Source organism: Bariatricus sp. HCP28S3_D3, from assembly GCF_052065755.1.
Taxonomy (GTDB): domain Bacteria; phylum Bacillota; class Clostridia; order Lachnospirales; family Lachnospiraceae; genus Allocoprococcus.
In genome coordinates, this window is record NZ_JBQHTK010000007.1 from 1 (window position 1) to 57,671 (window position 57,671).

59 protein-coding genes and 1 tRNA gene (1 of these 60 running past the window's edge) are annotated in these 57,671 nt (G+C 43.6%); 47 read left to right on the forward strand and 13 right to left on the reverse strand.

Going from position 1 to position 57,671, the window contains the following annotated elements:
- Positions 1-65 precede the first annotated feature (65 nt).
- From ACTNB3_RS07040 to ACTNB3_RS07055, 4 genes are all read right to left on the reverse strand, one after another.
- Positions 66-662, reverse strand: coding sequence for an HAD family hydrolase (locus tag ACTNB3_RS07040; protein WP_427820859.1), 597 nt, complete (start codon positions 660-662; stop codon positions 66-68).
- A gap of 1 nt (position 663) precedes the next feature.
- Positions 664-855, reverse strand: coding sequence for a hypothetical protein (locus ACTNB3_RS07045; protein ID WP_441024891.1), 192 nt, complete (start codon positions 853-855; stop codon positions 664-666).
- A 99-nt stretch (positions 856-954) separates the two neighbouring features.
- Positions 955-1,173, reverse strand: a complete 219-nt coding sequence (locus ACTNB3_RS07050) for a hypothetical protein (protein ID WP_427820861.1) — start codon at positions 1,171-1,173, stop codon at positions 955-957.
- A gap of 12 nt (positions 1,174-1,185) precedes the next feature.
- A complete protein-coding gene (locus ACTNB3_RS07055; protein WP_441024893.1) occupies positions 1,186-1,521 on the reverse strand; it encodes an LPS biosynthesis protein in 336 nt (111 codons plus the stop codon).
- Positions 1,522-1,758: 237 nt separating this feature from the next.
- Here ACTNB3_RS07055 and ACTNB3_RS07060 point away from each other — a divergent pair, with 237 nt between their 5' ends.
- From ACTNB3_RS07060 to ACTNB3_RS07075, 4 genes are all read left to right on the forward strand, one after another.
- The gene (locus tag ACTNB3_RS07060; protein ID WP_441019103.1) at positions 1,759-2,535 is read left to right on the forward strand and encodes a ZIP family metal transporter; all 777 of its coding nucleotides are present in this window, start codon (positions 1,759-1,761) and stop codon (positions 2,533-2,535) included.
- A gap of 188 nt (positions 2,536-2,723) precedes the next feature.
- A complete protein-coding gene (locus ACTNB3_RS07065; RefSeq protein ID WP_427820863.1) occupies positions 2,724-3,449 on the forward strand; it encodes an ABC transporter ATP-binding protein in 726 nt (241 codons plus the stop codon).
- Between the two features lie 2 nt (positions 3,450-3,451).
- Positions 3,452-4,369 carry a SufB/SufD family protein gene (locus tag ACTNB3_RS07070; protein WP_441024894.1) on the forward strand — a complete coding sequence of 306 codons (918 nt, stop codon included), beginning with the start codon at positions 3,452-3,454 and terminating at the stop codon, positions 4,367-4,369.
- Between the two features lie 128 nt (positions 4,370-4,497).
- Positions 4,498-4,731 (forward strand): hypothetical protein, encoded by a 234-nt coding sequence (locus ACTNB3_RS07075; protein WP_427808821.1) that lies wholly within the window; start codon positions 4,498-4,500, stop codon positions 4,729-4,731.
- Between the two features lie 13 nt (positions 4,732-4,744).
- Here ACTNB3_RS07075 and ACTNB3_RS07080 read toward each other — a convergent pair whose 3' ends face one another.
- The 3 genes from ACTNB3_RS07080 to ACTNB3_RS07090 all read right to left on the reverse strand — a co-directional run bounded on the left by ACTNB3_RS07080 (position 4,745) and on the right by ACTNB3_RS07090 (position 5,956).
- Positions 4,745-5,119: a metal-dependent transcriptional regulator gene (locus ACTNB3_RS07080; protein WP_427820864.1), complete on the reverse strand. Its 375-nt coding sequence runs from the start codon at positions 5,117-5,119 to the stop codon at positions 4,745-4,747.
- A gap of 152 nt (positions 5,120-5,271) precedes the next feature.
- Positions 5,272-5,345 (reverse strand) — tRNA-Arg (locus ACTNB3_RS07085).
- A 116-nt stretch (positions 5,346-5,461) separates the two neighbouring features.
- Positions 5,462-5,956, reverse strand: a complete 495-nt coding sequence (locus ACTNB3_RS07090) for a DNA-deoxyinosine glycosylase (RefSeq protein ID WP_427808823.1) — start codon at positions 5,954-5,956, stop codon at positions 5,462-5,464.
- A 204-nt stretch (positions 5,957-6,160) separates the two neighbouring features.
- Between ACTNB3_RS07090 and ACTNB3_RS07095 the strand changes: the two genes are divergently transcribed.
- From ACTNB3_RS07095 to ACTNB3_RS07125, 7 genes are all read left to right on the forward strand, one after another.
- A complete protein-coding gene (locus tag ACTNB3_RS07095; protein WP_427808824.1) occupies positions 6,161-7,405 on the forward strand; it encodes a 6-phosphofructokinase in 1,245 nt (414 codons plus the stop codon).
- Between the two features lie 369 nt (positions 7,406-7,774).
- Positions 7,775-9,343 (forward strand): tetratricopeptide repeat protein, encoded by a 1,569-nt coding sequence (locus ACTNB3_RS07100; protein ID WP_441024895.1) that lies wholly within the window; start codon positions 7,775-7,777, stop codon positions 9,341-9,343.
- Positions 9,328-11,208, forward strand: a complete 1,881-nt coding sequence (locus ACTNB3_RS07105) for a hypothetical protein (RefSeq protein ID WP_441024896.1) — start codon at positions 9,328-9,330, stop codon at positions 11,206-11,208. The genes ACTNB3_RS07100 and ACTNB3_RS07105 overlap by 16 nt, the downstream gene beginning before the upstream one ends.
- A 544-nt stretch (positions 11,209-11,752) precedes the next feature.
- Positions 11,753-12,100, forward strand: coding sequence for a P-II family nitrogen regulator (locus ACTNB3_RS07110; protein ID WP_441018359.1), 348 nt, complete (start codon positions 11,753-11,755; stop codon positions 12,098-12,100).
- A 148-nt stretch (positions 12,101-12,248) separates the two neighbouring features.
- The gene (locus tag ACTNB3_RS07115; protein WP_427806941.1) at positions 12,249-13,166 is read left to right on the forward strand and encodes a trans-4-hydroxy-L-proline dehydratase activase; all 918 of its coding nucleotides are present in this window, start codon (positions 12,249-12,251) and stop codon (positions 13,164-13,166) included.
- Positions 13,167-13,170: 4 nt separating this feature from the next.
- The gene (gene hypD, locus ACTNB3_RS07120) at positions 13,171-15,546 is read left to right on the forward strand and encodes a trans-4-hydroxy-L-proline dehydratase (RefSeq protein ID WP_427806943.1); all 2,376 of its coding nucleotides are present in this window, start codon (positions 13,171-13,173) and stop codon (positions 15,544-15,546) included.
- Positions 15,547-15,654: 108 nt separating this feature from the next.
- Positions 15,655-16,902: an aminopeptidase P N-terminal domain-containing protein gene (locus tag ACTNB3_RS07125; RefSeq protein WP_427806944.1), complete on the forward strand. Its 1,248-nt coding sequence runs from the start codon at positions 15,655-15,657 to the stop codon at positions 16,900-16,902.
- Positions 16,903-16,973: 71 nt separating this feature from the next.
- On the opposite strand, the gene ACTNB3_RS07130 is transcribed toward ACTNB3_RS07125, so the two are convergent.
- Together ACTNB3_RS07130 and ACTNB3_RS07135 are read right to left on the reverse strand one after the other, a co-directional pair.
- On the reverse strand, positions 16,974-17,867 hold the full coding sequence (locus tag ACTNB3_RS07130) for a YitT family protein (RefSeq protein WP_427806945.1): 894 nt from the start codon (positions 17,865-17,867) through the stop codon (positions 16,974-16,976).
- Between the two features lie 104 nt (positions 17,868-17,971).
- Positions 17,972-18,625: a GntR family transcriptional regulator gene (locus tag ACTNB3_RS07135; RefSeq protein WP_427806946.1), complete on the reverse strand. Its 654-nt coding sequence runs from the start codon at positions 18,623-18,625 to the stop codon at positions 17,972-17,974.
- A 275-nt stretch (positions 18,626-18,900) separates the two neighbouring features.
- On the opposite strand from ACTNB3_RS07135, the gene proC reads away from it, so the two are divergent.
- The 21 genes from proC (at position 18,901) to ACTNB3_RS07240 (ending at position 40,890) form a co-directional block, all read left to right on the forward strand.
- Positions 18,901-19,695 carry a pyrroline-5-carboxylate reductase gene (gene proC, locus ACTNB3_RS07140; protein ID WP_427806947.1) on the forward strand — a complete coding sequence of 265 codons (795 nt, stop codon included), beginning with the start codon at positions 18,901-18,903 and terminating at the stop codon, positions 19,693-19,695.
- 126 nt (positions 19,696-19,821) lie between these two features.
- The gene (locus ACTNB3_RS07145) at positions 19,822-20,406 is read left to right on the forward strand and encodes a TetR/AcrR family transcriptional regulator (RefSeq protein WP_427806948.1); all 585 of its coding nucleotides are present in this window, start codon (positions 19,822-19,824) and stop codon (positions 20,404-20,406) included.
- A gap of 18 nt (positions 20,407-20,424) precedes the next feature.
- Complete coding sequence (locus tag ACTNB3_RS07150) at positions 20,425-21,282, forward strand: DMT family transporter (protein ID WP_441024897.1); 858 nt, start codon at positions 20,425-20,427, stop codon at positions 21,280-21,282.
- 96 nt (positions 21,283-21,378) lie between these two features.
- Positions 21,379-21,897 (forward strand): peptidylprolyl isomerase, encoded by a 519-nt coding sequence (locus ACTNB3_RS07155; RefSeq protein WP_427806950.1) that lies wholly within the window; start codon positions 21,379-21,381, stop codon positions 21,895-21,897.
- Between the two features lie 63 nt (positions 21,898-21,960).
- Positions 21,961-22,806, forward strand: coding sequence for an energy-coupling factor transporter ATPase (locus ACTNB3_RS07160; RefSeq protein WP_427819609.1), 846 nt, complete (start codon positions 21,961-21,963; stop codon positions 22,804-22,806).
- A complete protein-coding gene (locus ACTNB3_RS07165) occupies positions 22,797-23,660 on the forward strand; it encodes an energy-coupling factor transporter ATPase (protein ID WP_427806952.1) in 864 nt (287 codons plus the stop codon). Before ACTNB3_RS07160 ends, ACTNB3_RS07165 begins: the two co-directional genes overlap by 10 nt.
- Positions 23,657-24,481, forward strand: a complete 825-nt coding sequence (locus tag ACTNB3_RS07170) for an energy-coupling factor transporter transmembrane component T family protein (RefSeq protein ID WP_441018367.1) — start codon at positions 23,657-23,659, stop codon at positions 24,479-24,481. Before ACTNB3_RS07165 ends, ACTNB3_RS07170 begins: the two co-directional genes overlap by 4 nt.
- A 26-nt stretch (positions 24,482-24,507) precedes the next feature.
- Positions 24,508-25,287, forward strand: coding sequence for a tRNA pseudouridine(38-40) synthase TruA (gene truA / locus ACTNB3_RS07175; RefSeq protein ID WP_441024899.1), 780 nt, complete (start codon positions 24,508-24,510; stop codon positions 25,285-25,287).
- A complete protein-coding gene (locus ACTNB3_RS07180) occupies positions 25,247-25,807 on the forward strand; it encodes a GNAT family N-acetyltransferase (RefSeq protein WP_427806956.1) in 561 nt (186 codons plus the stop codon). The genes truA and ACTNB3_RS07180 overlap by 41 nt, the downstream gene beginning before the upstream one ends.
- Entirely contained in the window at positions 25,804-27,399 is a 1,596-nt protein-coding gene (locus ACTNB3_RS07185; RefSeq protein ID WP_427806957.1) for a response regulator, read from the forward strand. The genes ACTNB3_RS07180 and ACTNB3_RS07185 overlap by 4 nt, the downstream gene beginning before the upstream one ends.
- A 9-nt stretch (positions 27,400-27,408) precedes the next feature.
- The gene (locus ACTNB3_RS07190; protein WP_441018369.1) at positions 27,409-29,190 is read left to right on the forward strand and encodes a sensor histidine kinase; all 1,782 of its coding nucleotides are present in this window, start codon (positions 27,409-27,411) and stop codon (positions 29,188-29,190) included.
- Complete coding sequence (locus ACTNB3_RS07195) at positions 29,111-30,466, forward strand: ABC transporter substrate-binding protein (protein WP_441018371.1); 1,356 nt, start codon at positions 29,111-29,113, stop codon at positions 30,464-30,466. Before ACTNB3_RS07190 ends, ACTNB3_RS07195 begins: the two co-directional genes overlap by 80 nt.
- A gap of 144 nt (positions 30,467-30,610) precedes the next feature.
- Positions 30,611-31,924 (forward strand): extracellular solute-binding protein, encoded by a 1,314-nt coding sequence (locus ACTNB3_RS07200; RefSeq protein WP_441024900.1) that lies wholly within the window; start codon positions 30,611-30,613, stop codon positions 31,922-31,924.
- Between the two features lie 124 nt (positions 31,925-32,048).
- Positions 32,049-32,900, forward strand: coding sequence for a carbohydrate ABC transporter permease (locus ACTNB3_RS07205; RefSeq protein WP_427806961.1), 852 nt, complete (start codon positions 32,049-32,051; stop codon positions 32,898-32,900).
- Entirely contained in the window at positions 32,900-33,742 is an 843-nt protein-coding gene (locus ACTNB3_RS07210) for a carbohydrate ABC transporter permease (protein ID WP_427806962.1), read from the forward strand. Before ACTNB3_RS07205 ends, ACTNB3_RS07210 begins: the two co-directional genes overlap by 1 nt.
- Positions 33,743-33,916: 174 nt before the next feature.
- Complete coding sequence (locus ACTNB3_RS07215; RefSeq protein WP_441024901.1) at positions 33,917-34,363, forward strand: tyrosine-type recombinase/integrase; 447 nt, start codon at positions 33,917-33,919, stop codon at positions 34,361-34,363.
- Between the two features lie 333 nt (positions 34,364-34,696).
- The gene (gcvPA, locus tag ACTNB3_RS07220) at positions 34,697-36,133 is read left to right on the forward strand and encodes an aminomethyl-transferring glycine dehydrogenase subunit GcvPA (protein WP_441024902.1); all 1,437 of its coding nucleotides are present in this window, start codon (positions 34,697-34,699) and stop codon (positions 36,131-36,133) included.
- Positions 36,120-37,676, forward strand: coding sequence for an aminomethyl-transferring glycine dehydrogenase subunit GcvPB (gene gcvPB / locus ACTNB3_RS07225; protein ID WP_441024903.1), 1,557 nt, complete (start codon positions 36,120-36,122; stop codon positions 37,674-37,676). The genes gcvPA and gcvPB overlap by 14 nt, the downstream gene beginning before the upstream one ends.
- Positions 37,677-37,692: 16 nt before the next feature.
- Positions 37,693-38,676, forward strand: a complete 984-nt coding sequence (locus tag ACTNB3_RS07230) for a dipeptidase (protein ID WP_441024905.1) — start codon at positions 37,693-37,695, stop codon at positions 38,674-38,676.
- 28 nt (positions 38,677-38,704) lie between these two features.
- Positions 38,705-39,913 (forward strand): DUF819 family protein, encoded by a 1,209-nt coding sequence (locus tag ACTNB3_RS07235; protein WP_441024906.1) that lies wholly within the window; start codon positions 38,705-38,707, stop codon positions 39,911-39,913.
- A 98-nt stretch (positions 39,914-40,011) separates the two neighbouring features.
- Positions 40,012-40,890 (forward strand): MerR family transcriptional regulator, encoded by an 879-nt coding sequence (locus ACTNB3_RS07240; protein WP_441024907.1) that lies wholly within the window; start codon positions 40,012-40,014, stop codon positions 40,888-40,890.
- 76 nt (positions 40,891-40,966) lie between these two features.
- Here ACTNB3_RS07240 and ACTNB3_RS07245 read toward each other — a convergent pair whose 3' ends face one another.
- From ACTNB3_RS07245 to ACTNB3_RS07255, 3 genes are read right to left on the reverse strand one after another with little or no spacing between them, the layout of a single operon-like run.
- Positions 40,967-42,094 (reverse strand): ATP-NAD kinase family protein, encoded by a 1,128-nt coding sequence (locus ACTNB3_RS07245; RefSeq protein WP_441024908.1) that lies wholly within the window; start codon positions 42,092-42,094, stop codon positions 40,967-40,969.
- Positions 42,095-42,113: 19 nt separating this feature from the next.
- Positions 42,114-42,659 (reverse strand): hypothetical protein, encoded by a 546-nt coding sequence (locus ACTNB3_RS07250; protein WP_441024959.1) that lies wholly within the window; start codon positions 42,657-42,659, stop codon positions 42,114-42,116.
- Positions 42,553-43,338 (reverse strand): hypothetical protein, encoded by a 786-nt coding sequence (locus ACTNB3_RS07255; protein WP_441024910.1) that lies wholly within the window; start codon positions 43,336-43,338, stop codon positions 42,553-42,555. The genes ACTNB3_RS07250 and ACTNB3_RS07255 overlap by 107 nt, the downstream gene beginning before the upstream one ends.
- 489 nt (positions 43,339-43,827) lie before the next feature.
- Between ACTNB3_RS07255 and tyrS the strand changes: the two genes are divergently transcribed.
- From tyrS to ACTNB3_RS07275, 4 genes are read left to right on the forward strand one after another with little or no spacing between them, the layout of a single operon-like run.
- Entirely contained in the window at positions 43,828-45,054 is a 1,227-nt protein-coding gene (gene tyrS, locus ACTNB3_RS07260; RefSeq protein WP_427806963.1) for a tyrosine--tRNA ligase, read from the forward strand.
- 26 nt (positions 45,055-45,080) lie between these two features.
- A complete protein-coding gene (locus ACTNB3_RS07265; protein WP_441024912.1) occupies positions 45,081-45,590 on the forward strand; it encodes a flavin reductase in 510 nt (169 codons plus the stop codon).
- Between the two features lie 4 nt (positions 45,591-45,594).
- Positions 45,595-46,200 (forward strand): Maf family protein, encoded by a 606-nt coding sequence (locus ACTNB3_RS07270; RefSeq protein WP_427806965.1) that lies wholly within the window; start codon positions 45,595-45,597, stop codon positions 46,198-46,200.
- A 45-nt stretch (positions 46,201-46,245) separates the two neighbouring features.
- Positions 46,246-47,940, forward strand: coding sequence for a glycoside hydrolase family 13 protein (locus tag ACTNB3_RS07275; protein ID WP_441018375.1), 1,695 nt, complete (start codon positions 46,246-46,248; stop codon positions 47,938-47,940).
- A gap of 148 nt (positions 47,941-48,088) precedes the next feature.
- On the opposite strand, the gene ACTNB3_RS07280 is transcribed toward ACTNB3_RS07275, so the two are convergent.
- Positions 48,089-49,393 (reverse strand): alpha-amylase family glycosyl hydrolase, encoded by a 1,305-nt coding sequence (locus ACTNB3_RS07280; protein ID WP_427806967.1) that lies wholly within the window; start codon positions 49,391-49,393, stop codon positions 48,089-48,091.
- A gap of 306 nt (positions 49,394-49,699) precedes the next feature.
- On the opposite strand from ACTNB3_RS07280, the gene rplM reads away from it, so the two are divergent.
- From rplM to ACTNB3_RS07335, 11 genes are all read left to right on the forward strand, one after another.
- Positions 49,700-50,128, forward strand: a complete 429-nt coding sequence (gene rplM / locus ACTNB3_RS07285; RefSeq protein ID WP_427806968.1) for a 50S ribosomal protein L13 — start codon at positions 49,700-49,702, stop codon at positions 50,126-50,128.
- A gap of 27 nt (positions 50,129-50,155) precedes the next feature.
- Positions 50,156-50,548: a 30S ribosomal protein S9 gene (gene rpsI, locus ACTNB3_RS07290; protein ID WP_427806969.1), complete on the forward strand. Its 393-nt coding sequence runs from the start codon at positions 50,156-50,158 to the stop codon at positions 50,546-50,548.
- Between the two features lie 433 nt (positions 50,549-50,981).
- Positions 50,982-51,812 (forward strand): phage antirepressor KilAC domain-containing protein, encoded by an 831-nt coding sequence (locus ACTNB3_RS07295; RefSeq protein WP_441024914.1) that lies wholly within the window; start codon positions 50,982-50,984, stop codon positions 51,810-51,812.
- Positions 51,809-51,976, forward strand: a complete 168-nt coding sequence (locus tag ACTNB3_RS07300; protein WP_002576412.1) for a hypothetical protein — start codon at positions 51,809-51,811, stop codon at positions 51,974-51,976. Before ACTNB3_RS07295 ends, ACTNB3_RS07300 begins: the two co-directional genes overlap by 4 nt.
- Positions 51,957-52,631, forward strand: a complete 675-nt coding sequence (locus tag ACTNB3_RS07305; protein ID WP_097772875.1) for a helix-turn-helix domain-containing protein — start codon at positions 51,957-51,959, stop codon at positions 52,629-52,631. Before ACTNB3_RS07300 ends, ACTNB3_RS07305 begins: the two co-directional genes overlap by 20 nt.
- Entirely contained in the window at positions 52,628-53,473 is an 846-nt protein-coding gene (locus ACTNB3_RS07310) for an ATP-binding protein (protein WP_441024916.1), read from the forward strand. The genes ACTNB3_RS07305 and ACTNB3_RS07310 overlap by 4 nt, the downstream gene beginning before the upstream one ends.
- 75 nt (positions 53,474-53,548) lie before the next feature.
- Positions 53,549-54,469: a ParB/RepB/Spo0J family partition protein gene (locus tag ACTNB3_RS07315; RefSeq protein ID WP_158358127.1), complete on the forward strand. Its 921-nt coding sequence runs from the start codon at positions 53,549-53,551 to the stop codon at positions 54,467-54,469.
- 13 nt (positions 54,470-54,482) lie between these two features.
- Entirely contained in the window at positions 54,483-54,989 is a 507-nt protein-coding gene (locus tag ACTNB3_RS07320) for a hypothetical protein (RefSeq protein WP_158358129.1), read from the forward strand.
- Positions 54,990-54,999: 10 nt separating this feature from the next.
- Entirely contained in the window at positions 55,000-55,635 is a 636-nt protein-coding gene (locus ACTNB3_RS07325; RefSeq protein WP_002576407.1) for a DUF3846 domain-containing protein, read from the forward strand.
- An 18-nt stretch (positions 55,636-55,653) separates the two neighbouring features.
- A complete protein-coding gene (locus ACTNB3_RS07330; RefSeq protein WP_097772871.1) occupies positions 55,654-56,136 on the forward strand; it encodes a PcfB family protein in 483 nt (160 codons plus the stop codon).
- Positions 56,133-57,671 carry the 5' portion of a VirD4-like conjugal transfer protein, CD1115 family gene (locus tag ACTNB3_RS07335; RefSeq protein WP_097772870.1) on the forward strand. The gene runs 219 nt beyond the window's last position, so the window shows 1,539 of its 1,758 coding nt (coding positions 1-1,539); it begins with the start codon at positions 56,133-56,135; its stop codon lies beyond the right edge, outside the window. Before ACTNB3_RS07330 ends, ACTNB3_RS07335 begins: the two co-directional genes overlap by 4 nt.

The following is a 57,671-nucleotide window of genomic DNA, read 5'->3' on the forward strand; positions in this document are numbered from 1 at the left end:
TTCCTTGACTCACAAATGTGAGTCAAGGAACCTGTCCCCGCCGACTCTCCTTCCCCGCTGTCTCTTTAGCCTAATCCAAGCTTTCTGCAAACCTCTGCGATATCCCCCTTGAAAATATATCCGTCCATCCCAAGTGCCTGGCCGGCAGCAATATTTTCCGGTTTATCATCAATGAAGAAACTATCCTCCGGTTTCAAATGATAAGTATCGAACAGATGATGATAGATTTCCGGTTTTGGTTTTGCCATAACAATCGGTGCAGAGAATACGATTCCGTCAAATTCTTGGACGATTTCATAAAAATCTGCATGATCAGCGAAATGAGTCGGAGCATTGGAAAGAATATAGACAGATGCTCCGTTTTCTTTCAGTTTTCGGATCAGAGACCAGATTTCTTCAATTGGCTGCAGATATTTGTGCCAGTTCCGGAAAAAATCCGTTACATTGTCATGCAGACGCTCAGGTACAAGTGTTTTTGCGTGCTGTATGGATGTGTCATAATCAGCAGTACCCTCATCAAGTTGCGCCCAGTTATAGAAGACTGCGTTACGCAAAAGTTCGAGGTCTTCCGGCGAATCACAGAATTTTCCAAGAATATAGTCTTCATCAAAAGTAGCGATTACATTTCCAAAATCAAAGACAACATTTTTATATTTCAACATATCAGGTCCTCCATCCAGTGTTATTATAATGCAGACGGTGCTGTCCGGCTGCGCTTTCATAATCTTTTTCGTGTTCCATTTTCATCATTTCCAGCATAAGATGCTGCCGGGTTTCATCACCGAGAGCAATCAATACATTTTGACAACTTTTAAATTCTTCAATCAATTTTATAATTTCGTTGTTGCTTTCCATCAAAGGAATGCCGCCTTTCTGTTTATTTACTTAAACCTTTGTAGCACAAATTGATGGAGAAATCTTATTCGTAAAGAAAATCGAGACGATTCAAATATCTTAGAGGTTCCGTTTGGAATATTTTTTCAGATAGGTACTTTTGAGTTCATTTTCTTCTTCCAGCTTTGTATTTCTTTGCTTGAGATACTGGATATATTCCCGGCAGAGCTTCACGCCACCCCGAACGGCAACATCCTCGTGGTGTTCCATTTCATCAAGCCATTGTAAAAGTGATCGTTCACGAATATCATTGTAGGTGGTATCTTCATTTATAAACATGGTATGTTCTCCTTATTCTTGGGAAGCTTTTCTTAATATTTCATGTGGCGCTTCGATTTCATTTGCAATCGTATGTTCGGTGAGTTCGGATAAAATTTTGATCTTAGCATTGATAATAGGCCGCATACAGTTAGGAACATGTTCCTGATGAGCCCGATGGATCGCAACGCACTCTTTACAATTTCCGTGATATCTGCATGCTTTTTTACAAGGGCAGTGATCTTTATTCTTGTATTCTTCCCGGAATGCACTGGCAAATTCTTCTTGAATCCGAAGACCTTCTGCACGGTTCCCTTTGTGAAATTCTTGCATTGCTTTTATTTCTGTTTCATTTCCTTCGATTTTCATATTGTACTCCAAGAAATATATATCTGGTGAATAGTGACTGGTATACGAATGTATTTTATCACGGGCAGGAAGGCTTGTAAATCTTTTATAATCAGATATGTAAAGAGCAATAAGATAACGCAAGCCATTATTCCCCATTCATCATTTCTGTGGTATAATCATAGAATGTTGTCAGGGTGAGAAGTTCTCACTCCCGGCATCTTTGAGTGACGTAAAAAAAGATGGAGGAAAAAAGTTATGAACTTATTGATAGGAATTATGATTCCGTTTGTTGGTACGGCGCTGGGATCTGCCTGTGTATTTTTCTTGAAACATGAAATGAAGCCGCTTTTGCAGAAGATTCTGCTGGGATTTGCGTCAGGTGTCATGGTGGCTGCTTCGGTGTGGTCGCTTCTGATTCCGGCCATGAATATGTCAGAAGGAATGGGAAGACTTGCGTTCATTCCGGCTGCGGTCGGATTGCTTCTGGGAATGGCATTTTTGCTTTTGATGGATCGGGTGATACCGCATTTGCATCTGGGAAGTGATGAGCCGGAAGGGGCGCACAGTAGTCTTTCGAAATCAATGATGTTGATTTTTGCCGTGACACTTCATAATTTTCCGGAAGGTATGGCGGTTGGTGTTGTGTTTGCCGGGATGCTGGAGGGAAGTGCCGGGATCACGCTGGCGGGAGCATTTGCACTTGCAATCGGGATTGCAATCCAGAATTTCCCGGAGGGTGCCATTATTTCCATGCCGCTGAAAGGTACGGGAATCAGCCGCGGTAAGGCGTTCCTCTATGGAGCTGCGTCCGGAATCGTGGAACCTTTGGGTGCTCTGCTGACAATCTGGCTGGCTTCATATATTGAACCGGTTCTTCCGTATCTTTTGGCCTTTGCGGCGGGAGCAATGCTGTATGTAGTAGTAGAAGAGTTGATTCCGGAGGCATCGGAGGGAGAACATTCGAATATCGCAACGGTAGGTTTTGCAATCGGATTTGTATTGATGATGATTTTGGATGTTGCACTTGGGTAAAATGGTTTTCGAATGGATTTTTTTACGCACATAGTGGCAGAAATGCTAATAAAGCTTGTAAAATCCGGAAATTATTGGTACGATGATGACTAGCACAGCATGGAATCGGTTGTTATGACCGAAAGGCGAGCGGTCAGCGACAGCAGGGGAATGTGTGAACATGCGATATTAAAAACGGAGGAAACACCATGTTAGAATTAAAGCACATATCTTTTGAAGTGCCGGAGGACGGTGTGGATAAAGAGATTATAAAGGATATCAGTTTTGTGATTCCCGATGGGAAATTTACAGTCATTACCGGACCGAACGGGGGAGGCAAATCTACACTTGCGAAGCTGATCGCAGGAATTCAGAAGCCGACATCAGGTCAGATTCTTTGGGATGGGCAGGATATCACAGAGATGAGTATTACGGATCGTGCGAGAATGGGAATCAGTTATGCATTTCAGCAGCCGGTACGATTTAAGGGGATAACGGTTCTGGATTTGATCCGACTCGCAAAAGGGGAAGAAATCTCAATCAGCGGCGCCTGTGAATATTTATCGCAGGTGGGACTCTGCGCAAAGGATTATATTAATCGTGAAGTGAATGCCAGCCTTTCCGGAGGGGAACTGAAAAGAATCGAGATCGCAACGGTCTTAGCAAGAGGTACCAAGCTGTCCGTGTTTGATGAACCGGAAGCCGGTATTGATCTATGGAGTTTTCAGAATCTGATTCAGGTATTTGAGAAGATGCATCGGGAGATTCACGGTTCGATTCTGATCATTTCCCATCAGGAGAGGATCCTGAATATTGCAGATGAGATTCTGGTCATCGGTGATGGCGAGGTAACAGATCATGGAGTCAAAGAAGAGATCCTGCCGAAGCTTCTGGGAAGCTCCAGTGCAGTAAATGTATGTGATGGGAGGAGATAGGCATGGACAGCATACAGAAAGAACTTTTGGAAGCTGTAGCCGGGCTTCATGAAATCCCGGCAGGAGCATACAATATCCGTGCAAACGGTGAGAGTGCAGCCAGAAATACGACAGCCAACATTGACATTGTTTCGAAAACGGATGTTTCCGGCATCGATATTAAGATCAAGGCCGGAACGAAGAAAGAGAGCGTGCACATTCCGGTGCTTCTCAGCCAGAGCGGACTTGAGGAAATGGTTTATAATGATTTTTATATCGGAGATGACTGCGATGTCGTGATTGTTGCAGGCTGCGGAATCCATAACGGCGGAGATGCAGCCAGCCGTCATGATGGAATCCATCGTTTCTTTGTCGGAAAGAATGCACATGTGAAATATGTTGAGAAACACTATGGAAGCGGAGACGGCAAAGGAGAACGTATCATGAATCCGCAGACGGAAGTGGATCTCGATGAAAACAGTGAGATGGAAATGGAAATGGTCCAGATCAAAGGTGTAGATTCTACGGTTCGCACGACGAAGGCAAGTCTTAAAAAAGGCGCAAAACTGGTTGTCACAGAGAGACTGATGACGCATGGAAATCAGAGGGCGGAGAGTAAATTCGATGTAGATCTGAACGGAGTGGATTCCAGCGCGAATATCATTTCCCGTGCGGTTGCAAGAGATAATTCGGTTCAGATATTCAAATCCGTGATCAACGGCAACGCAAAATGCAGCGGTCATACAGAATGTGACGCTATTATCATGGACAATGCAAATATCAGTGCGATTCCAGAGATTACTGCAAATAATCCGGATGCAGCCTTGATCCATGAGGCAGCGATCGGTAAAATAGCAGGGGAACAGATCATCAAGCTGATGACTCTGGGGCTCACAGAAAAAGAGGCAGAAGAAGAAATCGTAAATGGATTTTTGAAATAAAAACTTTACAAAATCTTAAAAACTATTTTCTTGTATCTGTCGAAAAAAGGTGATATAATTCTTGAAAAGCAATGGAGCTGAATGGTTCTGTTGCTTTTTATACTTTTTTATGAATGGAGGCGCATAGGATGATTGAACAAAGTGTTTTTCTTCAGACTGAACAAGACGCAGTTGATTTTACGGCGAAAGTCTCCAAATATTTTGGTGATATAAGAATGGATCTTGGATCTTTTGCAATTGACGCGAAATCCGTATTGTGCGTTTTGGGAATGGGACTTGGGAAAAAAGCTAAACTTCGTATTTATTCACCGCGTGCAGGTGAACTTGTAAAAGAAATTGCACCATATATCTGCGCAGATTGAATCTGCGCAGTATTTATTTCTTCTGGTGATTTTTGACATGCTTTCTGATAGCATCAAAACTGGGAGCGCTGATTACGTGTTCCATACGGCAGGCATCCTCGGCTGCAATCTTCTCATCCACCCCAAGGCTAACGAGCCAGCTTGTCAGTAGCGTGTGGCGCTCATAGATCGTTTCGGCCACTTCCCGTCCTGTATCTGATAAAGTGATATGTCCATTTGCATCAACGATAATATATCCATTCAGCCGAAGATTCTTCATGGCGACACTGACACTTGGCTTGGAAAAACCGAGTTCATTTGCAATGTCGATGGAGCGGACATAGCCCTGACGATTTCCAATGATCAGGATGGTTTCCAGGTAATTTTCAGCAGATTCTTGTATTTTCATAGTTATTTCTCCTATCAATAAATCATGGACGACTGTATTATATAAAAGAATATCACATTTACAAGGAAATTACAATTGAACTTTCCGACGTGGCCGAGTCATAACTGCAGGATAACAAAAAATCCCTTACATTACTGTAAGGGATTGAATAACGTGCGCTAGAGGATTCGAACCCCCGACCTTTTGGTCCGTAGCCAAACGCTCTATCCAGCTGAGCTAAGCGCACATCCTTGTAAAACATCACTGCTTCACAACAAAACATATTATATATCAGGAAATACAGATTGTCAAGCGAAAAAATAAAAAAATTAATCAAAAAATTTATTGCTATTTGTGCCGCTGTTACTGGATCCGGATTTGTTCCCATTCTGTGAGCAGGCGCTCAAATGACCATGCCGCATTTGCCGGGCTGGTGGAAGGCAGCCGGATGGCATCCATCTGTGTCTGAGGACGGCAGTATTTCCGGTAGAGTTTATCTGCAGTACCACCGTTTGTAAAGATTTTTTCGATAGGCGAAGTGTCGGTTATGCGACACAGATCAGCCGGAACGACATTTCTAATGCTGCTGTCAGAAGAACCGGTAATCTCACAGGAGGCGATCACATCCCAGATCGCAATTCGGTTGGAAAGCAGAAGAACTTTTTTCTCTTCTGTTGTCTGTGGAAGCGGGCATTCAAAAAGAGCAGAGAGTAATCGCCAGAAACGATTCTGGGGATGTCCGTAGAAAAAGTTGCTTTCACGGGATTTGACGGAAGGAAAACTCCCAAGAATTAGGATCCGGGAATTTGAATCATATATCGGATCAATTTCATGCCGGACGTAATGTTGTTCTGACATAGTTACATTCATTCTCCTTTCGGTATTGTCTGGTGATTGCCTGACGGCGTTTTATACGATCATAGCATAGCATAAATTTCGACAGAAATGCAAATAAATTCGATAAACTGTCAAAATTATAACGTTTTCACTGGACAAAATCGTCACAATGCACTAAAATAGGGATATTGACAGTAAATGTATACTAAACGGAGGTAGCTATTTATGAAAGGAAATGTAATCGTAGGACAGTCAGGGGGGCCTACTGCAGCAATCAACTCAAGTCTGGCGGGTGTTTACCGTACAGCAAAAGACCGTGGAGCGAATAAGGTTTATGGTATGCTTCATGGTATCCAGGGATTATTAGAGGAGAAATATATTGATCTTTCTGAACATATTACAAACGAACTTGATGCTGAACTTTTAAAGAGAACACCGGCTGCATATCTTGGGTCATGCCGTTACAAATTGCCGGAAATTCATGAGAATATGGCTTTATATGACAAGATTTTTGAAATCTTGTACAAGCTGGATATTGAAGCATTTATTTATATCGGTGGAAATGATTCCATGGATACGATCAAGAAACTGTCTGATTATGCGATTATCAAAGGACATCCGCAGAAATTCATCGGCTGCCCGAAGACCATTGACAATGATCTCGCTCTGACAGACCATACACCGGGATTCGGAAGTGCCGCAAAATACATCGGAACATCTGTAAAAGAGATCATTCGCGACAGTTTCTGCCTGGAATACAGCAAGGGACTTGTTACGATCGTTGAGATCATGGGACGTAACGCAGGATGGTTGACAGGAGCCGCTGCACTTGCACAGGGGGAAGACTGTCAGGGACCGGATATGATCTATCTTCCGGAATTAACATTCGATCTGGACGATTTTATGGCTCGTATCCACAAACTTCTGGAGACAAAGACATCTGTTGTAGTAGCTGTATCAGAAGGAATCAAACTTGCAGATGGACGCTATGTATGCGAATTAGGACAGAGTGCTGATTTCGTTGATGCATTTGGTCACAAACAGCTGACAGGAACCGCATCCTATCTGGCAAATTATGTAGCAGCAGAGGTCGGATGCAAGACTCGTGCAATTGAGCTCAGCACGCTGCAGCGTTCAGCATCTCACTGCAGTTCCCGTGTAGATATTCTGGAAGCTTATCAGGTAGGTGGTGCCGCAGTTAAGGCTGCTGACGAAGGCGACAGCGGAAAGATGGTTGTACTGGTACGTCATTCTGACGATCCGTATCAGTGTGGAACAGAGGTGAAAGATGTGCATAAGATTGCCAACGACGAACGTCTGGTACCGAGAGAATGGGTAAACGAAGAGGGAACCTACGTAACAGAAGATTTCGTTACTTATGTAAGACCTCTGATCCAGGGAGATGTTTCTCCGGTTATGGTTGATGGTATTCCGAGACACCTTTACAAACCGGGGCATTTAATGGGTTAGTGCACTGACACGTTGATTTTTTGAAATAATTATATGAAAGACGTATCCATTTGGGTACGTCTTTTTTCTCTGGGTCAGTAAGAAGAATTTTTGCTTGATTTGGGTGCGGGCAGCAGATTTCACAAAGCAGAAAAACGGCGTAGCTAAGGGAAGATAAATAGGTGAAAGGGATCTTTCTCGACAAAATAGGACAGAAATTTTGTGAAACATTACCTTCATTTTTCTGTTGCAAATTCCAAGGAAAGCGGTTAATATATGAATCACTCTAATTCAATTCTCTATTTCATGAGAACTTCTAAGTAACAGTATTTCAATTTTAATTTCAGGTAAGAATCCAAAGCGAAAATAATAGAAAGCGGGAGGGATATCGTGGCAGAAAGATCGGAATATGCAGTGTTCCGGTTTCTGGAGCAAAATGGCTATTGCCATATGATCAGTGACTATGTGAAGGGGATTTCCATCATGCAATATGTGAAGGAAGAGTATCCTGTTTCGAGAGAATGTCTGTGGCACTGGATGGCAGAGATCGCACAGCGACTGGAGCAGTATTATAAATGGGAGAATGGAAAGGCATATGGCTTTGTGAATCCATATGCTGTGATTATCGGGGAAGACTCCGAAATCATGCTTCTGGATATTATGGATCCGGGAAATGAAGATCAGATTCGCAGAATGCAGAAGAAAAAAGTGCGGATGCTGTTCGTAAAAGAGGAGCATATATTGACGCAGAATGCGGAGCTGGAAGATGACTGTTACGGACTTGGAAAAACATATCAGTTTATGCTGGAGAAATGTCATCTGACAGAACTGTGTACCAGGCGTGAAAAACGTCTGATAAGAAAAATAATTGAAAAATGTCTTTCCGGGAAAAAGGACGGAATCCGTATGATGGCAGAAATACAGACCGATCTGCGGATGCTTGCTCCATTTGGAAATACAGGAAAGAGAGAGAATACGACGCAAAGAAAGAGAAATGGAAGAGGGATGAGGCGGAAAGCCTTCGTGTGTGCCGCACTTGTCATACTGGTGACCGCAGGAGTGATTTGGGAAAAGGAGCAGCAGAAAATGGTGAACTCGGAAGCTGCGTCCGGGGAAAAAGAGGACAGTCCATCAGAGAAGAATATTACGATGGATCAGGAGAAGGACACGGAAGAGGAGGGAAGAGCTTACCTTGAACTTGGCATTATATATTGTGTCGAGATGAATAATTTTGAACAAGGGAGAAAATGTCTCGAAAAAGCTTCGGAACAGCTGCCATTTGCCGGGATATATCTGACGATTTTTGAATATATACAAAAAGGCGGATCGGAGAATTTTGTGAAAAATGAATTGGCAGATACATTGGAAACGGGAAGAAAATTATTGAAAGAACAAGAAAACGGAGTGTGGATCCGAGGAAAAGAATACTGGTATAAAATTCCTTTTATGATGACATATGGGATGCTGGGGACACAGGAAGCCTGGGACGAAGCCATGTGGTTGGGAGAAGAAATGGAACAGGAAGTTCTGTGGAATGAAACAAATCGTGAGCAGGAAAAAACACTCAGAAAGTATCTGGCAAAAGCGTATGAAACGGAAGGAGAAAACGAAAAAGCAGCTGCAGAATATGAGAGGGTGAAAGAGTTGGAAGACAGCAGGGAAGGATTGGAAGAAATTTACCTGCGTTTGGAAAAACTCTATGAGGAAGAAGGAAATCTGGAACAATCCTGGGCGATATGCCGCGAGTCCATGGAACGTATTCCCGACTCTGAAAAATTATGGCTGGCATATCTGGAAAAGCATCTGAAAGATGCGGGAATCGAGCGTCAGGTATGTGCCCAACTTGTAAAAAAAGCGGTGGATACCCTGCCGAATCTGACGACAAATATAGAATTTCAAAAATTGCAGAAACAATACGAAATTACAATGAAAGGAGAAGAAGTATGGGTGGGAAAATAAAGGCAGGAATGGCTTTCCTAATCGTGGCTATGGCGTTCGTAAGCCAATATGTGTATGCAGGCATATTGGAAAATGAAAAAGAGGAGCTTCCGGGAGAAACTCCGGTGATAAAAGGCTATCAGGTTCAATATGATGAGCCGGACGGAAAGAATGGATATTATCACAAATTACCGAAAATACGGATTCTCCATCAGGATGAAGGGTTCGTGACAAAATACAAGTTCTATTATGCGGACGGGACAATCGAAGAAGGCGAATTGAATCTGGAAAACAAGGAAAAAGTCTGGAATATAGAATCGGGTGACGGCGTTTATAAACTGGAAACGGAACTGATCAGAGAAGAGAGAGGAGACGAAGCTGAGAAGGAAGAAGCTGATCCGGACAGAAAAGAAGAGGAAAAACCGGGGATGGGAGAAGCGGATGAATATTCATATGATCTGAAGACAGAAGAAACTTTCAAACAGGAATCTGAGTGCGATACAGAAAATGAAGAAGAAACCGATACGACTATGAATGGAGAAAGTCCGAATGAACCCCAGAATCCGGAAGAAGATTTGGAAAGCTGGAAGAAAGTATGGGAGTGGAAGGTAGATTCAATCCCTCCGAAGATTCGGATCATTAAGCCCGTGAAAACCGGGATATGGTATCTGGCATCGGTTGCAGTGGAGATGCAGTGCGGCGATGATTTTAGCAAGGTGGCTGATTTTGAAGGAAGTGCAAACGGAAAGAAATATATTTCCGACGATAAAGAGCACCTGAATTTTCAAGTAAGAGAGGAGGCAAAACAGGGAAAAGGCATTGTTGTTACTGCCGAAGCGGAGGATTTTGCCGGAAATAAAAATGCAGTTTCTTTTGAAATACGGATTGACACTCACGCTCCGCTGCTTCGGATCGAAGGAGTGGAAAATTATGCAGTCTCTGATCGCCCAGTTACATTAAAATTTCAAGCATGTGAGGAAAATCTGATGCAAAAGCTCACAGCATATGTAGAAAGAGAAAATCCCGCAGGAGAGAAAGAAACCCTTCAGGTGGACAACTGGAATGAAAAAGAGGGAATGGAAGCAGAGCTGCTTTGTGAGAAGGAAGGAATTTACATAATTCAGATAGAAGCTGTTGATATGGCAGGGAATACCAATTCGATGCGGAGGACATTTGCAGTTGACAGTACGCCGCCGGAACTTCCGGTTTTGTCTGATATTGATGGAAAATGTATGAAAGAATTTGTCTGGAGCTTTGACGAAAAGTCGCAAATACTGGATTTCACAACATATACCTGCAAAATGGAATTGGATGGAATGTTGTATCATTCGGGAGAACGGATTTGGCGGGAAGGAATCCACAGATTTGTAATCAAAGCGGTGGATGCAGCCGGGAATGAAGCAGAAGAATGTGCAGAATTTGAAATTGACCGGACTTCGCCCAGAATTATCATTAGAAATGCCGATACAAAGGAAGAAATTGAAAGCGGAAGCCAATTTGATCAAAGCATCAAAATAGAGATTTATCCGGAGAAATACAGGGATTGGATTCAGAACGTCATGATCAATGGAAAATCGCAGATGCTTACATCACATAAAAATGTACAGCTTGGACTCTGTGCAGAAAAAACATATGAAATTGTGATTGAAGCACAGGATATTGCCGGAAATTATATCCAAAGAACGGTCAATCTGGAGATTATGAAGCAGGAAAATTCGTTTAAGGATGTAGTATGGCCGATAAAGAAAGCATTGGAAAGAAAGAAATCGGATGAAGAGAAAATTGAAGATGGAATGCGGAAGAATGAATCAACAGGAATCTTTGCTGCTTGCTTCGTTATGATGGGCGGAATAATATTACTGCTGTTTTGGAAAAAAAGGAAGTGAATAAAGGCCTGAAAAAGGGAGGATGCCGGGTAACCGCTTACGCAGTTCCCGGCATGTATTATGAAAAAGTTTATCTCAATAGTATGATTACTTCTTATCGTCTTTATGCATTTCATTTATTTGATGGTTTTAGTATACAGAAGAGATGTGAAGAAAGAATGATTAACAAATGAAAGAATTTTGAAAGATAAATGAACAAATTGTGAACATGGATAAAATGCATTAAAAAGAGGTGTTTGTGCATAAAATTGTGAAAAAGGACCATATTATGAAAAGATGTCAGCCAAATTTAGGAAATATTTCGGGATTGACCAGACGTGTACTTTAGGGTAGAATAATCACAAGTTCATAAAGAACGAAGCGAACAAAGGCGTTGCATTCATCGTGCAATGCCTTTGTTTTTATCCCGGGACTCTAAATTTTATCTGACGGAAATGTAAGGGCGCATTACAGTAACATGTAGTGCGCTTTTGTGTTTTCTAAATATACTGTCCGGAGCAGTCGTATTGCTGGCAAAGGGCAGGTAGAGCATAGGAGAGGAGAAATGAAAAAAATAGAAATTATCATCAGACCAGGTAAATTGGATGATTTACGAGAATTGCTGGAAGTATGCGAATATCATGGAATTATGATTACGAATATTATGGGATATGGTAATCAGAAGGGAGTCACAGATCAGCACATGTGGCGTGGAGTGATGCCCAAGTCGGGCAATACAATCCCGAAACTGAAGGTGGAATGTGTTGTTACTGCAGAGGAATCTGAACCGATTATTCGAAAGGTTTGTCGGGAAATACGAACAGGTGTGTATGGAGATGGAAAGATTTTCATTACAGATGTGGCAGATATTGTTCGTATCAGGACCGGCGAACGAGGAAAAGACGCTTTGTAAAATTTTGATATACTACTCATAAAGGAGGTATGCGGTTTTGCGTATGCCTCCTTTAAACGTGAAAAGCTATTGACAGCAATAGGGAAGAATGGTAAAATTAGACTAAAGTTCAAACAATGGTCTAAAGCGTTCAAGGGAGATAGAACTTATGACGTTAATTACGAATATACAAAAGTATTCCATACATGACGGAGATGGAATTCGAACCAGTGTTTTTTTTAAAGGTTGCCCGCTTAAATGTGCATGGTGCCACAATCCGGAAACACAGAATTTTAAGAAACAGATTCTGACGAATCGGGAGAAATGTACCGGATGCGGAGCCTGCGTGCAGGCCTGCCCGAATGGAGCGATTCGGATAGAGGACGGTAAAGCGGTTACTGATCACAATAAATGCGATGGTTGTGGAAAATGTACAGAGTATTGCCTGGCTAACATCCGGGAAGTCGCGGGAAAGGAATATGCGATAAAAGAGCTCGTAAAAGAGCTGAAGAAAGATGAAATGTTCTATGAAGAATCTGGAGGAGGAGTAACCCTGTCCGGCGGAGAAGTGATGTGCATGGATATGGACTATATTCTTCCGCTTGTAAAGGAATTGGATCGGCATGGAATCACGGTTACGATTGATACATGCGGCTATGCGCCTTATGAGAATTTTGAAAAGATTCTTCCATATATCAATACGTTTCTCTATGATATAAAAGTGATGGACGATGAAGTACATCAGAAATATATCGGAGTCAGCAATCAGCTGATTCTGGAGAATCTTGAAAAACTGAGCGCTGATCCGGCACGGAAAGCAAAAATCTATATTCGTATTCCTACAATCAAGGGGGTAAATGCAGATGATGCGAGTATGCAGGCGGTCATCGACTGGCTGAAAGCTCATCATATACAGGTGGCGCAGGTGAACCTCCTGCCTTACCATAATACTGGAAGCAGTAAGTACGGACGGCTGGAGACGGATTATCCGGGGGAAGCACTACAGACACCTGCCAAGGAAGAAATGGAACATTTTACAGAACTGTTTAAAAAAGCAGGATTTCAAAACACAAAAATAGGAGGGTAAAGCTATGGAAAAAAGAGGTATGAATGCAAGAGTTCAGGCACTTCGTGAATTGAGTGTGAGCACTCAGCCGCACATTGACCTGGAACGTGCAAAGAGTGAAACGGAGACTTATAAGAAATATGAAGGACAGCTGTCTATTCCGGAACTTCGTGGACAGGTTCTCTATGACTATTTCTCAACCAAGACTCTTTACATTGGAGAAGGAGAATTAATTGTTGGTGAGAAAGGTGACAGCCCGCAGGCGGCACCGACATTTCCGGAGCTTTGCTGCCATACTGTAGAAGATATGCATGTAATGAATGATCGTGAACTGATCAATTTTTCTGTAAAGGAAGAAGATTATGACTATCAGGAGAAAGTTGTTATTCCGTATTGGGATAACCGTTCTACCCGTTCCAAGATCATTGCAAATATGACACCGGAGTGGAAGGATTGTTACGAAGCAGGTATCTTTACAGAATTCATGGAGCAGAGAGGACCGGGACATACGGTAGGATCTGTGAAGATCTATGAAAAAGGATTCCTTGATTATAAAGAAGATATTCAGAAGTCTATCGAGGCACTGGATTTCCAGAATGATCCGGAAGCATTTGATAAGAGAAACCAGCTTCGCGGTATGTCTAAAGCATGTGATGCCATTATGAAACTTGGTGAACGTTATGCGGCATATGCAAGAGAACTGGCAGAAAAAGAGACGGATGAACAGAGAAAAGCAGAATTGCTTCAGATTGCAGCAAACTGTGATGTTGTTCCGGCACACAAACCGGAGACATTCTGGCAGGCAATTCAGATGTACTGGTTCGTTCATCTGGGAGTTACTACAGAGTTAAATCCATGGGATGCTTATTCGCCGGGACGTCTTGATCAGCACCTGAATCCATTCTATGTAAAGGATACAGAGGCAGGAATTCTGGATGAAAAGAAAGCACTGGAACTTCTGGAATGTCTGTGGGTGAAATTTAATAATCAGCCGGCACCGCCGAAAGTTGGAATTACTTTGAAAGAGAGCTCCACCTATACTGATTTCGCAAATATTAATACAGGTGGGATTACGCCGGACGGAGAGAACGGTGTAAATGATGTAAGTTATTTGATTCTGGACTGCATGGATGAAATGAAACTGCTTCAGCCAAGCTCCAATGTTCAGATCAGCCGCAAGACGCCACAGAAATTCCTTAAGAGAGCATGTGAGATTTCTCGTAAAGGATGGGGACAGCCGGCATTCTATAATACGGAAGCAATTATTCAGGAGCTCCTGAATGCAGGAAAGTCGCTGGAGGATGCAAGACGCGGTGGTACCAGCGGGTGTGTTGAGACCGGAGCGTTTGGAAATGAAGCATATATCCTGACCGGATATTTCAATATTCCGAAAGTATTTGAACTGACACTGAACAACGGATTTGATAAGATGAGCGGCAAACAGCTTGGATTAAAGCTGGGATATGCAACGGATTTTAAGACATATGATGAGCTGTTTGATGCATTTAAGAAGCAGATGAAGTATCTCATCGATATCAAGATCGAAGGAAGTAATGTAATCGAAAAGATTTTCGCAGAATATATGCCGGCACCGTTCCTTTCTATTATTACAAATGACTGTATTTCCAAAGGAAAGGACTACAATGCAGGCGGAGCAAGATACAATACCAAGTATCTTCAGGGCGTTGGTATCGGAACTATCACAGACTGTCTGGCAGCTGTAAAATATAATGTATACGATAAGAAGACATTTACCATGGAAGAATTGATGCAGGCTCTGGATGACAACTTTGAAGGACATGAGAGAATTCTGAATCTGGTGAAGAATCATACACCGAAGTACGGAAATGATGATGATTATGCAGATGATATCATGAAGAGCGTATTCGGATATTATCAGGGAGAAGTAACCGGAAGAAAGAATATGCTGGGCGGAACATATCGCGTGAACATGCTTCCGACTACCTGCCATGTTTACTTCGGAGATGTTATGATGGCCAGTGCGAACGGACGTCTTGCTCATGTTCCGGTTTCAGAAGGAATCTCTCCGGAAAAGGGTGCAGATACAAATGGACCGACTGCAGTTATCAAATCATGTGCAAAGATGGATCATTTGATGACCGGAGGAACGCTTCTTAATCAGAAGTTTACTCCAAGTGTAGTAGCCGGAGAAGAAGGACTTGATCAGATGGCAAACCTGATCCGCTCATACTTTAATATGGATGGACATCATATCCAGTTCAATGTTATCGACCGTGAGACTCTGATCGCAGCACAGAAGAATCCAGAGGAATACAAAGACCTGATCGTTCGTGTTGCCGGATACAGTGATCATTTCAGAAACCTGAGTAAAGCGCTCCAAGATGAAATTATCAATCGTACAGAGCAGAGCTTTAATTAATCTTAATTAAAAATGCATAAGGCAGGGACGTAACATTGTATTGTGTTACGTCCCTTTCATGAACAGTTACGAACATTTTATAATACAACTTCAGGAGGCAATGGAAAAATGAAGAGAGAGTTTTTCGAAGAAAACAGAAAAGAATTGTATAAGAGTCTGGAACCGCAGTCGCTTGTCATTATGTTTGCGGGACATGCACCACGCAAAACAAATGATGAAGACTACCCGTTTTTTACAAATCGTAATTTCCTGTACTTAACAGGTGTTGAACAGGCTGATACCGTTCTTATGGCAGTGACAGGCAAAGAAGGGGAATATGAAGAAAAACTGTATATTCTGCCACCGGATGCCATGAAAGAAAGATGGACAGGACGAAGAATCAAAGAGGCGGAAGCGGAGGAGTTATCTGGAGTTCATGCGTTTGGTTATGTGGGAACTTTTAAAGAAGATATGGAAAAAAATATCCGTTCAGGCAATGTGAAACGTGTATGCCTTGACTTTGATGAAGCCTTCCAGAATGATGGGGGTAATGAAGCATTTGCACTTGCAAGAGAACTGAAGGAAACTGCACCGTATATTGCGCTTGAAAATATTCATCCACAGTTGAAACGTCAGCGTACGATTAAAAAGCCATGTGAAATTGAAGCGATGAGAAAGGCCGAGATCATTACCGGTGCCGGAATCGAAGCCATGATGCGTGCGTCCAAACCGGGTATGTATGAATATCAGTATAAAGCAGAGTTTGATTATGCGCTGGCACAGAGAGGGGTCCTTGCACCGGGATTTCCGTCTATTATCTCAGCGGGAAATAATAACTTCTGTATCCATTATTATGACTATCGCGGACAGTCAAAGGATGGAGATATGATTCTGAATGACGTGGGCGCTGTCTGGGATTATGAAATCAATGATGTTTCCAGAGGATGGCCGTGTAACGGAAAATTCTCTGAGCGTCAGAAATTGCTGTATCAGTGTGCATATAATACATCTGAATATATGTTCCGTACACTGAAACCGGGAATTCCGATGAAGGAAGTAGACAATATGGTTCGTAAATACAACTTTGAACAGTTGAAACAGGCCGGAGTGTGCAGCAATTATGAAGACATCGGTACTTATATGTGGCATGGTGGAGCGCATCATGTCGGATTCGATGTACATGATGTGGTAGATGCGAAAGAAAGATTGACCGCACCGAACATGGTATTCTGTGTGGATGTCGGAATATATCACGAAGAGTGGGGAATCGGCTTCCGTCTGGAGGATAACTGCCTGATTACAGAAAATGGATGTGAGAATCTTTCTCATGCAATCCCGAGAACAATCGAGCAGATTGAAGGGATCATGGGACATTAGTTTGCAAATTGTGATGGAAAAGAAGCATAGAAAAAAGGACAGTTCCAATTGGACTGTCCTTTTTGTCAAGCTTATGTAAGTCTTTTTTCGAAATTACCGTCTATATCGCATCCTTCGGTGAAAATCATAAATGCGTTCGGATCAATAGATTTTACAATGCGTTTCAACTCGTTGACTTCGTATTTTGAAACGACAACCATCAGGATAGAGGAATCTGCATGTGTGTATGCGCCCTCTCCATCCCAGTTCGTAACACCACGCCGCGTCTGCTCCATGATTGCTTCAGCAATACCCGCTTTCTTAGTGAAAATCATAACGCTGACATTGATATTCTGAATATGTATGTGGTCACATGCTGTTGCGTACACAACGCCATAAATCAATGAGTAGATTACGATTTCGATGTTGAACATGAAAAAGCAGATACTGTACACAAAAATGTTAATCAACAGTCCTACTTTTCCTACACTAAAGCCTGGAAAGCGCTGGGTCATATAGATCCCCAGAATGTCCTGCCCACCGCCTGAACTCTCTCCGCGAAGAATGAGTCCGGAACCTGCACCTGCAATAATGCCACCGATGATACATGCGGTCAGATAGTCCTCGATGAGCGGTGCGGATGGAATCGGAATCAAGGTAAGTGCCGCAGTCTGAACTACGATTACGATCATGGACCGCACAAAAAAGCCTTTCCCCATTTTTGACCATGCCAGATAGATGAGTGGCAGGTTGAGCAGAAAGTAAATAATACCGGCAATATCTGTTTGCCCGAATGAAATACCGGTGATTGCGATGAGCAGGGTACGGATTAACTGTGCAATACCCATGAAACCGCCGTTATATAATGAAAGCGGAATGATCATCACATTCAACCCAAAGGCAAACATGACAGCACCGAAAACAGCAGTGCCAAGAGATGTAATCGCATGGCGCTGCTCTTTTGAAATTGGTAAATTGAATGACATACTGTTTCCCCCTTGTTTGGAAATATATTCATCTAACATTTAGAGTATAGAGAAAAGTAAGGAGAAAATCAATGATCTTTTTTAAAAATGAAAAATAATTCGTACTAGCTTGTGGAAAGAAGATTTTCGAGTGCATTATCCTTCCCCAGTGTAAAGTGATCATCATGGAGAATGCTGAAAGCGTGTTCATAATCATTCTCGCGCATATATGTGATCATTTTTTTAAGATTTGTATTTGTAGCATCAATCTGCATACCGTTTCGGACTGAATAGAGTCCGATACGAACCAATTCTGCAAGATTCGATTCGTAAAAACGGGTAATACGTTCGTTTTCAAAAATGCTGATGATTTCCAGGTGCATTTGGGTATCTGCAAGTTCCCATTCAAAAGGGTCGGCGGCCACAGCACACATGCGAACAACACGGGCCTCTATTTTATAGGAGAATTCTTCTGCACGACCGCTGTCAAAAATCAGCTTGAAAGCAGCACCTTCGAACAGTTCACGAATCTGATAGATTTCTGTGACGGCTTGGTAACTGATCTCTTTTACACGCATGGATTTGTAGTAATCCGTCACAATCAGTCCTTCTGACTGCAACATTTTGAGTGCAGTCCGAATCGGATTACGGCTCATGCCCAGTTCCTGAGTCAACATTGATTCCGTGAGTGTCATACCGGGGGCATAAGTGAGATTCAGTATGTTGTTCTTGATTTTTTCATAAGCCTGATCGGCAAGTGATTTTCTTGGAGCAACCATGATTTTCCCTTTCTGTTTTTAAAAAAAGTATTGTATATATTGTATAAAAAAGAGAAGGGAAATTCAAGGTTTTGTAGAAAATTGTCTTATGGATATTTTTGTGACGCAGCAGTATTGACTTTTGCGATAAGAAATGGTAAATTGTATGCAAATGAGGAAATTGTATACAAATTGAATGATTGTATACAATGAAACAACGCAAAAAACAGCCAACAGAATTAAAGAAGCACAAGCGGTCAAAAGCCGTATGCAGGATATTTCAGGAGGAGAAGGGTATGAAATTAGGATTTATTGGGTGTGGAAACATGGCAGGAGCTATGATGAAAGGAATCATTGAGAATCATATTTTTAAACCAGATGAAATAATTGGTTCCGATTTATTTGCTCCGGGGAGAGAACGTTTGAAAGAGCAGTATGGAATTCATGTGACAGACGATAATAAGGAAGTTGTGGAGAAATCTGAGGTTGTGATCTTATCCATTAAACCACAGTTTTATGAAAGCGTGATTGGAGAAATAAAATCTCTGGTAAGGCCGGAACAGCTGATCGTTACGATTGCTCCGGGAAAGACACTTGAATGGTTGGGAGAGCAGTTTGGTGATACTGTAAAAATTATCCGTACAATGCCAAATACTCCGGCGATGGTAGGGGAAGGTATGACTGGAGTGACTCCGAATAAAAATGTGACGAAGGAAGAACTGGATTATGTATGTCGGATTCTTCAGGGATTTGGAAAGACAGAAGTGATTACAGAAAACCTTATGGATGTGGTTGTCGCTGTAAGCGGAAGCTCACCGGCATATATCTTTATATTTATTGAAGCAATGGCCGATGCAGCGGTGAAAGAAGGAATGCCGAGAAATCAGGCGTATAAATTTGCTGCACAGGCAGTGCTGGGAAGTGCAAAAATGATTCTTCAGACAGGCGAGCATCCGGGTGTACTTAAAGATATGGTATGCTCACCAGGAGGAACAACGATTGAAGCGGTTCGTGTTCTTGAAGAGAGAGGGCTTAGAAGTGCTGTTTTTGAGGCGATGGAAGCTTGTGCAGAGGTTGCAAAAAACTTATAATTATGATACAATAATGAAAGAGGCCGGGTGTACTTGTGCATCCGGTCATTTCTATATATGTTCTGAAATGTTGGAGTTCCAGAACGTCTGCCGGCTGGATGCAGGCAGTTTGAGGAGGTTAGGTAAGTGGCATCAAAGCAAAATGTTAAGCGTCGAATCGTAGATGCAGCGTGGGAATTGTTTTATGAAAAAGGATATGACGATACAACTGTGGATGATATCATTCGATTATCTGATACTTCTAAAGGATCGTTTTATTATTATTTTTCTGGAAAAGATGCGTTGCTGGACACGCTTTCGACAATTCTGGATGAGTATTATGCAAATCTGGAGGAAGAGCTTGATGAAAATATGAACAGCTTTGATAAGCTGATGTTTTTGAATTATAAGTCGCATTTGTTTATGGAGACGAAGATTGATGTGACGCTTCTGGCATCTTTGTATTCCACACAGCTGATCGCAAAAGGAGAACGTAATCTTCTGGATCAGAACCGGACATATTATCGCCTGATCAGCAGAATTGTGGAAGAAGGGCATGTGAGAAACCAGATCAGCAGGGAAAAGTCGATCCAGGAAATCACAAAGTATTATTCGCTTTGTGAACGCGCGCTTGTTTCAGACTGGTGCCTGAACAGAGGAAGCTATTCGCTTGCGGAATACAGTAAGGAATATATGCCGATTTTGATGGAGCATTTCCGGGTTAAACAATAGGCGGAAAGGAACGAGGGCATGGAAAAGAGTGACAATAAAGGACTTTTGTCAGTGCATCTGGCCGTATTTTTGTTCGGAGTGGTCGGGCTTTTTGCCAAGCTGGTGGATCTCCCTGCGGTTATTATTGTTTTGGGAAGAGTGCTTTTCTCGTCGGTGTTTTTATGGGGCTTTTTGTTGGTACGAAGACAGAGAATCCGATTAAAGAGGCGAGCGGATTATCTGTGGATGATCGCAGCCGGTGTGATTCTTGCGGTACACTGGAGCAGTTTCATGCAGGCGATTCAGAGTTCCACGGTGGCAGTTGGAACTTTGGCATTTTCTACATTTCCCCTTTTCGTTACAATTATGGAACCATATGTATTTCATGAGAAACTCAAAACATCGGATGTTGTCTGTGCAGTTGTCATGCTGGCAGGTGTATTTCTGATCGTTCCGGAATTTACGCTTCAGAATACGATGACAAGGGGTGTTCTGTGGGGACTTTTAAGTGCAGTGACTTATGCAGTGCTGTCGTTGATGAATCGGAAGTTTTCGGGGAGTTACCCGGCAACGGTCGTATCGTTCTATGAACAGGCAACGGCAGCGGTCGTGTTGTTCCCGATGTTGTTGATTTTGAGACCGCAAGTCACATTGAAAGATGTGGGTGTGCTGATGCTTCTCGGCGTTGTGTTTACTGCCGTTGCTCATTCCCTTTTTATAAATGGACTTCGCACGGTACGCGTGCAGACGGCCGGCATTATTTCCGGACTGGAATCAGTTTACGGAATCGTAAGTGCTTTGATTTTTCTCGGAGAGATCCCCGGAATCAGGGAGATCGCAGGTGGTGCTCTGATCCTTGCAGTTGTTTTTTATTCTACACAAAAAGTGGCTGAATGAGCGGAAATATAAGAGAATTGGAAGAAAACTATTTACGAACCGGGAGAGTTTCGTTAAAATAGGGTACAGTAATAAGAAAAAAAGGAGATTGATAATATGGCAAATCCAATCGTAACATTTGAGATGGAAAATGGTGATGTAATGAAGGTGGAATTGTATCCGGAAGTTGCACCGAATACAGTTAATAACTTTATTTCACTGGTAAATAAAGGATTCTATGATGGGCTGATCTTCCATCGTGTCATCAATGGATTTATGATTCAGGGCGGATGCCCGAATGGAACCGGTATGGGCGGACCGGGGTATTCTATTGCAGGAGAGTTCGCTCAGAATGGCTTCGACAATCAACTGAAACACGAACCGGGTGTGATTTCCATGGCTCGGGCAATGAATCCGGATTCAGCGGGATCACAGTTCTTTATTATGCATAAGAATTCTCCACATCTGGACGGTGCTTATGCAGCATTTGGTAAGATCATCGAAGGCATGGATGTGGTAAATAAGATTGCTGAGACGGACACTGATTTCAGAGATAAACCGATTACAGATCAGAAGATGAAAAAGGTGACGGTTGAAACATTTGGTACAGAATATCCGGAACCGGAGAAGTGCTAATAAGAAAAACGGGAAAGGCAGCGTTTGATATAGGCGCTGCCTTGATAAATATGAGGAAATGGCATGAAGATGATTAAGACAGATAAGCTGGTATTTGAATATGCAAAACGTGACGAGGAAGGCAATATCATCGGAATGAGCCGTGCTGTGGATGAGGTGGATCTGGATATTGAGCCTGGGCAGTTTATAGCAATTCTTGGGCATAACGGTTCGGGAAAATCTACGCTGGCAAAGCATATGAATGCGATTCTGGTACCCACAGAAGGAACGATGTGGGTGGACGGAAAAGATACAAAAGAAGAAGAGTATTTATGGGATATCCGGCAGAGCGCGGGGATGGTTTTTCAGAATCCGGATAATCAGATCATCGGTACAGTGGTGGAAGAAGATGTCGGATTTGGCCCGGAGAATCTCGGAGTGCCGACGGAACAGATCTGGAAGAGAGTGGAGGAAAGCCTGAAGGCGGTCGGGATGATCGAGTATCGGCATCACTCTCCCAATAAGCTGTCAGGAGGGCAGAAACAGAGGGTGGCAATCGCAGGAGTTATGGCTATGCGCCCGAAGTGTATTGTACTGGATGAACCGACTGCAATGCTCGATCCCAACGGACGCAAGGAAGTATTGGAAAGTGTACAGGAATTGAGAAAGAGAGAACATATTACGGTCATTCTGATTACGCATTATATGGAAGAAGTTGTGGACGCGGATCAGGTGATTGTGATGGATCATGGACATGTTGTGATGCAGGGAACTCCGAGAGAGATCTTTTCACAGGTTGATTTGCTGAAAGAGTACAGACTGGACGTGCCGCAGGTTACGATCCTTGCGGATGAGCTTCGCAAGAGAGGGCTTGATATTCCTGCAGGTATTTTGAAAAAAGAAGAATTGGTGGAAATATTATGTCGATAAAATTAGAACATGTGAATTATATTTACAGCGCAGATACTGCTTATGAAAAACAGGCTTTAAAAGATATCTGTCTGGAGATCCCGCATGGACAGTTTGTCGGAATTATCGGGCATACCGGTTCGGGAAAATCTACTCTGATCCAGCATCTCAATGGCCTGATCAGAGCGACGAGCGGAACGGTTTATTATAACGGAGAAAACATTTACGCAGACGGTTATAATATGAAAGAACTGCGTAGCCAGGTGGGATTGGTGTTCCAATATCCGGAGCATCAGCTTTTTGAAGTGGATGTGCTCAAAGATGTATGTTTCGGACCGAAAAATCAGGGATTCTCGGAGAAAGAGTGTGAAGAACGTGCCCGGGAAGCTTTGAAGTTGGTAGGACTCAAGGAGAAATACTATGAGCAGTCTCCGTTTGAACTTTCCGGTGGACAGAAGAGAAGAGTGGCAATAGCCGGAGTGCTTGCCATGTGTCCGAAAGTGTTGGTTCTGGATGAACCGACAGCAGGACTTGACCCGAAAGGCAGAGATGAGATCCTGGATCAGATCGCATATCTGCATAAGACGAGTGATATGACGGTGATCCTGGTTTCTCATAGTATGGAGGATATCGCAAAATATGTGGATCGTATCATTGTGATGAACCATGGGGAAGTTATGTTTGATGATGTGCCGAAGCGCGTGTTCTCACATTATAAGGAACTGGAATCCGTTGGACTGGCGGCTCCACAGGTGACTTACATCATGCACGAACTGAAGGAGAACGGATTGGATGTGTCCGTCCATGCGACAACGATTGAAGAAGCGGCGGATGAGATCATGGCTGCTGTGACTAAGAAGGAGAAGACGGAATGATTCGAGATATTACAATAGGACAATATTATCCGGCGAACAGCAGGATTCACCGCCTGGATCCGAGGGTGAAAATTGTGTGTACACTTTTGTACCTTATTTCGCTTTTTATGTTTAAAAGTATTATCGGTTATCTTCTGGCGACCTTGTTTCTTGTATGTGTGGTCAGATTGTCGACTGTTCCGGTGAAGTATATCCTGAAAGGACTAAAACCGATCATAATGCTTCTTATGATTACAGTTTTGTTTAATCTCTTTTTGACGCCGGGAGGAAGGCTGCTTTTTCATTTCGGACCGCTCAAGATTACAGAACAGGGTTTAAATACAGCTGTATATATGGCAATCCGGCTGATCTATCTGATTATGGGATCTTCGCTTATGACGCTTACTACGACGCCGAATGCCCTTACAGATGGTCTGGAAAGTCTTCTTAAGCCGCTGGGACATCTGAATGTTCCGGTGCATGAGATTGCGATGATGATGTCGATCGCTCTTCGTTTCATACCAATTCTGTTGGAAGAAACGGACAAGATCATGAAAGCGCAGATTGCGCGCGGCGCTGATCTGGAGAGCGGAAATATCATTCAGAAAGCTAAGGCTCTGGTACCGATTCTTGTACCGCTGTTTGTATCTGCATTCCGGAGAGCGAATGATCTTGCAATGGCGATGGAGGCGAGATGTTATCATGGCGGTGAAGGAAGAACAAAAATGAAGCCACTGATCTATAAAGGCAGGGATTATGCAGCTTATGCGGTGACGATTGCTTATGTTGCAATCTCCTTTGTGGCAGGAAGATATATTCCGTTTAAAATCTGGATCTTCTAATAATGTAATCAGAAACGGAGCAGATAATGAGAAGAATTAAATTGACAGTTGCATATGATGGCACGAATTATTGTGGATGGCAGGTGCAGCCGAATGGAATTACGATAGAGGAAGTGCTGAATAAAGCAATTTGCACACTTACCGGTGAAGAGATTGCAGTAATCGGTGCCAGCCGGACTGATTCAGGGGTTCATGCAATTGGGAATATTGCTGTGTTTGACACCGGGAGCAGAATACCGGCAGAACGCTTCTCCTATGCGCTGAATCAGAGACTTCCGGAAGATATTGTGGTGACGAAGTCAGAGGAGGTTTCACTGGACTGGCATCCCAGATATCAAAACAGTCTGAAAACTTATGAATACCATATTCTGAATACGAAGACTCCTGTTCCGACGAAGCGGCTTTATAACTGCTTCGTCAGTTTTGACCTCGATGTGAACCGCATGAGACAGGGAGCCCAGTATCTGTTGGGGGAACATGATTTCGCTGCATTCTGCTGCATCCGGACCAACGCAAAGACAACAGTGCGGACGGTCACAGATCTTCAAATTCAGCAGAATCCGCTGAAACCGGAAGAAATTACAATCCGGATTACAGGAAATGGATTTCTGTACAATATGGTGCGGATCATCGCAGGAGTGCTGATTCGCGTCGGGAGAGGGTTTTATGAACCGGAGAAGGTTTTGGAGCTTCTTGAAGGTAGGGAACGAAAAAAGGAGGCAGTCACTGCACCTCCTCAGGGATTGTGTCTAATGGAGATAGTATATGAAAACGATGGATTTTGTGTTTCGAATAGCAGGAGCTGAGGATGTGCCTGCCATAGATAAGATGATCAGGCAGGCGAAGTCAGGTATCACGGATCCGGACTGGTTTGAAGCGGAAGATATGGAATTTGTACGCAGGCATATTTCGGAAGAAGGGTTTATCATTCTGGCGCAGCCTGAGATCGACCGGACAAATACGGCAGCATTGCTTATTGTACGTTTCCCGAAACGTGAAGAAGATAATCTGGGAGAATATCTGGAACTTTCAGAGGAAGAAATGCAGAAGGTCGCACATTTGGAGATCGCGGTAGTCTCTCCGGAGTTTCGAGGAAATTCCCTGCAATATAAACTTCTGGTGGAGGCACAGCGGATATTGAAAAATGGATGGAACGAGCTTGAAATCCGATACTTGATGGCAACTGTTCATCCGGAAAATGTGTACAGTCTTCGAAATGTAGAACGGTTTGGAATGAAAATCGCTGCTGATGTCAAGAAATATGGCGGAAAACGGCGATTTGTTATGTGGAAGAATTTGGATGATGAATATGAGGAAGGAAAATGAAATTACTGAAGCTGGTTGTAGTAGATGATGAACCAATCCTGCTGCAGGGGCTGCTTAAAACTTATGACTGGGGAAGCATGGGGTTTGAAGTGGTGGGAACTGCACAGAGTGGGGAACAGGCGATTCAGGTGATCAAGGAGAAGAAACCGCATGTGGTTCTGACGGATATCCGTATGAAACAGATTTCTGGTCTGATGGTCATGGAGGAGATTCAGAAAGAGGACATGGATTGCCTTTTTATCGTGCTGAGTGCGTACAGGGATTTCGAATATGCACGCCAGGCATGTGAGCTCGGGGCTTTTGCCTATCTTTTGAAACCGATTGAGGACGATAAATTGCAGGAAACCATGGAGAATGCATACAAAAACTGCATGGCACAGATTGAAAATGTACAGCGTATTGAGAGTTGGGAGAAGATGGTGAAAAAAGATTCTGACAGTTTCCTGCAAGTCATTGTACAGAAATACCTTCAAAAGAAAATTACATATGAAAAGATGGAACAGGTCTTTGCAACGGTCGATGATGTGATCCGGGATGGGGATCGTTTTATTACATTGTGTGTAGATATAGATCTTACATATAAGATTACGAATTCGCTTGATTATGAAGCAACAAAGTTGTCGCTGATTCGGTATCTGGAACAGGTGATGAATGGAAAATATTTCTTCTGGCATTTTGAAAGCGAGGAAGGATATTTTGTTTTTCTGGTGAAAACAAGTAAGAATGATACCGTCAAAGAATTGAAACTTCTGATGGAACATATTAAAGAAGAACAGAATTGTCCGGTCGTGGCATCAATTTCAAAACCTTATAAAGGCATGAAAGGGATTGGACGGAGCTATGAAGAGGCTGAAAAATTATTCGGTCTTGCGAGTGCGTCCGGTGCAAGCGCATTTACTATGCCTGAGGAGATTGAGGAAAGTGAGGAACGTACGGATTTTGAGGATGCCGAACTTCTGATTGTCAATGCTATTCGGAAAAATGATGAAAAAGAGCTGAAAAAGGCTTTTGTGCATTTTATCTACAATTTGCCCGAAGCGGAAGAAATGCAATGCCAGCTCCTGCACAAATTGATGCTGAGAGTGGAATTTTTGCTTAAGGATTCCTATGGAATGGTGGACAGTCTACGAGAGCAGTTTCGCAATTATTATTCGAATATCCAGAATCTCAGTGCGGCAAAATCGGTAGATGTATGTTATCGGATTCTCGGCAGTGTCATTGAAGAAAGAAAGAAGCATGCAGGTAAAGATGAGACCCGGTACTTCAAAGAGTATATGTCTGTTGCAGTCGGATATATTGAAGAACACTTGAATGATGAGAATTTATCCATCGTTTCCGTAGCAACTCATATTTATTTGAATCCGGTTTATTTTGGCAGAGTTTTCAAAAATACATTTCATATGACATTTAAGAAATATTTGCTCCAGCAGAGGATTGAGCGGGCAAAGAAACTGCTGTCTGAGGGGGATGAGAGCATAGGAAGTATCTGCGAGCAGGTGGGAATAAGCAATCCTTCCTATTTCTCTCATTTGTTCAAAGAATCCACGGGAATGCTTCCCAGTGAATATAAACGGAATTGTGAGAAAGGGTAACGGCCAGAGATGAAGATCGGGAAAATGAAGTCCGGAATTCAAAAAAAATATTTAAAATACACCATAGCACTTTTGATTCTGGCACTCTTAATGTCAAGCATAGGTGTGTGGATGTTCACTTATCGTCGTCTTAGCTCGGCAATTGTGGATAAATACACTTCTCTCGATGAGAAAATGGGGATTGCACTGGATTCTCTGTTTCAGAAAAGTGATGAAGTCCTGGCAGAGTGTATCCTCAATACAGACGTGCAGGACAGCCTCAGAACGGGAAATCTGGAAGAGGTTGAGAAGACGACGATCAGTAAATACTTTGCTTACATTGACATGGAACATGTATCGGAATACTGTTATGTTGATAATAAACAGAATGTATATACGCGTTCATATTCCAAGATTGATTACGAGGATTTTAAAAAGAGTAAAATGTCTGCTCGGCTCGGGGATTCGTACGCAAAGACGAAATGGTTTCTTGCCCCGGATACGTTATTCGGAGAAGGAAAGCAGGCGGTATTTATCGGGCGGTATGTGCACAGTATGGAATATGCACATGAACCCGGAATGCTGTTCCTGAAAATGGAAGAAGAATTTCTGGATGACATTCTGGGCAGCAATCCGGCTTCCATATCAGATGCTGCGGTTGGAATCATGGATGGGAATGGACAGTTTTGGAAAATGTGGCATCCGGACGGATACGATCTGCCGGATGCAGATCAGAAGATCATGAAAGAAATAGCGAGAACAGACGGAGAAGGTATGATCGCCAACGGAGAGAAAATTCACAGTGGCCTTCTGTCGGCTTACCGGCAGAAGGAGACAGGACTTATCGTTTACACGATCGTACCAAATAGTGTGATTTCTAAGGATTTGGGAAAAATTCTGATCATTTTGTCCGGGATCTATCTTCTCGTCATTGCCGTTGCGTTGAATTTAAGTATCTATTTTTCCAAACGATTTACGAGACCGATCCAGACAATCAGTGAAGCGATGACGGGATTTGACGGAAATGATTTTAGCAGGAAAGTTGAACTGAACACGAATACAGAACTGGATCAGATCGGACAATCCTATAATCAGATGCTTGTAAATATTGAAAATCTTTTGGATGAGATCAAATTACAGGAACGTGAACTGAGGACTAGTGAAATGAATATGCTGATCAGTCAGATCAATCCCCATTTTATGTATAACACTCTGGATACGATCTACATGCTGGCAAGAATCAATGGTGAGGAAACGACAATGAAAATGATACAGGCATTGTCAAAATATCTCCGTTTGTCACTCAGCAAGGGTAATGATATCGTTACAGTGGAAGATGAACTGGAAAATGTAAAGAGTTATATGGAGATCCAGCAGATCCGAAATGAAAATCTGTTCCGATATGAGATTGAATGTCAGGTGGATGCAAAGAGGACCTGGATTTTGAAATTGATTTTGCAGCCGCTTGTAGAAAACGCAATTAAGTATGGCTTTTGTGAAATCTACGAAGGGGGATTTATTCGGATTACGGTAAAAGAAGATGCGGGGCAGCTGAGTCTGGAAGTCTACAACAGCGGAAAGCCGATTGACGGTAAAATGGCAGATAAGATCAATGCGCTTAACGGGGCGCCGCTTAAGGATCTCCGGGAGTGTTTCCCGGACAAAAAACATGGATACGGCGTGACTAATGTTATTACGAGGCTGCGTCTGAAATATGGAGAGGATGTACATTTTGAATATCAAGCAGAAAATGACGGAACCAGATGTATTATCCGGATTCCGGATGATGGGAAAGAAAATAGAGAATTATAGAAGACTGTTATCAGTATTGCTCTGTGTTGTGATGCTGGCAGGGGTTGCCTGTGGATGCCAAAAGAGCGAACAGACACAGACCAAGGAAGAAGAACGGGGAGAAATCCACATTCCTGTAATCTTTACTGTAAATCCTACGAATGGTAAAAAGAGTAACCAACAGCTTACAGAAGCTTTCAATGAGGAATATGACGGAATCTATCAGGTTGATGTAGAGTGGGTGTTGGAGACAGAAGAGGAATACCGGCAGAATCTGAAACGGCAGAATGTGACGGATTCGCTTCCTGCGGTAATCACAGATCTGCGGATGCTGCCGTCATTTTATCAGATGATGATCGAAGATGGCCGTCTGGAAGATCTTGCACCGTATCTGGAAGCGGATGAAGAATGGAGAAATATGGTTGAGCCTGCGGTAATGGAAGCGTGTATGGAAGAGGATGGTGCAGTGTACTTGGCACCGATCAGTACGGCGGCATTTTCCTGCTCCGGTATGTTCTGGAATAAAGAATTGTTTGAAAAGGCAGGGATAGAGCGATTCCCGGAGACCTGGGAAGAATTCTGGGAATGCTGCGACAGGCTGCAGAGTTGCGGTATTACACCACTTGCATTGCATACGGAAGGAACAGGATGGGCTCCCATGTTGATTGCAACAGCGGTAATTGCTGATACATCGGATGGTGCTGAATTTATGAAAGAGCTTTTCCCGGATACATATCAGAATGAAAGCGGTGTTATGCTGGCAGAAACGCTTAAGAAACTGTTTTCTTATACAACAGATGATGCAATGCATGCCGATTTCGATGTTTCATTTACCAATTTCTTTTCGGGAGAGGCGGCCATGATCCCGAATGGATATTGGATGATCGAACAGATACCTGATGGATGGCGGGGGAAGACTCGCTTTTCGGCATTCCCGGGAAATAAACTGATCTCGTCTCCTGAGACATTCGGATGGGCGGTGGTTTCTGATTATAGTGATGAAGTGAAGAAGGGGGCTGTGGAATTCTTGAAATTCCGCACAAAGTATAATAGGGAAGAAAGGGAACGCCTGATGAAATCCGGTGAGGGATGGAATGTGCCTGCACTGAGTGATTATATTGACGCTTTTTCGGCGGACCCACAGATCGTTCCGAATTACCAGGTGAAATGGAATTCCATCTTACAGGAAGAAACTTTGGAAGAGTGTCTTCCGGAACTGGCTAAAGGGAAGATTACAGTAGAAGAATTCCTGAAAAAAGCGGATGAGAGTATCCGGGAATATGAGGCTGAACAGTAAAGTGTAAACCTGAACTATTAAAAATAAAAGGTATGTTTTTTGATAGTTCAGGTTTTTTTCTTGATAACGGACAGGAATATTTCTCTGCTATGATTATTACAGAAAAAAGAAAACCAAGTTTTCAGAAAAGAGGGAGAATTTGTTATGAAAAACAAAAAAAGATGGATCGCACTGGGACTGGTTGCAGCAATGGCAGTAGGAACACTTGCAGGCTGTGGCGGAAACAAAGAAGAAGGTGGCGACGGAGAAGCAACAGGTTCTGTATATTATCTGAACTTCAAACCAGAACAGGATGAACAGTGGCAGGAACTTGCAAAAGCTTACACGGAAGAAACCGGAGTAAAAGTTGAAGTTGTTACAGCTGCATCCGGAGAGTATGAAACCACACTGATGAGTGAAATGGGTAAGAGCGGTGCTCCGACACTGTTCCAGGTAAACGGACCGGTTGGACTTGCTAACTGGAAAGATTACTGCTATGACCTTTCAGATTCAGATGTTTACAAACAGCTGACAAGCGAAGATTATGCACTGAAAGATGGCGACAAAGTAGCTGGTATCGCTTACGTTATTGAATCTTATGGCCTGATTGTGAATAAAACGCTGCTTGCAAAAGCTGGCTACACAATTGACGATATTCAGTCTTTCGCAGATTTGAAGAAAGTTGCAGAAGATATCACAGCACGTTCTTCTGAACTCGGATTTGCAGCATTTACATCAGCAGGTATGGATGGATCTTCTGACTGGAGATTTAAGACACATCTTGCAAACCTTCCGATCTATTTCGAATATCAGGAGGACGGAATCGGAACAACTGATGCAATCAAGGGAACATACCTTGACAACTATCGTAATATCTGGGATCTGTACATCAACAACAGTACCTGCGCACCGGCTGAACTGGCTGCCAAGACAGGTGATGACTCCCGTAACGAATTCCTGGCAGGTCAGGCAGTATTCTTCCAGAATGGTTCATGGGAATACGGCAACCTTACAGCAGACGGAACATTTACAGATGATGACCTTGCTATGATCCCAATCTACATCGGCGCAGGCGATGAGGCAAATCAGGGACTGTGTACCGGTACTGAAAACTACTGGTGTGTAAACTCAGAAGCAGACGAAGCTGATATTCAGGCTACTCTGGATTTCATGAACTGGTGTGTAACTTCTGAAAAAGGAACAAAAGCTATGGGCGAAGATATGGGATTCGTTATTCCGTTCAAGAATGCAGTAGAATCTCAGAACTTGTTCGTAAAACAGGATAAAGAAATGACAGAAGCAGGAAAAACACCTGTATCTTGGAACTTCCCGACAATGCCGTCAGAAGAGTGGAAGAATGGTGTAGGCCAGGCTCTTACAGCATATGCAGCAGATCAGACTGATGAACAGTGGGCTGGTGTTGTATCCGCTTTCGTAGATGGATGGAAAACAGAATACGAGCTGGCAAATCAGCAGTAATAAGGAACTGGAGTAAACATGAAAAAGGACAGGCAGCATTCCTGCCTGTCCTTATTATGTGAGGATTTGAAAGGCAAACGGTTATCTGCCTTGTCAGATCTGGTTATGAGTGAGGAGGAGCTCTATGGAAAAAGCGTTAAAGCGTTACGCACCGATTTTTATTCTTCCAACCTTTCTTGCATTTGTAATTGGATTTATCGTACCGTTTATAGAAGGCTTATATCTTTCATTCTGTAAATTTACGACGGTAGACAATGCAACATGGGTAGGACTTACAAACTATATTGCAGCAATCAAAGATACATCATTTACTGATTCCTTTAAATTTTCAGTTATGTTCTCGGTTGTCTCTATTCTGACTATCAATGTGCTTGCATTCGGACTTGCACTTCTGTTGACACAGAATCTGAGAGGAACCAACATTTTCAGAACAGTATTCTTTATGCCGAACCTGATCGGCGGTATCGTTCTTGGATATATCTGGCAGATCTTGATCAACTGTGTGCTGTCACTTACTGCTCAGCCGCTGCTTGCACTGAACAGCAAAGCCGGATACTGGGGCATGATCATCCTGATGTGCTGGCAGCAGATTGGATATATGATGATCATCTATATTGCAGGACTGCAGAATGTGCCGGATTCTTTGATTGAGGCGGCTAAGATCGATGGTGCTACGAACCTTCAGACACTGATTAAGATCAAAGTACCGATGGTTATGTCATCCATTACTATTTGTGTATTCCTGACATTGACAAACTCATTCAAATTGTTCGACCAGAACCTCGCACTCACCGGCGGTGATCCGAACCATACAACAGAAATGCTGGCACTCAACATTTACCAGACTTTCTATGCGCGTTCCGGTATGCAGTGGAAGGGTTATGGACAGGCAAAGGCAGTTATTTTCTGTCTTATCGTAATTGTTATTTCGTTTGCTCAGCTTAGAGCAACCCGTTCAAAGGAGGTGCAGCAGTAATGGATAAAAAAAGAAAGCCGGGTAGTATGATATGGACCATTATTTTGGGAATCGCTTCTGTTCTCTGGATATATCCTGTTGTCATGATTCTTTTAAATTCTCTGAAAAAAGAATCTGCAATCAGTACAGCTGCTGCGTTCAAACTCCCTACGGCAGACTCTTTTACAGGTATTGCAAACTATATTGATGCGATTGCATCCAAGGGATTCCTGAGCAGTTTGGGATTCAGTACATTTATCACCATCACCTCTGTTACGGCAATTCTGATCTGCTGTTCTATGTGTGCATGGTATATCACCCGTGTAAAAGGCGTGATTTCACAGGTATTATATTACCTGTTCGTATTCTCAATGGTAGTCCCGTTCCAGATGGTTATGTTTACACTGTCTCAGACAGCAGATAAACTGAAGCTGAACACTCCGTGGAATATCTGGATTATTTATCTGGGATTTGGTGCAGGACTTGCAGTATTCATGTTCTGTGGATTTGTAAAATCAATCCCGATCGAAGTAGAAGAGGCTGCTATGATCGACGGATGCAATCCGCTTCAGACCTTCTTCCTGATCGACGTACATATACTGAAACCGACGATGATCTCTGTTGGTATTCTGGAAGCTATGTGGGTATGGAATGATTATTTGCTTCCGACATTGGTTCTTGATATCAAGAAATATAAGACTATTCCGATGCTGATCCAGTACTTCAGAGGAAGTTACGGTAAAGTGGAAATGGGACCGATGATGGCAAGCATCATGCTTACTGTCATTCCGATCATCATTGTATACCTGGCAGGACAGAAGTATATCATCAAAGGTGTTGCTGCCGGTGCGGTAAAAGGCTAATCAGGCTAACATATTATAAATCGAAAAGAAAGCGATTTCTGGAAACGGGAACCGTTTTCTTTTTGTTGTGCGCCTGGCGGCGCACGTTTCTAACGGGTGAAAGTCCCGAATCCGCCCGGCAGTGGGAAGGATATAGCCGAAGGCAAGGGCGCTAAAACAAGAAATGTTGCGATCATGGAAAAAACGTGCAAACACCTGAAATCCTACCTTCATAAATTCCATACAGAAGATAATCCGGAAGAATTTCTTTTTTATATAGATCGCAAAGGAATACGGTCACAAATGTCAATCGACAACGTGGAGAAATTTGTTGCACGTTATGGAAAAAAGGCACAAGAGACTTCAACAGATGTGCCAGAGCATTTATATCCCCATATGTGGAGACATTCACGTGCGATGCATTTGTATAGGAATGGTATGCCACTCCCATTGGTGGCCGAATGGCTTGGACATGCAAAAATGGATACAACAAGGCGTTTTTATGCAAATGCTGATACCACGATGAAAAAAGAGACTATTGAAAAGGCGACATCAGACTTTTATTCTCTCTTCTCCAATGAATATGACGTTGACTGGGAAGATGATGAAGACCTCATGAAAAAGCTTTATGGCTTAAAGTAATTATTATCCCGACTTTTTACTTTAGTATCTTTTAAAATACGGCATTTCAGATGGTTTATCGGAATAAATAGAAAGTCGGGATAAGTGGTGTGAGAGGTCGGAATATCTCAAATAAGAGAAATTCCTCCTACTCGATTGTATTACAATGTGAAAATTTAATGCGGTAAAATGTTAAAATGTCACAAAAAAAATTGATATATCCGAAAAAAATATATAAAATGAACAAAAACAATTGACATTGCCGTAAGGGAAAGGTTTAGTATGGGATATAGAGACATTATATAGATAGAGCGTGTTTATAGAAAATGTAAAAACTGGAAAGGGAGTGATGCCATGGACAATACATTTGTTCATCCGTATATGCCGAATAGTGTTCCTGAGATCAAAGAGGAAATGTTGAAGGAAATTGGTGTAGAGAAAATCGAGGATATATACAGGAGCATTATCCCTAATGAACTTATTTACAAAGGAAGATTGGATTTACCTGAACCGATTCAAAGTGAGTATGAACTGAAAAGACATGTGCTTGGTATTCTTAATAAGAATGCAACGACAGAAGAGTACACCAGTTTTCTCGGTGCGGGATGCTATAAACATCAAATTCCGGCAATTTGTGATGAATTAAACTCGCGGGGAGAATTCCTGACTGCTTACTGCGGCGATACGTATTCGGATCATGGCAAGATGCAGGCAATTTTCGAATATGCGAGTATGATGGGAGAACTGTTGGATGCAGATGCGGTAAGCTATACAACCTATGATGCGGGACAGTCAGTTGTCTCGTCTATGCGAATTGCACTTCGTGTGCAGGAGGCACGAAACACTCCGAAAGATGTGGTGTTGGTTCCAGCTACAATGAATCCTGAAATTCTGTCACAGGCAAAGGAGTATTGTAGAAATGTTGCGCAGATCAGAAAAGTTGCATATGATCCGGCAACGGGACTCATGGATATGAGGAATCTTGAAGACAAGCTGAAAGAGGGCAATGTTGGAGCTGTGTTTTATGAAAATCCTTCCTATCTTGGATTCTTTGAGACACAGGGACAGGAGATTGCAGAGCTGGCGCATGAATACGGAGCGCTTTGTATAGCGCAGCCTGAGGTGTCGGCCCTTGGTATTATGGAAAGTCCCATGAACCAGGGAGCAGACCTTGTATGTGGTGATATACAGCCTTTGGGAATGCACATACAGTTTGGTGGCGGTCAGGCAGGATTTATTGCATGTCGGCAGGATGTGGAGCTTCTGCAGCAATTCCCAACATATATGTATGGAATAGCAGAAACAGACAAAGTGGATACTTTTGGTTGGGGACGTGCGATGAATTATCGAAGCTCCCATGGAAGTCGCGAAAAAGCAAAAGAGTACTTTGGAACAGAGACAGGTCTGTGGGGCATAACAGCAGGCATTTATCTTGCAAGCATGGGACCGCAAGGAATGTATGAATTGGGAGAAACGATTATACAGAATGTGAATTATGCTGTCTTGAAATTATCAGATATCCCTGGTATTAAAGCAAATGTATTTGGAGGAAGCAATTTCCAGGAATTTGTTATAGATTTTACCGAGACAGGAAAAACAGTAAAAGAAATCAATAAGACTCTGCTTGAGGAACATATTTTTGGAGGAAAGGATTTAAGCCAGGATTTTGAAGAATTAGGACAGAGTGCATTGTACTGTGTATCTGAACTGACAACAGCAGATGAGATTGAGCATCTGGCAGAAGCACTGAGAACGATTGTAGCAGGAGGGTCAGAACATGGGAAGGTTTAAGAAAAATAGAGATTTTCACGAAGCACGATGGGATGAGCCTATTATTATGGAGCTTGGAAATCCGGGAGAACGAGGTGTGCTTGTGCCGAAAGCTTCTGAACGTGTGGTACAGGTAACAGGAACTGTGGAGAACCTTCTTCCGGCGAATCTTAAGAGAAAGAAAGCACCAAAGCTGCCTGAAATGTCACAAATGCAAGTGCTGCGCCATTATATGAGACTCTCACAGGAAACAATTGGTACAGATATTAATATCGATATCGGGTTGGGGACATGCACCATGAAGTATAGTCCCAAGATTAATGAACAGTTTGTGCGCTCGGAAAAACTGACTGAGGTCCATCCATATCAGGATGAAAGTACGATTCAAGGAATTCTTGAAATCATGTACAAGGATGAACAGTACTTGAAAGCAATTTCAGGAATGGATAGAGTAAGCCTTCAGCCAGGAGGGGGAACGCAGGCGATTTTTGCCAATGTAGAAACAATCCGTGCATTTCATGAAGCCAACGGTGAAGGGGAACAGAGAAACGAGATTATTACAACCATCTTATCACATCCGGGAAATCCAGGAGCTGCGGCAACATTAGGATATAAAGTCATTACACTTTATCCGGATGAGAATGGAGTACCGGATATTGAAGCTTTAAAGGCTGCAGTGTCAGAACATACAGCGGCACTGATGATTACAAATCCAGAGGATACAGGTATTTTTAACGATAAAATTAGAGAGTTTGTGGATATTGTTCATAGCGTAGGAGGATTGTGTGTTTATGACCAGGCGAACTTAAATGGATTGTTTGGTATTACAAGAGCGCGGGATGCCGGATTTGATATGTGCCATTATAACTTGCATAAGTCCTTTTCTTCTCCACATGGCTGCCAGGGGCCTGCAGCAGGAGCGCAATGTGTCTGTGAAAAGCTGGCTAAGTTCGTAGCAACCCCGACTGTAGAATATGATGGAGAAAGATACTATTTCGATTATCAGAGACCGGAAAGCATAGGAAAGTTGAGGAAATACTTTGGCGTTCCGGCAGTTTTGGTTCGTACATATGCTTATATAAGAACGCTGGGCCCGGATGGAATAAAACAGATTGGAGAACTGGCTATTTTGAATAATAACTATATGCTAAAGAAGCTTTTAAAAATCGACGGGTTATCAATGCCGTTTGCGGAAGGAAAATTCCGTGTGGAGCAGGCCAGATTGAGCTGGGAACAGTTGACAAAGGATACAGGAGTTACAACCGATGATATTTGCAGAAGAATTGTAGATTATGGTTTTCAGGATTATTTTGCAAGTCATCATCCGAGAATTATTCCGGAACCATTTACTCCGGAACCAGTTGAAACCTATTCAAAAGATGATATAGATGAATTTGTAGAAGCATTTGCTTCAATTGCAAAGGAGGCTTATGAGGAACCGGAACTTGTGAAGACAGCTCCGCATAAGGCCGCTCTTAGTGATCAGATTCATGAAGAATATCTGACTGAATGGGGAAAATTTGCAACAACTTGGCGTGCATATGTCAAGTACATAAAAAAATAAGGAAGGAGGGAGAAAAATGATTTTTGATGGACATGGTGATATATGGACAGACGTTACCTGCCATGTTATGGATCATGGAGAAAGGGATATTTTTCGTAAATATCACTTAAACAAGTTCCGGGAAGGACATGTAACAGGAGGGATTTTTGTGATTTGGATCGATCCGCCAAATGACAAAGATCCGGCAGCAAGATCAAAACAGATTGTAACCAGTATCAAACAGGAAATGGTTGATGCGGCAGATATTCTGAACTTTGTCACAAAATTTGAAGATTTTGAAAAAGGAACAAAGGCAGGAAAGATTAATGTGGTTACCGGTATGGAAGGATTGAGTCAGATTGGGGAAGATATTGATCAAATTGACTACTTCTATCATGAAGTCGGTGTAAGACATGCTATGCTGACGTGGAATGAAGCAAATGCTCTGGCTACAGGATGGCCGGTTGATGTGAATCGGGGACTTACCGATGTTGGTAAGAAAGCAGTAAAAAGAATCCAGGATCTGGGTATGGTCATGGATGTATCACATCTGAATGACAAATGTTTCTGGGGAGTTATTGATCTGGCGCAGGGACCGATTATTGCATCACATTCTAATGCACGAGCAGTATGCCCTGCTATGAGAAATCTAACAGATGACATGTTAAAAGCAATTGCTGGCACGAACGGACTGGTTGGCATGAACAGTATGAGAGAGTTCATTGCAGAAGAGTATGAGAAGCAGGATGTTGAGCATTTGGCTGATCATATAGAGTATATCGCGGATCTGATTGGTATTGAGCATATTGGACTTGGGTTTGATTTTGACGATTATCTTGGCGGAGAAACGCTTAGTTCTTTCAGCGGACATCTTGATTCACCAAGCGGAAAAGGTATTTCCAATGAGGCTGAAGCAAAGAACATACTGGAAGTATTGAGAAAACGTGGATATAGTCAGGAACAGCTCGAAGCAGTTGCTTACAAGAATTTTTATCGTGTTTTCAAAGAAGTATGGAAATAGGATAGAGGAAAAAGGAAGGTAGAGGTTTATGAGTACATTAATTAGTGCGGATAATACATGGGCGTTGTTTGCAATTTTAGTAGTAATCGCAGCGTTGGCAATCTGGATGGAACAGAGATTTAAATGGGCATCTAAAGTGACAGGATGTGTGATTGCTTTGATTGGAGCGATGATTCTTTCAAACTTCAGAATTATTCCGGTAGACGCACCGGCTTATGATTTTGTATGGTCTTATGTAGTGCCATTGGCAGTACCACTGCTTCTTTTCAAAGCAAATATTAAGAAAATCTGGAAAGAAAGCGGAAGAATGCTAGCAATTTATTTGATTAGTGGTGTAGGTACTGTTATAGGCGGATTCCTCGCATATTATATTTTCAAAGGGAAAATTGACGAATTGCATGCAATTGCAGCTATGATGGTTGGTACTTACACGGGAGGAAGTGTTAACCTGGCAGCAATGAAAGCAGCATTTAGTGCAAGCGATACAACATCTGCAGCAGCAGTTGTTGCGGACAACCTTTTAATGGCATTGTATTTCTTTGTATTGATTGCAATTCCTACGATGCAGTTCTTCCTGAAGAAATACAAACATCCATATATTGACGAGATTGAAGCAAGAACTCAGAAAGGTGATAATGAGAATCAGGCAGCCAACTTCTGGAAGGCGAAACCGGTTGCACTTCTTGATATTGCGGAAGCCCTGGCAGTATCATTTGCAATCGTTGCAGTATCAACAGCACTTGCTGATTTTATCTCTTCAGTTATCCCGACAACAAATTTTGCACTTGCATTGCTGAATGGGCTAATTGGTAATAAATACCTGATCATGACAACTCTTACAATGATAGTGGCAACTGCAATGCCGGATTTCATCGGAGAAATCGCAGGAGCACAGGAAATTGGTACATTCCTGATCCATATTTTCTTTACAGTTATCGGAGTCCCGGCTTCTATTTATCTTATTATTACAGAAGCTCCATTGCTGCTTGTATTCTGCGCAATCATCGTAGGTATGAACATGATTTTCTCACTTGTATTTGGTAAGATCTTCAAGTTCAGTATTGAGGAAATCTGTGTTGCTTCTAATGCCAATGTCGGAGGCCCTACAACGGCAGCTGCCTATGCAATTGCAAAAGGATGGCAGTCTATGGTGGTTCCGTCTCTTCTGGTCGGTACGCTTGGATACGTAATTGGTAATTACTATGGAATTTTTGTTGGGACTTTCCTTGGAAGGTAATTGGGTGTAGAAAAATAGATATATAGTGTTACTTAAGGACAATAAACACAGCTTTGGGGGTGCGTTTATTGTCCGCTTAGAAAGAGGAGAATGACTTATTGGATAGAGACGAAAGTAAATATAGTATTGGCGAAATAGCAAAAATATGTAATGTGACAAAGAAACAATTGCGCTATTACGATGAAAAAGACATCGTGAGCCCTTTCTATAAAGACGAACAGACCGGTTACCGCTATTACAGTGAAACACAGATTGAAGAAATTCTACTGATTAAAGAGCTGAAGAAGACAGATTTGCCTTTGGTTGATATTGCAGAAATTCTAAAAGAACGAAATATTCCATTGCTCCGGAAAAAGATGGAGCGGCAAATGGAGTTGGCAAAGCTAGATTTATTAGAGGCAATGAACAGATATGATCAGACGGTTCAGACATTCATGAGGGCAAGCGAAACGGTTGAGGCACTTGATCGGATGAATTATACGAAACAAAATTTGCACAAGTTTGAAGTTGTGACATTTCCAAAAACAAAAGTAGCTTATACAAGATATGTCAGTTATTGGAATGCGAACAGCTTGTTTATTGGAAGACGGGCGGAATTGTATCGAATGATTGATGAGTATCGGCTGACAACAACGGGGAACTTGACTGCAATCTTCCATGGCGGTTATATGAAACAGTTTAGCGAGAAAGAGGAGGACATGAATGGAGATTTGGAAGTCTTCTTTGGAATCGCTGACAGCAAAGATTGTGTATCTTGCAGATATATACCAGAATTTCAGGCTATTACAACACTGCATGTGGGATGTTATCCGAGCCTGAAAGAATGCTATGAAGAATTGGAAATATGGGCGAAAGACAATGGATATGAGGTAGAGAAGTGTTCATTTGAAGATTATATATGCGGAGTGACAATGACGAATGATCAGAGAAAATATGTAACACGGGTTTATGTTCCGCTTAAAGGAAGCATCATTTAATATATCTATAAGAACATAAAATTTGACACATGGTACATTAAAAACTACCATGTGTCAAATTTTGATCTATAGAGGGTTAGTTGTTCGGCATATCTTCAATACGATAAACAGTGGATTCTGTGTCGCTGAAGTGGATCTTATAATATCCACAGAGATAGTGATCCGTTTCCTGATCGCCGGTATCCACTAGCATTGCGCGCCCTTTGAGACTAATGAGTTTACTCTTGGTGACTGCCAGACAAATATTCTCTTTTCTCACGCGGGAAAGAATTACAGGACTGATCTGTTGGTTCCCACGTCCGAATACAAAACCGGCACCACCGATACAGGTAACGATAATCCTGATTTTTTCTGTATGTTCTGTGAGATCTTTTAGTGCATTTTCATCGGCATCTTTATGGATGAGTTTTCCGTTCAAAATGGCATCTACACCGATAAGTGTTCCAGCACCGCATAATCTTTGTTTGATTTGGTAGGTTGTACTTCCCGGACCTATTATGTATAGAGTATCTTTGGCTACTGAAGAGGCAAAATAATCGGCTAGGATTTCTGCTTCTTCAGGTAAAGAAACAAAAGCAGCTTTAGGACCCTGAAGTTTTTGGCCTTCATTAATCATTTGAAGATATCCATAAAGATGAGGGCTGATGTGAGGTTGTCCGAGCAAAATTTCATCAATATCCATAACTTCTCTCAGTTCTTGTCTCAAAGGTTTCCCTATAATATAGTTCCTAAGAAGTCCTCCTGCAATAGAAGGATTAACTGCAAAACATCCGGAATACATTTTGACACCGGCGGGGATCCCGATTACCGGTTTCTGTAGCCCAATCACATTGCAAAGATCTCTGGCGGTGCCATCTCCGCCACAAAATATGATTAAATCCACATCATTTTCCAGAAAAAGCTTCAGGCAGTCCAGTGTGTCTGAACGTGAAGTGATAAGTTTTGCAGAACAGATTTCCTGATATGGGATTCCAAGTTCTGTAAGAATATTTCCACCCATTTCTCCTGCCGGTGCATACAGTATACAATCTTGCTTGATATCAAGAATATGCCGCAGACATTCTCTCGCTCTTATGGCAGAGCATTTTTGATAACCATTTTGCAGTGCGTGTTCCAAATGCTCCCTGCAGTCACTGCCTTTGTAACCGGCCTTTCCTCCAAGACCTGCAATTGGATTTATGATAAGTCCAATTTTCGCTTTCATAGATCGCAATCTCCTTTTATCATAAGAATGTGACGATGAACTGTGATGCCAGGACAATCAGTACGAGTGTTACTGGATAGGTTGATGCATATGAAGAAGCCACATCATCCGTACCGGAGGAGCGTATCAGTACACCAAGTGCAGGCGTGCTTGTCATCCCGCCTGTGAGAGAACCCAGATTGTCCAGGAGACACAAGTTTACAACATGTTTCGCAAATAAAAATCCGATGATGAGAGGCAGAAGCGTCATAAGTGCTCCGTAAATAAACAATATCATTCCATATTTGTGAATGATATCTACAAATCCGGAACCACCGGGTACACCGGCACCGATCAGGAACATCATCAATCCGAATTCACGAAATGATTCTAAAAAACCATGAGAAAGCTTCATGCTCAGCGAACCTGCATGGCCGAAATGTCCAAAGAGCAATCCCATAAGAAGAGCACCGCCGGTATTACCGAGTGAGAAGGTGGCACCTCCCGGAAGTGGAATGGAGATTTTCCCAAGAAGAATGCCACAAATAATAGCAAGGGTAAACGCGCATAGACCGAGAGAGTCTATTTCGGTGTATTTCTTTTTTCTTTTCTTTTTCTTTCGCTGAGTTGACAATTAATTTTGCTCTTTCCTCCACCAGATTTACCCTCAAAATTTTGGGGATGAGTTGGACAAAAAGGACAACACCAACTACTCCAAAAGGATATCCGATGGCATAGCCTACGGTAACTTCATTCAGAAGCACTTCATTGGCTCTGACAACATCTTGCGCTGCTGCAAAACCAGGTGTTGTCGTTAAAGCACCAGAAAGAATACCTACAGCCATAGCAGAATCAATATTTGTCAAAGAGATAACTGCAATACAGATGATGCTGCCGATCCCTATGACCACAAAGGCGAGACAAACATAGGATTTGGCATTTCTCTTCAGATTGCAGAAAAAGTTTGGACCGGCTATGAAGCCGACTGAAGTCACAAAGCAGAGAAGCCCCATATTCTGGACCATGGACATAGTGAGCCTCAGGGCTGCATTATCAATAGTAATAAGACCGATTTCATGAAGAAGAGACTGATCTGCATATCCGAAATGACCAAATACGAGGGCTGCAAGGAAAACACCGGCAGCACCCAGACCAACTCCTTTTATTTTAATGTTGCCGATCATAAATCCGGCGAATGCAATGGCGAACACAATAAATAGTGAGTTGCTGTAGCAAGAAACAAGAATTGCATTCAGGTAATTCATTGCTTATTTCCCCCTTCTCTTTTTATGGTAAAGGGTGCCCGAAGAGGAATGTCAATAGATAATTTGAAAATAACTAAAAGAAATTGTACCCGCCTTGACAAATCCGTAAATTTAAGTTAGTATTACTCCATGACGAAATATTTAAATGCTGTGATAGGAAGAAGTAGTTTCTGACAAGACTCAAACAGAAAGTTACCGGTTGATGAGAGGTGCAGGAAGAGTCAGAGATGAATACATCCTGGAGCATCACACCGAACGCAGAGAGAAGAGAACAGGTAAGTAGGCTGTGACGGAATGGCGGACGTTATACCGCTGCAGTGATGGATGCGATGGCAGAGTCACTCACGGAGGCATACAGCGCGAGCTGCATGTGAAATAAGGTGGTACCACGGGATTATTCCCCGCCCTTACAGAAAAAAAGTAAGGACGGGGCTTTTTTTCGCAAAACAAAAATTGATTAAATAATTTTTGAAAGAGAGGATAACGAAAATGGGAATTTATGAAGAACTTCAGGCGAGAGGACTAATCGCCCAGGTAACTGATGAACCGCTGATCCGCGATTTGGTAAATAACGGAAAGGCAACATTTTACATCGGATTTGATCCGACTGCAGACAGTCTGCATGTAGGGCATTTCATGGCGCTCTGCCTGATGAAACGTCTGCAGGAAGCCGGTAACAGACCGATCGCTCTGATCGGAGGCGGTACAGCTATGATCGGAGATCCGTCAGGACGTACGGATATGCGTCAGATGATGACGGAGGAAACGATTCAGCATAATTGTGAATGCTTCAAGAAACAGATGAGCCGTTTTATCGATTTCTCGGATGGAAAGGCATTGATGGTAAATAATGCGGACTGGCTTCTGGATCTGAATTATGTAGAAGTGCTGCGTGAAGTCGGTGCGCATTTCTCCGTAAACCGTATGCTTTCTGCGGAATGCTATAAGCAGAGAATGGAACGCGGACTGAGCTTCCTGGAATTTAACTACATGATCATGCAGAGTTATGATTTCTACATGCTGTTCCAGAAATACGGATGTAATCTTCAGTTCGGAGGAGATGACCAGTGGAGCAACATGCTCGGCGGTACGGAGCTGATCCGCCGTAAACTCGGAAAAGATGCAAGCGCCATGACAATCACGCTTCTTCTGAATTCCGAAGGCAAGAAGATGGGCAAGACACAGTCCGGTGCAGTCTGGCTTGACCCGAATAAGACTTCTCCGTTTGAATTCTACCAGTACTGGAGAAATGTGGCAGACGCGGATGTGTTAAAATGCCTGCGTATGCTTACGTTCCTTCCGCTGGAGCAGATTGATGAGATGGACAAATGGGAAGGCGCCCAGCTGAATAAGGCCAAAGAAATCCTTGCTTATGAACTGACAAAACTGGTTCATGGCGAAGAAGAAGCCGAGAAGGCACAGCAGGGAGCACGTGCGCTGTTCAGCTCCGGAAATGCAGCAGATATGCCGACAGCAGAGCTGACTGAGGAAGATTTTACAGACGGGAAGATCGACATCCTGACCCTCCTTCATAAGAGCGGTTTGGTCCCTTCCAAATCTGAGGCGCGCCGTGCCGTTCAGCAGGGCGGTGCAGCGGTGGACGGTGAGAAAGTTACAGACATCGCAGCAACATTTGCCAGAGAAGAATTTGACGGAGACGGAAAAGTCTTGAGACGCGGTAAAAAGAATTTCCGTAAAGTAGTGAACAAAGCGTAAGTAATATCGGACTGGAGGCATACGTGATGAGTTTTAGAGAAATAAAACCGGAAGAACTGAAAGAAAATCCATTCGATCTGATCGGAAAACAGTGGATGCTGATCACGGCGGGCGATGAGACGAAATGCAATACGATGACTGCAAGCTGGGGAGGCGTCGGAATCATGTGGGGAAAACCGACTGCGACAGCCTATATCCGTGATTCCCGTTTTACCAAAGAATTTGTGGATGGAAGCGAGTATTACACCTTATCATTTTTTGAGGAAACATACAGGCCGGCACTGAATCTCTGCGGAAAGGTTTCCGGAAGAGATACGGACAAGATGAAAGATGCGGGACTGACTCCGTACTATATAGACGGAACGTCAGCGATTGCGGAGGCACGTCTGATCTTTGTCTGCCGTAAGGTGTTCCATCAGAGAATGGGAGAAGAAAACTTTGATGATCGCAAGAATCTGGAAAAATGGTATCCGGATCGCGATATGCATACGATGTATATGGGCGAAATTGTCAAAGTACTCGTAAAAGAGGATTAATGCTATGGGTAGATGGAAGCAGAACATCACGGTCGTTCTTGCATCTGCTTCACCCAGAAGAACGGAACTTCTGGGACAGGCGGGGATTCGTCATGTAGTCATCCCATCAAGCTGTGAGGAGACGATCAGCTCTGTGGTGCCGGAAGAGGTTGTCATGGAGCTCTCTGCGCAGAAAGCAGAAGACGTCTACGCAGGCTATGAGAAAGAGCATCCGGATGAAGAATTTGTCGTGATTGGTGCGGATACCGTTGTGGCATCCGGTAAAGAGATCCTTGGCAAGCCGAAAAGTGAGGAAGACGCATACCACATGATCTCCCTGCTCCAGAACCGGACGCATCAGGTATATACCGGAGTGACACTTCTGGCGAAAACGAATGAAGGACAGAAGAAGAATACATTTTTTGAATGCAGTCACGTGGCGGTGTATCCGATGGAGGAGGAAGAAATCCGTGACTATATTGGAACCGGAGAACCTATGGATAAAGCAGGCGCGTATGGGATTCAGGGCGGTTTCGCAATCTACATTCGGGGAATAGAGGGGGACTACAACAATATTGTCGGACTTCCGATCGCCAGAGTGTATCAGGAACTGAAAAAAATGGAAATATGATCGTATGACTGGATGAAAAATGTAAGCAACAAGGAGAAAAATACGATGAAGAAGAAATGGTGGCATGGAAAAACAGCATATCAGATTTACCCGAAAAGCTTTATGGACAGCAACGGAGACGGGATCGGTGACATCCGGGGAATTATCGGTAAACTGGACTATCTGAAAGATCTGGGCGTGGATATCATCTGGCTGTCCCCGATCTATCAGTCTCCGTTTGTAGATCAGGGATATGACATATCCGATTATTATGCTATTGACCCGGCATTTGGAACGATGGAAGACATGGACGAACTGCTTGAGGAAGCAAAAAAACGCGATATGTACATCGTCATGGATCTGGTTGTAAATCATTGCTCAGATCAGCATGAATGGTTTCAAAAGGCACTTCAGGATCCGTATGGAGAATACGGAAAATATTTCTATATCAGAGAAGGAAAAGACGGGCAACCGCCCTGCAACTGGCGCTCCTATTTCGGAGGCAGTGTCTGGGAAAAACTTCCGGGATATGAGAATCTGTTTTATCTTCATATGTTCGCGAAAGAACAGCCGGATCTGAACTGGGAGAACCCGAAGCTGCGGGAAGAAATCTATAAAATGATCCGCTGGTGGATGGAAAAAGGCTTGGCCGGTTTCCGGTTGGATGCAATTATCAATATTAAGAAAGATCTTCGTTTCCAGGATTTCCCGGCTGACCGTGAAGACGGAATGTGCAGCGCAGCGCTGATGCTCCAAAATGCGCAGGGGGTTCATGAATTTCTTCAGGAGATGAAAGAAAAAGCCTTTGCGCCGTATCAGGCATTCACGATAGGAGAGCTTTTTGATTTTCGCGAGGAAGAAATGGAGAAATATATCGGAGAGAACGGCTGTTTTGAATCCATATTTGATTTTGCGCCGCATTTAATTGGCGGAAATCAAAAGGGATGGTATGCCTGTGAGCCGGTGGACCCGGATGCATACCGGGATACGGTGATGAGAAGTAAACTTACGTCGCAAAAAACAGGACTGATGGCGAATATCATCGAGAATCATGATGAGCCTCGCGGGGTAAGCCGTTATATTCCGGAAGGAGAAGTGACGGAAATCAGCAAGAAAATGCTGGCAGGACTTATGATGATGACTTATGGCCTTCCGTTTCTCTATCAGGGACAGGAAATCGGTATGACAAATACCCGTTTCGAAAGCATTTCCGATATCAATGATATCAGCACGATCGAAGAATATCGCCTTGCCAGAGAGCAGGGCTATGACGAGCGGGAAGCACTGGATATCGTTGCGAAATTCAGTCGCGATAATGCCCGCACACCGATGCAGTGGGATGACACTGAGCACGCAGGATTTACCGATGGTACGCCGTGGCTTAAAGAAAATCCGAATTATAAGGAAATCAATGTGGCCGACCAGGAAGGAAGAGAAGGATCTGTTCTCGAATTTTATAAAGAAATGATTCGTCTCCGCAAAGATCCGGAATATGGTAATACCGTTGTGTATGGAGAGATGATACCTGCATATGAAGGCGAAAAGAGACTTTTTGCTTTCTATAGAAAGGATGAAGACCATACATTGCTGGTAGCTTCCAACTATCAGAACGAAGAGCGGACCATACCGATGGAGTTTGACAGCAAAAAAATCCTGGTCAATAATTATCCGGAGGATAATATCGAGAAAAGAGTCCTGAAGGTGAAAGACGGCTGGCTGCTGACACTGAAGCCGTATCAGTTCATTGTGGCAGAACTCTGACCGGAAAATAGCTGACTATAAAAATATAATACAGACAGAAGGACAGAAGGTTTTTGCACCAACTGTCCTTTTATCTTGTCATGCATATTCAAAAATGATCTGTTGAATCTTTTGGAGTTGAATTCCTATTTTGCTAAGAAGGGATTCGTTATTTTAGATATTTCACGCTGTAAGGAGGCATCTCCAGATGTCCGTTCATCTCAATGACTTCGCCGGTCAGCAGATCGGTCATCGTTCCGCCAAGCTCCCCATTCTGTGCGGTGTACGGTGCATCGGAGGCGTTGATTGCAACCAGCATGCGTTCGGAATCCGTTTTGCGTTCAAAAACAAGCTGGTGGTTGGTGAGGACAACATTGCGATAGGTTCCGTTACAAAGCGCATCACTGCCTGTGCGAATATGAATCAATTCCTTGATCAATTCCGTCAGTTCATTCGGCTTCGGCTCTTCAAAACATGGACGAAGTGCATAATCATTATTCGGAGCCTTGACGCCCTCTTCTCCCCATTCGCTGCCATAATAAATACACGGAACTCCAGGCATTCCGAGGAGAAGACCGTAAGCCAGCGGAAGATGGTTCTTATTGGTCAGAATGCTGGCGATTCGTGTTACATCATGATTATCGACAAAGGACATCAGATGCTTTCCGCGGTAAATGCACCACTGTTCCGGACCGTACTGGCGATTCAGAGAATGAGCGATCTCGAACATATTCATACTGTTGAAACTGGAGTAGATTCCTTTGTAGCACTCATAATTCGTACAACTGTGGAGCATTTCATCATTTACGATCAGATTATAATCGCCGAACAATACCTCGCCGATCAGAGCAAAATCCGGTTTCAGTTCCTGGCAGAAGCTGCGCAGGCGTTTCATAAAATTGCGCTCCAGACTGTAGGCAACATCGAGCCGCAGTCCGTCGATATCGAATTCTTCCACCCAGCCCTTCACGCATTCCAGAAGGTAATCGACAACAGCCGGATTGTAGAGATTCAGTTTGACCAGTTCATAGTGCCCTTCCCAGCCTTCATACCAGAAGCCGTCATTATAGGCGGAATTACCGTCAAAATTGATGCAGAACCAGTCTTTGTAGGGAGAATCCCATTTCTTCTCCTGCACATCCTTAAAAGCCCAGAAACCGCGCCCTACATGGTTGAATACACCGTCCAGAACAATCTTCACATTATGTGCATGCAGATCCTTGCAGACCTCTGCAAAATCCTCGTTTGTCCCAAGGCGACAGTCGATTTTTTTGAAATCGCGGGTATCATATCCATGATTGTCCGATTCAAATATCGGGTTCAATAATATAGAAGAAACACCAAGTTCCTGCAGATAACTGCTCCATTCTTTCAACTTCAAAATTCTCGGAACTACGTTGCCGTCATTGGAAGTCGGCGCTCCGGTAAATCCAATCGGATAGATTTGATAAAAAATGCCTTCATAAGCCCACATGTGTCAGTACCTCGTTTCTTGTATTTTTGTGTGGTTTCATATGTGCTTATTATACCATAGGAACAGATGACCGGGCTACTGTAAAATTTCTGTGATTGTATATACGATAACGAATTGTGCGGGGAGTCGAAAAAAATAAGGAATAAATCAAAAAAACAGTTGACATGGAAAAGGCACCATAATATAATAATAAAGTATGACACGAGGAAGAGACAATTTACACCAAAGCCCCGGAGTGGATTGTTTTCCAATAGAATCTACAATGAAAATAATTAGTAAAAATGGAAATTCATAGGAGGTCAACCAATGAAAACTTACATGGCTAATCCAGATAAGATTGAGAGAAAATGGTATGTAGTTGACGCTGAAGGACAGACACTCGGACGTCTTTCTGCAGAGATCGCAAAAGTTTTAAGAGGAAAAAATAAACCGGTATTCACACCGCACATTGATACAGGCGATTACGTAGTAGTTGTAAACGCTGCAAAAGTAAAAGTAACTGGTAAGAAATTAGACCAGAAAGTATACTATCATCATTCAGACTATGTAGGTGGAATGAAAGAAACTACATTAAGAGAAATGATGGCTAAGAAGCCGGAAGCAGTTATTGAGATGGCTGTTAAGGGAATGCTCCCGAAGGGACCTTTAGGAAGAACTATGATTAAGAAACTTCATGTATATGCAGGACCAGAGCATGAACAGCAGGCACAGAAGCCGGAAGTTTTAACATTTTAGTTGAAGGTGTGAAAGGAGGATATTACAATGGCTAATGCTAAATTCTACGGAACAGGAAGAAGAAAAAAATCTATCGCAAGAGTATACCTTGTACCGGGTACAGGTAAGATCACAATCAATAAAAGAGACATCGACGAATATTTCGGACTGGAAACTTTAAAAGTTGTAGTTCGTCAGCCGCTGGTTGCAACTGAGACAGCTGATAAATTTGATGTATTAGTAAATGTACACGGTGGTGGATATACAGGACAGGCTGGTGCAATCCGTCACGGTATTTCAAGAGCTCTGCTTGAAGCAGATGCTGATTACAGACCGGTTCTGAAAGCAGCTGGATACTTAACACGTGATCCACGTATGAAAGAACGTAAGAAATACGGTCTCAAGGCAGCCCGTCGCGCTCCGCAGTTCAGCAAGCGATAATCTACAGCTTAATAATGCTAAAAAAGCCCGGAAATACGCCATTTTCCGGGCTTTTTCTATGCCTGAAATCGCCTGATTCCGATGGTGAAATTTGAGGAAATTTGACTTCAAATTAACCCATTTTGATGGGTTTACCATGGGTTTACGGCCTATTTTTGAGCCTAATGGGTGGGAAAATGGGTTTACAGAAGGCCATTTTGGAGGGGAAATTAGCCCCATATCCTTGACAGATTTTCGGCAAAAATCCGGCTGAAACGGAATGAAAAACAGTGTCAGGTTCGTTTGGCGAGTTCTGACGAATTCTGCAAAAATTTAATATCAGGTATCCTGTTACATAGAGCCTTGGCTCATTCTTTGAAAACGAGAATGGGTCGAGGCTCTATTTTTTTCGCCCGAAATCCGGCGAGACAAATTTGAGCAGGAGGTAACAGGTATGACGGATTTCAATCAGAAGATCCATGACACCGATGTGGGCAGTCATGGCGGACAGTCAAGGCAGATGATGGAGGTGTTTGAGAACCAGGAGTTTGGTTTGATCCGCGTGTTGCAAGAGGCGGGCAAGACCTTCTTCTGTGCAAGCGATGTGGCGAAAGCGTTGGGGTATGTGAATCCCTACGCCGCAGTGAAACGCCATTGCAGAGGCCCCCTAACGAAACGCGAGGGGGTCGTTCAGAAGGTGAATCAGTATGGAGATGCTGGAGAGCAGGTCGTTGAAATCTCCTTTATCACAGAAGGCGATGTTTACCGGCTGATCGTTCACAGCAAGCTGCCATCGGCAGAACGATTTGAACACTGGGTGTTTGATGAAGTTCTTCCTTCCATTCGCAAGCATGGTGTGTATATGAGCGATTCCATTTTGGATCAGGTGATTCAGCATCCGGAGGTCATCTACACACTGGCACAGGAGCTTGTAGCCGAGAGGGAGCAGCTTGAGGGTATCCGCAAACAGCTGGATGCGGCACAGCCCAAGGCAGACTACTTCGACACCTTTGTAAATTCGGAAGATTGCACCTGCATCCGGAATTTCTGTAAGGAAATCGGAATCCCAGAGAAGACGGCAGTAGCTCTCTTACTGGATCACCGCTATCTGTACCGCAGTCCAAGCGGCTGGCTGATGCCTTTTGCAGACAAATCTGCAAGGGGCTATTTTATTGTCCGGGATTGCTACGGCAGAAGCGGAAAACTGGTGCAGCAGACGAGAGTGACCTGCAAGGGAAAGAATCATCTCTTCAAGTTGTTTAAGAAATGGGGTGTGATCGAATGACGCTTTTTACAGAGGGACGCCTTCAGGCGTTTGAACGCATGATGCAGGATACCGGCAAATACCATCGACGGGAGGACAGCGAAGATCGTCCGCGCAAATGTCCGAAGAAAAAAACGGAGCCTGCGAAAAAGGATGGTGAGCACCATGCCGGTATTCAGGGTTGAGAAAAACAGCAATTACACAACGATGTGCAATTACCACCTGCGGGATCAGGGTCTCAGCCTGAAAGGAAAAGGACTTCTCTCTATGCTGCTTAGTTTACCGGACACATGGAACTATTCGGTACGGGGATTATCTTCGATTACACCGGATGGCGTAGATGGGGTGCTTACAGCTCTGAAAGAACTGGAACGTCTTGGATATCTGGAAAGGAACCAGCAGCGTGAGAGTAACGGTCGGATGGGCAGAGCGGAGTATGTGATCTATGAGATGCCAAGGAAAAAGCCGTGTTCGGAATCACCGTGTACGGAAAAGCCGTATACGGTAAATCCGGATACGGACACACCGGTTACGGAAAATCCCGCGCAATTAAGTACTAATAGAACAAGTACTGAAACAATCAATAAAAGAGAGAAGAAGGAAATCCAGCACCGGTATGGCTCATACGAAAATGTCCTTCTCTCTGACACGGAATACGGCAAGCTCCGGCAGGAGTTCCCAGGAGATTATCAGATGCGGGTGGAACGGCTCTCTGAGTATATGGCTTCCACCGGCAGGAGCTACAAAAATCACCTTGCCACAATCCGGAGCTGGGCAAAGAGAGAAAAGCCGAAGTATAACCCGGCAGACTACACATTTGAGGAAGGAGACAGCCTATGAGCGACATGGTGCCTGAAGTATTGAATGCGGCGTTGGATTCGCTCTTTACGCCGAAAGAACCCGGAGAGCAGGAATACCAGGGCGTGGACGGACTGCTGTATTGCCGGAACTGTCATACTCCGGTGCAGTGCAGGGTAAAGCTCTGGGGCAGAGACAAGATTGTTCCCTGCCTTTGCAGATGCCAGCAGGAAGCGATGGCGGAAAAGAAACGCCAGGATGAACTGGTGGAGCGGCAGCGTAAAATCAGGCAGCTGAAAGCAACTGGGATTCAGGAAAAGCATCTTCTGGAATGGAATTTTGGCGTTGCAGAAGACAACAAGGACATCCAGATGGCAAAACGTTATGTGGAGCAGTGGAAAAAGGTCAAGGCTGAAAACCTTGGCCTTTTGTTATGGGGAGAAGTCGGAACCGGAAAGTCCTTTGTGGCGGCATGTATAGCAAATGCGCTGCTGGATCAGGGCATTCCGGTTTTGATGACGAACTTCTCCAAAATCCTGAACCAGATGGGTGCCATGTATTCGGAAGAACGATACCAGTATATCGCTTCGTTTTCCAACTATTCTTTGCTGATTCTGGATGATCTGGGAATTGAGCGCAGCACCGAATATGCGCTGGAGCAGGTCTACGCTGTCATTGATGAGCGGTATAAGTCCGGGCTTCCGGTCATTATCACAACCAATCTGAAAATTGCAGAAATCCGCAATCCGCAGGATGTGGCATACGCCCGGATTTACAGCAGGATTCTGGAAATGTGTACGCCGGTGCGAATCAGCGGAGAGGACCGCAGAAAGAGCATTGGAAAAGAAAAACAGCAGGTCGTTAAGGAGGTACTTGATCTATGAAGTGCAAGGCAAAAAAGGCGTTTTTCGCAGGTAAGAATGACATCTATCACCGCTGGAAGGAGGTTAAGAATCTGAATGGCAAAAGCAAAAACCAGTATTACAACAGAAAACCGCAGTGGCTCAGCTGCCGACGCTGCGGCTAAGGAGCAGCGGACGGAGATGCCGCTTTCTGACCTGCATCCTTTTGAAGGGCATCCCTTTAAGGTGCTGGACGATGAGCTGATGGAACAGACTGTGGAGAGCATCAAGCAGATTGGTGTGGTATCACCGCTGATTGTTCGGCCTGACCCGGAAGGCGGATTTGAAATTCTTTCGGGACACCGCAGACTTCATGCGGCGCAGCTGGCAGGATTGGAGACAGTGCCGGTCATCGTTAATGAAATGGACGATGATGCGGCAATCATTTTCATGGTGGACAGCAACTTGCAGCGGGAAAATATCCTTCCCAGCGAGAGAGCGTTTTCCTACAAGATGAAGTTGGAGGCAATGAAGCATCAGGCAGGAAGGCCATCGAAAGAAAACGATTCCCAACTTGGAAATAATTTTGGAAAACTGTCGAGCGAGGAAATGGCGGAAGAACTTGGCACAAGTAAAAATCAGATTTTTCGCTATATTCGCCTTACAAACCTGATTCCCGAAATTTTGGATATGGTGGATGAGAAGAAAATCGCCTTCAATCCGGCAGTAGAGCTTTCCTATCTGAAACCGTCTGAACAGAAAGAATTTCTGGAAGCAATGGACTATGCACAGGCATCTCCATCCCTGTCGCAGGCACAGCGGTTGAAAAAACTCTCGCAGGAGGGCGGCTGCACCTTGGATGCCATGTGTGAAGTGATGAATGAAATCAAAAAGGATGAGCTTGACCATGTGACGATTAAAAACGAGGTTCTTCGGAAGTATTTCCCAAAATCCTATACACCGAAGCAGATGCAGGACACGATTATCCGGCTGCTGGAAAAGTGGCAGCGAAGTAAACAACGAGACATGGAACGATAAGAAGGAGATTATTATGATGATGAACTTTAAGAAGAATCAGAACAACGCAGTGTGCAGCATGGACTGCAAGAATTGCCCGAACGGTGCATCGCAGCCGAATCCGATGGATGATCCCATGTTTGAGAAGTCCATTGCGATGCTTCATAACTGGGTGATGCTGGAGGCAATCCGTGAAGATCACCCGAAGGAACGCATTGTGATGGTGATCCTGCCGGGGGCTGGCGGCGAACTTCTGACCGAGGCTGGCAGTCGAGACATCTTTGAGGATGTTTACGATGAGATGGAGGCTGATCTGGTGGCAGATGGGGAACTGCTTCTCCATTATGATAAGAGCGATGTGATCGAGACTGACAGAACCCGCTATCTGTTGGGAGCTGCGGAGGTTTCGGAAATCGACCAGAACGGCAACGAATGCAGCATCAATCTGTTTACGCTGGAACGCACCATCGACTATGTGAACGAGAACCTGACGGTGGTTTCCATTGGCGGCGAGTTGGTTCCGGCACTGCGCCTGATCTAAGGAGGTGCCTATGAAGAAATTTGATGTGGAGATTACAGAGACTCTCCAGAGAAAGGTTTCCGTGGAAGCTGCCTCACAGGAAGATGCGGAACGCATGGTGACGCAGGCGTGGAACAATCAGGACTATGTTCTGGATTCCGGCGATTTCACCGGTGTGGATTTCAAGACTGTTGGAGAACATGAATTGGCAGAGACCAGGACAATGGATGTGCTGCTGGTACAGCCCAATGCCTATCCGAAGAAAATCAGTGTTGGCACGGAGCTGGAAGATTTGCAGGCCATGGTCGGCGGCGATATTGAAGTCACCTATCCATTTGAGGATGAAGTGGCCATTATTCTGAATGAATCCGGCAAAATCAATGGTCTGCCGCTGAACCGTGCGATTTACACCGAAGACGGGGATATGCAGGACATTTATGCCGGTGATTTTCTGGTGGTAGGGCTGACAGAGGATGACTTTGGTTCTCTGACTTCGGAGCAGATGCAGAAATTTGAGGAACAGTTCCATCAGCCCCAGATGTTCGTTCGTATGGGTCGCAGCATCATGGCGATTCCGGTTCCGGATGACATGGTGAAGAAGATGGAGGAAAAGGCTGCAAAGCCCCAAGAAAAGAGCAAACCTGCACCGGACCGGGATAGTTTGTAAGGAAGGAGGCGGAGATTCATGCAGGAAGAAGTTGAAAATCGTACCGTCAATCTGGCAATCAGCACCACGAAATTGACCTTTCGCACCATCGTGAATGGCTATAATGCGTGGAAACGGCACCATCAGGCAAAGGTGGCTCAGAAAACAGCGCAGCTGCCGGTTGGAAAGCAGAGCATCAAAGAACTGATCGGTCAGAATCAGGGAGTCAGCAGTATCCCCATTGAGAAAACGGATTTGAAAGGCTTTGAACAGGTGGCACGGAAATATGGTGTGGATTATGCCATTACGAAAGACCAAAATGTAATGCCACCCAAGTACACGGTGTTCTTTAAGGCGAAGGATGCGGATGCACTGACTTCCGCTTTTGAGGAATTCACCAACCGAAAGCTGAAAACAAAGGAAAAACCGAGTGTTCTGGAGCAGCTTAACAAGCTCAAAGAGCTGGTTGCTGCAATTCTTCCGGATAAGGTTCGCCACAAAAGTCAGGAGCGTGATCTATGAGTAATAAGACAAAGAAGCAGCTGCTCCTGAACCTGCCGTACTTCATTGCCGGTCTTGTATGTACCAATCTGGGAGAAGCGTGGAGAATTGCCGAGGGCGCAGACATGTCTGAAAAGCTCCTCGGCTTTCTTTCTGCCCTGGGTGCAGCCTTTTCCAATCCGATGCCAAGTCTGCATCCGATGGATTTGTTGATTGGTGTGTGCTGCGGAGCGGGTCTGCGGCTTGCTGTGTACCTGAAAGGCAAAAATGCCAAGAAATATCGCCATGGCATGGAGTATGGCTCTGCTCGTTGGGGTACGCAGAAAGACATCGAACCGTTTGAAGATCCAGTGTTTGCAAACAATGTGATTCTGACCCGGACGGAGCGGCTGATGATGGGCAACCGCCCGAAGAATCCGGCAAATGCCCGAAACAAAAACGTGCTGGTGGTGGGCGGCTCCGGCAGCGGCAAGACCCGGTTTTGGCTTAAACCCAATCTTTTACAATGCCACAGTTCCTATGTGGTCACTGACCCGAAAGGCGATATCGTAATCGACTGCGGCCAAGCCCTTTTAAAGAACGGATACAGTATCCGGATTTTCAATACTATCAATTTCAGAAAGTCGATGCATTATAATCCCTTCGCATATATTCACAGCGAAAAGGATATTTTGAAGCTGACCACAACGCTCATTGCCAACACCAAAGGGGACGGCAAGGCCGGTGACGAATTCTGGACGAAGGCAGAGACCTTGCTGTATTGTGCTTTGATTGGTTATATCCACTATGAGGCACCGCTGGAAGAGCAGAACTTTGCAACGCTGATTGAATTCCTGAATGCGATGGAAGTACGCGAGGATGATGAAACCTTTCAGAATCCAGTGGATCAGATGTTTGAAGCTCTGAAAAAGAAAAAACCGAACCACTTTGCTGTCCGCCAATATGCCAAGTTCAAGCTGGCGGCGGGCAAGACCTTAAAGTCGATTCTGGTGAGCTGCGGCGCACGTCTTGCTCCCTTCGATATTGAGGAAGTCCGTGATATCACTATGTACGATGAGCTGTCGCTGGATACGGTGGGAGATAAGAAAACGGCTCTGTTCCTCATTATGAGCGATACAGACCCGACTTTTAATTTCCTGATTTCCATGATTTACACACAGCTGTTTAACCTGCTGTGCGAAAAAGCGGATGATGTTTACGGCGGCAGACTGCCGGTGCATGTGCGCTGCCTGATTGATGAGTGTGCGAACATTGGTCAGATTCCGAATCTGGAAAAGCTGGTAGCCACCATCCGATCAAGAGAAATCTCGGCGTGTCTGGTGCTTCAGGCACAGAGCCAGTTGAAGGCAATCTACAAGGACAATGCCGATACCATCATCGGCAATATGGATTCCCGTATTTTTCTTGGCGGTTCGGAGCCGACTACGCTGAAAGAGCTGAATCAGGCACTGGGGAAAGAAACGATTGATCTGTACAACACTTCCGATACCAGAGGTAATAGCCCATCCTACGGCACCAATTACCAAAAAGTCGGGCATGACCTGGCCTCGGTGGAT

Bases quoted from the DNA above. Each gene is read 5' to 3' on its own strand.
- ACTNB3_RS07200 (WP_441024900.1), top strand. From the start codon at position 30,611: ATGAAAAACAAAAAAAGATGGATCGCACTGGGACTGGTTGCAGCAATG.
- ACTNB3_RS07325 (WP_002576407.1), top strand. From the start codon at position 55,000: ATGAAGAAATTTGATGTGGAGATTACAGAGACTCTCCAGAGAAAGGTT.
- ACTNB3_RS07310 (WP_441024916.1), top strand. From the start codon at position 52,628: ATGAGCGACATGGTGCCTGAAGTATTGAATGCGGCGTTGGATTCGCTC.
- ACTNB3_RS07170 (WP_441018367.1), top strand. From the start codon at position 23,657: ATGATTCGAGATATTACAATAGGACAATATTATCCGGCGAACAGCAGG.
- ACTNB3_RS07255 (WP_441024910.1), bottom strand. From the start codon at position 43,338: ATGAATTACCTGAATGCAATTCTTGTTTCTTGCTACAGCAACTCACTA.
- ACTNB3_RS07295 (WP_441024914.1), top strand. From the start codon at position 50,982: ATGACGGATTTCAATCAGAAGATCCATGACACCGATGTGGGCAGTCAT.
- ACTNB3_RS07125 (WP_427806944.1), top strand. From the start codon at position 15,655: ATGAAGAGAGAGTTTTTCGAAGAAAACAGAAAAGAATTGTATAAGAGT.
- rplM (WP_427806968.1), top strand. From the start codon at position 49,700: ATGAAAACTTACATGGCTAATCCAGATAAGATTGAGAGAAAATGGTAT.
- ACTNB3_RS07265 (WP_441024912.1), top strand. From the start codon at position 45,081: ATGAGTTTTAGAGAAATAAAACCGGAAGAACTGAAAGAAAATCCATTC.
- ACTNB3_RS07300 (WP_002576412.1), top strand. From the start codon at position 51,809: ATGACGCTTTTTACAGAGGGACGCCTTCAGGCGTTTGAACGCATGATG.
- ACTNB3_RS07165 (WP_427806952.1), top strand. From the start codon at position 22,797: ATGTCGATAAAATTAGAACATGTGAATTATATTTACAGCGCAGATACT.
- gcvPA (WP_441024902.1), top strand. From the start codon at position 34,697: ATGGACAATACATTTGTTCATCCGTATATGCCGAATAGTGTTCCTGAG.
- ACTNB3_RS07115 (WP_427806941.1), top strand. From the start codon at position 12,249: ATGACGTTAATTACGAATATACAAAAGTATTCCATACATGACGGAGAT.
- ACTNB3_RS07245 (WP_441024908.1), bottom strand. From the start codon at position 42,094: ATGAAAGCGAAAATTGGACTTATCATAAATCCAATTGCAGGTCTTGGA.
- rpsI (WP_427806969.1), top strand. From the start codon at position 50,156: ATGGCTAATGCTAAATTCTACGGAACAGGAAGAAGAAAAAAATCTATC.
- ACTNB3_RS07280 (WP_427806967.1), bottom strand. From the start codon at position 49,393: ATGTGGGCTTATGAAGGCATTTTTTATCAAATCTATCCGATTGGATTT.
- ACTNB3_RS07315 (WP_158358127.1), top strand. From the start codon at position 53,549: ATGGCAAAAGCAAAAACCAGTATTACAACAGAAAACCGCAGTGGCTCA.
- ACTNB3_RS07270 (WP_427806965.1), top strand. From the start codon at position 45,595: ATGGGTAGATGGAAGCAGAACATCACGGTCGTTCTTGCATCTGCTTCA.
- ACTNB3_RS07065 (WP_427820863.1), top strand. From the start codon at position 2,724: ATGTTAGAATTAAAGCACATATCTTTTGAAGTGCCGGAGGACGGTGTG.
- ACTNB3_RS07060 (WP_441019103.1), top strand. From the start codon at position 1,759: ATGAACTTATTGATAGGAATTATGATTCCGTTTGTTGGTACGGCGCTG.
- ACTNB3_RS07185 (WP_427806957.1), top strand. From the start codon at position 25,804: ATGAAATTACTGAAGCTGGTTGTAGTAGATGATGAACCAATCCTGCTG.
- ACTNB3_RS07105 (WP_441024896.1), top strand. From the start codon at position 9,328: ATGGGTGGGAAAATAAAGGCAGGAATGGCTTTCCTAATCGTGGCTATG.
- ACTNB3_RS07215 (WP_441024901.1), top strand. From the start codon at position 33,917: ATGGAAAAAACGTGCAAACACCTGAAATCCTACCTTCATAAATTCCAT.
- ACTNB3_RS07155 (WP_427806950.1), top strand. From the start codon at position 21,379: ATGGCAAATCCAATCGTAACATTTGAGATGGAAAATGGTGATGTAATG.
- ACTNB3_RS07150 (WP_441024897.1), top strand. From the start codon at position 20,425: ATGGAAAAGAGTGACAATAAAGGACTTTTGTCAGTGCATCTGGCCGTA.
- ACTNB3_RS07130 (WP_427806945.1), bottom strand. From the start codon at position 17,867: ATGTCATTCAATTTACCAATTTCAAAAGAGCAGCGCCATGCGATTACA.
- tyrS (WP_427806963.1), top strand. From the start codon at position 43,828: ATGGGAATTTATGAAGAACTTCAGGCGAGAGGACTAATCGCCCAGGTA.
- ACTNB3_RS07050 (WP_427820861.1), bottom strand. From the start codon at position 1,173: ATGTTTATAAATGAAGATACCACCTACAATGATATTCGTGAACGATCA.
- ACTNB3_RS07045 (WP_441024891.1), bottom strand. From the start codon at position 855: ATGGAAAGCAACAACGAAATTATAAAATTGATTGAAGAATTTAAAAGT.
- ACTNB3_RS07160 (WP_427819609.1), top strand. From the start codon at position 21,961: ATGAAGATGATTAAGACAGATAAGCTGGTATTTGAATATGCAAAACGT.
- ACTNB3_RS07135 (WP_427806946.1), bottom strand. From the start codon at position 18,625: ATGGTTGCTCCAAGAAAATCACTTGCCGATCAGGCTTATGAAAAAATC.
- ACTNB3_RS07305 (WP_097772875.1), top strand. From the start codon at position 51,957: ATGCCGGTATTCAGGGTTGAGAAAAACAGCAATTACACAACGATGTGC.
- ACTNB3_RS07275 (WP_441018375.1), top strand. From the start codon at position 46,246: ATGAAGAAGAAATGGTGGCATGGAAAAACAGCATATCAGATTTACCCG.
- hypD (WP_427806943.1), top strand. From the start codon at position 13,171: ATGGAAAAAAGAGGTATGAATGCAAGAGTTCAGGCACTTCGTGAATTG.
- ACTNB3_RS07070 (WP_441024894.1), top strand. From the start codon at position 3,452: ATGGACAGCATACAGAAAGAACTTTTGGAAGCTGTAGCCGGGCTTCAT.
- ACTNB3_RS07205 (WP_427806961.1), top strand. From the start codon at position 32,049: ATGGAAAAAGCGTTAAAGCGTTACGCACCGATTTTTATTCTTCCAACC.
- ACTNB3_RS07075 (WP_427808821.1), top strand. From the start codon at position 4,498: ATGATTGAACAAAGTGTTTTTCTTCAGACTGAACAAGACGCAGTTGAT.
- truA (WP_441024899.1), top strand. From the start codon at position 24,508: ATGAGAAGAATTAAATTGACAGTTGCATATGATGGCACGAATTATTGT.
- proC (WP_427806947.1), top strand. From the start codon at position 18,901: ATGAAATTAGGATTTATTGGGTGTGGAAACATGGCAGGAGCTATGATG.
- ACTNB3_RS07040 (WP_427820859.1), bottom strand. From the start codon at position 662: ATGTTGAAATATAAAAATGTTGTCTTTGATTTTGGAAATGTAATCGCT.
- ACTNB3_RS07210 (WP_427806962.1), top strand. From the start codon at position 32,900: ATGGATAAAAAAAGAAAGCCGGGTAGTATGATATGGACCATTATTTTG.
- ACTNB3_RS07080 (WP_427820864.1), bottom strand. From the start codon at position 5,119: ATGAAAATACAAGAATCTGCTGAAAATTACCTGGAAACCATCCTGATC.
- ACTNB3_RS07090 (WP_427808823.1), bottom strand. From the start codon at position 5,956: ATGTCAGAACAACATTACGTCCGGCATGAAATTGATCCGATATATGAT.
- ACTNB3_RS07180 (WP_427806956.1), top strand. From the start codon at position 25,247: ATGAAAACGATGGATTTTGTGTTTCGAATAGCAGGAGCTGAGGATGTG.
- ACTNB3_RS07110 (WP_441018359.1), top strand. From the start codon at position 11,753: ATGAAAAAAATAGAAATTATCATCAGACCAGGTAAATTGGATGATTTA.
- ACTNB3_RS07330 (WP_097772871.1), top strand. From the start codon at position 55,654: ATGCAGGAAGAAGTTGAAAATCGTACCGTCAATCTGGCAATCAGCACC.
- ACTNB3_RS07095 (WP_427808824.1), top strand. From the start codon at position 6,161: ATGAAAGGAAATGTAATCGTAGGACAGTCAGGGGGGCCTACTGCAGCA.
- ACTNB3_RS07235 (WP_441024906.1), top strand. From the start codon at position 38,705: ATGAGTACATTAATTAGTGCGGATAATACATGGGCGTTGTTTGCAATT.
- ACTNB3_RS07320 (WP_158358129.1), top strand. From the start codon at position 54,483: ATGATGATGAACTTTAAGAAGAATCAGAACAACGCAGTGTGCAGCATG.
- ACTNB3_RS07055 (WP_441024893.1), bottom strand. From the start codon at position 1,521: ATGAAAATCGAAGGAAATGAAACAGAAATAAAAGCAATGCAAGAATTT.
- ACTNB3_RS07230 (WP_441024905.1), top strand. From the start codon at position 37,693: ATGATTTTTGATGGACATGGTGATATATGGACAGACGTTACCTGCCAT.
- gcvPB (WP_441024903.1), top strand. From the start codon at position 36,120: ATGGGAAGGTTTAAGAAAAATAGAGATTTTCACGAAGCACGATGGGAT.
- ACTNB3_RS07190 (WP_441018369.1), top strand. From the start codon at position 27,409: ATGAAGATCGGGAAAATGAAGTCCGGAATTCAAAAAAAATATTTAAAA.